The sequence below is a fragment of the Chitinophaga eiseniae genome (assembly GCF_900167135.1).
Classification (GTDB): Bacteria; Bacteroidota; Bacteroidia; order Chitinophagales; family Chitinophagaceae; genus Chitinophaga; species Chitinophaga eiseniae.
In genome coordinates this window covers 230,687-287,357 of the sequence record NZ_FUWZ01000006.1, presented here as the reverse complement: position 1 = coordinate 287,357, position 56,671 = coordinate 230,687, and the positions used below count along the sequence as shown (strand labels likewise).

Genomic DNA, 56,671 nt, shown 5'->3' with positions numbered 1-56,671 from the left:
TAGGCGTCCGTCTGTTGGTTGGACGGTGTCATGATGGGCAGGTCCTGTGCTTTGCCCGCAATCGCATTGTAGTTGGACATGCCGTAATTGTCCACGATCGTAGCGTCGATCATCGGTGAAATGAGCCACTCCCCAATGGTAGCCCAGCCTTCGTCCATCCAGGCATAGATCGTTTCGTTGGTGCCCATGTAAAAGGGAAACATCGTATGGAAAATCTCGTGATCGGTCAGTTCAATGGCGCCCGCCTTGTCGGGAACGGGATTGTCGTTCACCATCATGGGGTATTCCATCTGGTCCAACCCGTCGAATACGGAAATATGCGGATAAGGAAAAGGCCATTTCGGGAAATGATGACTCATCATATCGACTGTGGCACGGGCGTAGTTGATCACCTCGAAATAGTCCGCATGTGCTGTGTTAAAAGCCACGTCTACCCGGGTACGGCGTTTGGTGGCGCGGTCCACCTCCACGCTGGTGGCCTTCCAGCAATAGTGGTTGCTGGCAGCGAAAGCAAAATCCACGACATTGGAAGCTTCGAACCGCCAGGTATTGAAGGGGTTGCGGGGGGAAATATTCCCCTTCCGGATATCGGTACTGTCAATGATATCGATAATGCCATCATTCTTTTCCGCCCGGGCAATCCTTTCCAGGTAGGTACCGGTGTATACTTCCGGCCCGTTTTTCAGATCGCCGGTAGCCCATACCTGGTAGTTGCCGGGTACGGTAATCGCTACTTTAAAATCGCTGAAATCGTTGTAAAATTCTGTTACCCCGCTGTAGGGGATCATGTCCCATCCGTTGATATCATCATATACCGCCACTCTCGGGAAGAAGTAGGCCAGGAAGTAGGCGCCGGTGTCTACGGTGCCGGTACGGATATGGGTGTTTTCGTTCAGCGTATAGGAGAAGTCGAGCGTGATTTCCGCCTGTTTTCCCGGCGCCAGGTCGTCTATGGCGACGGGCATATTGGTACCCGTAACCGCCGATACCTTGCGGGCCGTGCCGTTGATTTTAAAATTCTTAATGGCCACGCCTTTGTGCAGGTCTTCCGCCGTCACCTTCATATTACGGACGGCGCCGTGCTGGAAGAGGTTGGCAAACAACTTGAAATTCAGATACCGCAGTGTGTCGGGGCTGTTATTGGTATATACAATCGTCTCTGAACCGGATACCAGGTTCGTGGCGGGTTCAAACTTCACCCGGATATCGTAGCCGGCTTTGTTCTGCCAGTATCGCGGGCCGGGGGCGCCGCTTTCGCTCCGTGTTTGTTTCTCATAAGCCTGACGGATATTCCGGGGCATGAACAGGGATTGGGCCGTAACCTGTTGCCAGCCCGCCAGCAACAGTAAAAAAAGAAATCGCTTTTTCATCATACATCAGTCGTAAAGTGCCTTCGCAACAGAAGGGCTTGTTTTTCAAAAATAGGGATTTTCCCAGTGACAGTGCGAGGTCAGGGTAGTTAAGAGGAACAAGTTATACAGATTGGCTGCGGTATAATGTCCATGACGCCGTTAGCGGTTGCTGTCTGCCGAAAACCGGTGCGTGCTGTCCGGTGGGGTACGCAGGCTGTCTGCCGGTTGCGGCAAAGGGGCGCCGGTACTATCTGTCGGATGTGCGCTGGAGTCTGCGGGAGCAGATTCACCGCCGGCTTTTTTAACCGGAGCGGTGGGCGCGGTATTTCGTCTTTTACTGTTGTAGTCAGATACTGCCCCCCGGCGTTCCATATCTTTCATCGTCTTTTTATCGAAGAGGTATTTGGGATGTTTTTCGGGACGCAGTCCCTTATCGAACTGTGCTTCCGCGCCGATGGCGGGGGCGGTATAAATTTTCCGGGAGGAGTTACAAGCCCATAGCAGCACTGAAAGCAGCCAGGCGTATCGCATGGATCTCATGAAAAACCAGATAAGAAGTGAGTAGGTTGGGACAAGGGGGACTATTAGGAAAACGGCAATCGGGACCTTTTAGTATGGTGGGGATTTTGAAATTCAGGGAAGCTGTATTAAATTTAACTTACATTCAGCGATTGTCATCCCCTTGTTTATTAATATTTTATATATTTAAGCCCTGTTTAGTATCATGATGAAACCCTCATCCCGGCTAAATTGAGAAAACAACCGTTATTATCAATACAACACTATGAAAGTAACTACAACCAGTTTCCCCAGCGTTTTTGAGACGGCCTTTGGGAACACCGAAAACTCGAGCAAAGATTTACTCAACGGCTTGAAGATCAAAAAAGATGAAACCTGGTATCTGGTAGGCAACCTGGCCAAACGGGGAGGCATTAATCCGGGTAGGATCACCAATGCGGCTCCTACTGAAGAAGACTATGAAATTCTGTTCAAAGCAGCGCTGCTCAATACGGCCGACAAGGTACAGCAGCCTATTGCGCTGACCATGGGTTTTCCCTTTTCCACTTACAACGTCTACAAAACCGCAGCGGAGCAGTTTCTGAGCAAGCGGCATTTCCTGATCGATTACGATACGCAGACTTACAATACGAAAGGGTCTTACAAAAAAGCGATGTTCGACATCGAAAAGTATGAGATCATCCCTGAGATCGTTGGCGGTATCATCGGTCTGAAAAAGACGATCAACGAACCCCAGCTGGACAACTTCATCGCCATCAGCTTTGGTTTCGGCACCATAGAAGGCGGCATGGCCACCGGCGACGGACTGGTACACCGTACCTGCTTCAGTTCCCACGGCATCCGTTACGCTATCAACAACCTGACCCGTGAACTGAACCAGAAACATTACCTGGAAATGAAAAACGAGCATCAGGTGGACGATGCCTTTATGAAAGGTTCTATTTTCACCAACCGCAAGCGCATTGACCTGCGGGAAATGCGTAAAGGCGTGCTGACACAGTACTACAAAGAGGTGGTGTCTCCACTGATGCGCAGCTACTTCACCGATCTGGACTTTGAAAGCTGCGAGAAAATATACCTGATGGGTGGCGGCGCTTACTACAAAGAACTGACCGATGCTTTCCAGGAAGAATTCCGTGATTTTATTCCGGTTGAGGTAGCGCCTGATCCTGAAAAACTCATGAGTATTGGTTATCTTTATAACAGTCTTCGGATTTCAGACAATAAACCACAAAGGAGCGTTGGCCTCGATCTCGGCAACTCCAGTTCTATTATCTCTACGTTCGATGACGAGCATCAACCAGTCGTAAATAATCCCATAACCCTCTAATTCGTTTGTGTGATAAGTGTGAGACATTTTTTCCGAAACATTATTGTACCGGGAGCTTTTCGTATCCCTAAAGAAGTAACCGTAAACGGCAGCATCGACGCTACCATTTCAGGACGGATTGACGGAAACGTAAAGGGCAACGTAAAAACGACCGGCAAACTGGTGGTTAGTGAAACCGCCAGCATTAAAGGGCATATTTATGCGGCCGACCTCGTTGTACACGGGAAAGTGTATGGAGACGTTTATATCAGCAACAAAGCGCATATCAGTAATAAAGCCTTCGTCAAGGGAGATGTGAATGCCATTGTCCTGGAGTTGGAAGAAGGCGCCGTTGTGGAAGGCGCCATCCGGAAAAATGTGCTGCCCACACCCAAAGCGGAAACACCGCCTGTTACAGAACAACCTCTCTCTCCGGTAACGGGAGAAACCATTCCCATAGCCGCTGCAGCAGCTCCTGCCGCGCCGGCCGCCAACGAAGAAGAACAGACCACCAGCTGGTTTTAACAAGTCCTGACTAAAACAACGTATATACTTAAACGTTATTTGGAGAGGCTGCCCGTTAACGAGGCGGCCTCTTTTATTTCCGGTGGTCCTTATTTTTTCAGGGGAGTCAGCAGGTGGCTAAGCCCATTCATTTTGATGACCAGCATGGTTTCCAGCATCATGCCCAGTTTCCCTTTGGGAAAACCGTTGCGCTGAAACCACTCCAAATAACTGACCGGCAAATCGCACAAAATAACGTCCTTGTATTTCCCGAAGGGCATTTTCATGGTTACCAGCTGTTGCAGTATCTCCGGGTTCGGTTGGGTCATCTCCATAAAAATCAACGATTAAGGGGGCAAGTTAGGCTTTTATCATACTTCTTCGTAATTTGATTTTCTCAGCACTAATTCCCTGCAATGAAAACGTACTGTGCGATTTTATCTCTTTTCCCGGTAACAGCCTGTGTACAGCCGGGAGGAAAAATACCAGTTCCCGGAGGACAGAACCTGCTACGACCGGCCTTGCCGCTAACGGCGTAACAGCCCGTTTCTCTGCAGGGCTTCCGTCACCACTTTAGCGTAAGCGGTAGCGAACGATTCGAGGCTATTGGGGTTGTAGGTTTCCGACTGACCGGACCATACCAGTTTTCCGTCTTTGGTGAGGTCGTACAGGTTGCTCTCAAGGAAATACACTTTGTCGGTGGTATAGTACCCCGGGGAGTACACCGAATTGTACATGTAGCCGTAATAGCCCCAGAAGCGGCCATACCAGCCATAGGCAGGATAAGGCGCATACATCACGGTGCCCGGCACATACCGGGTTTCAGATTCTTTGTTGACCAGCGTCACCGTCAGCACCGCCTGATAACCTGCCGCAGTAATTTTTTCGGAGGCGGTTTTTACCGATTCTTCTTTTTTCGGGTCAAAGTTGGGCGGAAACAAATCGATGCTCTTTCCGGCCACGATGCCGTGCTGTTGCAGTTGGGCAGCCAGTCTGCTTTCCACCGTTCCCCTTGCCGTCTGATTGGAACTGAGGCCCGCCACCAGGATGTTGTGATAACCGCCCATTTCGGCGCCGGGATCTTTCCAGGTACCTGTCATGTGAACGGAAGTGCCGCAGGCTGCTATAAAAAGCGCTATCGCCAGCAGGGCAACGGGTCCCCGGAAGCGGCGGCTAAAAGATACAGATGGAGTACGCATAAAATCTTTTTTTAACGAATCGCTGTAAAGCGGTTTTCGATCCTACAAGGATAACATCCACAATGTCAAAAAGTTCAGGAGAAGAATAGTACATATAGGCGTGAGCGTGAAGGAATTATAACCGGTTTTGCGCACCTTTTATTCAGATAATTAAGCGTACATTTATAATCTGGAGACCGCTATATGCAATACAAGGACTATGGGAAGCTGAAAACGCTGCTACTGGTGGACGATGATACAGACGACCAGGAGCTATTTAAACTGGCGCTGGCGGAACTGGATCATCCCGTAAAGTGCCTCACGGCCGGCAACGGCCAGGAGGCGCTGGATAATCTTTGTACCCATGCCTACCGGCCCGATCTTATTTTTCTGGACCTCAACATGCCGCTGATGAACGGGATCGTATTCCTGAAGCGGATCAAAGATATCGACCATCTGAAAAATATCCCGGTGATCATTTACAGCACCAGTGACGAACCACGGGAGATTTCCGCCGCCCGCTCTATGGGGGCGGTAGACTATATTACCAAACCTACGCGGTTTGACGAGCTTTGCAGATTATTGAAAGTGGTATTGGCCGGAGACACTTCCTTACATTAGTCTGACATGCGGCGGGCAAAAGCTACCCGGTAAAACTCGTATCCCTCTTCTTTCTCTCTTCCATTCAGGTAAAGCGACCGGTATTCATCCGCCCCCAGGTCTTTCAGGAGGGAGAACCCGTGGTGCTGCAGGAAGGCAGGCAGTGAGGATGGGACGAAGCCAAAGGTCCATTTTTCTTCCAGGCCGGCTACATCCTTCAGTAACTTCTCTCCCCCGGTGAAAGCCGCAGGATTATCCAGCACTTCCTGATGAATATAGGTAAAGATGACATGAGAACCTGGCGCAAACCGCTGCAGGAAAGCGAAGGTGTTGTCAATCGCTTCCGCTGTGAGGTAGTTGGTCACCCCTTCCCAGACGAAAGCCGTTGGAACGGAAAAATCAAAGTGATGCTGCGCCCCCAGCTGATCGAGGCTTTGTTTATTGAAGTCTATCTGGTAATAGCGGATATGCCTGGGGATATGGTGCCTGCTGAGCCGGGACAATTTGTACCTGGCTGTGTTAGGATGGTCAATTTCAATGACGGGCATGCCGTGCAGGAACGGTAGCCGTAGTCCGCGGGTGTCGAAGCCGGCGCCCAGGATCATTACCTGGCGGGCGCCTTTACGGACAGCTTCTTCCAGCAGCTCATCTATCAGGCGGGTCCGGGCGATACCGGAAGTATAAGCACCGGGAATCTTTTTATGGATAATGTTTTCAGCTACCTTACGGAAAGCGCGCAGATGGCTCAACCGTGCCGCTACCTTTAAACCGGGTGGTAAAAAGAGATGGGCGTATTTATCGGTAAACAGTCTTTTTGTTTTTGAGCGGGTGGTTTCCATTGCACGGAATAGTGCCATATACTGCGCGGTTTTACTCGAGGCAGATTCCTTCATAATGTGTCTTTTTGGAGATATACAATATACGTCATCAGGACGACATTATCAACTTTTCGCTGTCGTGTTATTGTAAGGAATATCGTTTCCCGGACTACAGCGTATATTCGTCACCGGTAGCCTTCCGCAACGATAAAGGAATGCCGGAGATACGCACTTCCGTACAGGTGCAAAACCGCTCCCCGGAAAAAACAATTCAAAGAAGCCTGGAATTCATATTTTTTTGCGATTATTGCAAAAAAATGCATATTTTTAGAAAATAATCTAAATCGCCCTGCGAAAATGAGCCACTCTTTAAATATTGACAAATTAGATTTACAGATCATTTCAGAAATGTCAACAGATGCCGGTATCTCTTACGCCGAATTGGGGAAAAAGCTGTTTGTATCAGGCGGCACCATCCACGTGCGTATTAAGAAACTGCATGAAATGGGCGTGATTAAAGGTACACGGCTACAGGTCAATCTTCGTGCGATTGGCTACGATGTGCTGGCTTTTATTGGCATCTACCTGGAAAAGAGTTCTCTGTATGAAAACGTGGCCAGACAGTTGCTGAAGATTCCGCAGATTGTGCGGCTGAATTACACGACCGGCGCCTACAGCATGTTTGCCGAGATCATCTGCCGCGATAGTGCCGAGCTGCGTAAAATTCTGCAGGATGATCTGCAGCATATCAAAGGGATTGAGCGTACGGAAACAATTATCTCGCTCGAAGAAAGTTTCTCGCGCCCTGTCAATGTCAGCGAAATCAGTTAACGGATATAACAGTGAATGAAGGCCTTGCCGCCTTCATTCTTTTTTTCGATCTCCTTCTTCTTCCCGGATAAACCTTCGTTCCGAAAGGAAATTTGGCAGATTCCATTTTTTGATTATTTTTGTACCATTCAGTACAATTTAACTATTATTCCACCATGGCAGGAAGGAACCGCATATTTGACGAGCAGGAAGTGGTCCGTAAGGCCACTGCCGTATTCTGGGAACGGGGCTACGAAGCCACGTCTACGGAGGACCTTCTGGCAGCTATGGGAATTGGTAAAGGCAGTTTTTACAACGCTTTCCCCGGCGGCAAACAGGAGCTCTTCGAAAAAGCGCTGGAGCAGTTCAGCACCCGCGCTTTTACCGAACTAAAAGCGGCGGTTGCCACGGGGGATGACCCGGTAGCTGCCGTGCTGGACTTCTTCCGTGATATCGCCAAAGAAAGCCGCGCCGTGCATATGAAAGGCTGCTTTATGGGCAACACCGTGGCGGAACTGTCCCACACCGAACCGGCACTGGAAAGGAAAGCCGTTCACCGGTTGCAGCAGATGGAACAGCTGTTCACCACTATCCTGGAAAACGGGCAACAGAGCGGCCGGTTGAAAACCAAAACGCCGGCGCCGGTACTGGCCCGGCACCTGGTGAACCTGTGGAACGGCCTGAATATTACCCGGCGGATGTATCCGAATACCGAAGGACTCTCCGCTTTAATAGAACTGAATCTCTCCCCTATTCATTGACACTTTTTTTTCATCAATTTTGTACCAAATAGTACAATTTAAAACCAGGATATATGAGCGCCACTTTTTATCGTACCGAAACTGTTAACAACCTCGACATCTTTTACCGGGAAGCTGGTCGCCCGGGCGCCCCGGTAGTGCTGCTGCTGCATGGCTTTCCCGCCTCTTCCCACATGTACCGGCATCTGATACCGGCACTGGCGGACGACTACCACGTGATAGCACCCGACTATCCCGGTTTTGGCTACAGCAGCAAACCTTCTCCGGAAGAATTCACCTACACCTTCGATCATGTAGCCGCTGTGATGGAACAGTTTATCCTGCAAATGGGGCTGACGAAGTTCCATCTCTATATGCAGGATTACGGCGGGCCTATTGGATTCCGGATCATTACCCGGCACCCCGAATGGGTGGCGTCGCTGCTGATCCAAAACGCTAACGCCTATACGGAGGGGCTGGGGCCGGATGTGCAGGAAATAGGCCGGCTGCAGCAGGCCGGTGATCCGGCGGCGCTGGCCGCGGCAGTGGATCATAAGCTGACCGCCGAAGGCATGCGTTCAGACAATCTCGTGGGCGCTGCAGATCCTTCACGCATTTCGCCTGACAGTTGGACATTCGACGCAGCAGTCATTGACAAGCCCATACAACGGGTCTTGTTTGCCAACTATGGCACCAACTTCCCGCTGTACCCACAGTGGCAGGCATGGCTGCGCCAGCACCAGCCGCGAACGCTGATCGCCTGGGGTAAAAACGATAATATTTTTCCGGGGGAAGGCGCCACCGCTTATCTACGCGATGTGCCGGATGCAGAGCTGCACTTGTTTGACGGAGGGCACTTCCTGCTGGAGGAATACGGCGACGAAGTGGCCGCGCTGATCAAAACATTTTTAAAGAAAGGGGTATCCTGAAGAAAGAACAGGCCGGCAAAGGTACTTTGCCCGGCCTGTCATGCTATTCCTGCGCCTGTTTCCGCACATCGCGGGTACCGGCATACAATTCATATTCCAGCAAACGGCAGTCGAGCGTACTGTTGTAAAACTCAATCCTGCGTTTGGCTTTGAGGCCTATTTTCTTGGCCAGGTCGAGGTTACCGGTGAAAATGTAGCCGGTGTAACCGCCACAACGTTGCTTCATGAAATCGCCGATACGGCCATAGGTTTCTTCCAAAGCGGTGATCTCCCCGAGGCGCAGCCCATATTCTGGGTTCATGTACACCACTCCCCCGCCATCGGCCGGCACCGGCGTAGCGGCGAAGTCGCAGACGGAGAAGATGATCAGGTCCGCTACACCGGCAGCCCTGGCATTTTTGCGGGCATTTTCCACCGCCTGCGGACTCAGGTCTGTTGCGATGATCTTCAGTCCCGGCACATCCACGATCTGGCTTTCCAGGCGGCCCCGTTCTTCGAGATAAACCGCTTCGTCGTACCCCAACAGATGCATAAAAGCATAGTTGCTCCGGAAAAGTCCCGGCCGGCTGTTGGTGGCTATCAGTGCCGCCTCTATGGCTACGGTGCCGGAGCCGCACATCGGATTTACAAAAGGAGAACGGCGGTCCCAACGCGTGGCCAGAATAGTGGCCGCCGCCAGTCCTTCCAGCATAGGCGCTTTTCCGGGTATCTTGCGGTATCCGTGACGGCCAAGCGAATCACCGGAAGTGTCAATGAATACTTCTGCATGTTCATTTTTCCAGAACAGATGTATTACCCCGCCACTCAGCTCAGCGCCGGTGGAAGGACGTTTGCCCGTTTTTTCCCGCATACGGTCTATCACCGCATCTTTCACCCGCAGGTTGGCGAACATGCTGTTATTGATGGTTTCGTTCTGAACGTTGCTGGTAATGGAGAAATACCCGTCAGCCGGCAAGACCGTTTCCCAGGGGAAGGATTTTAATTCGCTGTAAATATCATCGGCGTTGTGCGCCTCAAACTGACGGAGGCTGTATAATACCTGGCTGGCGCAGCGCAGGTGGAGATTCAGGCGTATACATTCATTGACGGAAGCCTGCAGGCGCACGCCCGTAACAAAAGTTTCTTCAACGGTAAAACCCAGTTCTTTTATTTCCTGTTCGAGGTAAGGCGTCAACCGCTTGTGGCAGGTAACTGTTACCGGAGCTTTCTCTGTGTATAAAGACATCATCCGGCAAATGTAGCCATTTTGGTATTCAGGTATCGGGTTATTTAGATATTTGGTTATTTAGATATTTGGTTATTGAAGGAGGTACTTTGCCGGCACCCCATCAATAACCAAATTTCTGAATGACTAAATCTCGTTATCGGCGGTGAGAATAATAGGTTCGCCGTCGGTGATCACGATCGTATGTTCGTGCTGGGCTACAAATCCGCCTTTATTGCCGATCAGTGTCCAGCCGTCGTTTGCCTGGTTGGCGTAGTTGGAGCGGGTGGAGATAAATGTTTCTACGGCCACGACGCTGTTTTTGCGAAAACGCTCTTTGTTGCGCCGTTCGTAACAATTGAGGATATCTTCCGGCGGCTCATGCAGGCCCCTGCCCACGCCATGTCCGGCGAGGTTACGGATGACGGTAAAACCAGCTTTGGCCGCTTCTTTTTCAATCAGTTTGCCGATGTCGGCTATTTTCACACCGCCGCGGATGTTGCGGAGCGCTTTGTACAGAATGTTACGCGAGGCATTCACCAGTGGCAGATGCTGATGCACGTCGTTGCCCAGTACAAAAGAACCGCCGTTGTCCGCCCAATAGCCGTCCAGCTCAGCAGACACGTCGATATTGACCAGGTCCCCTTCCCGCAGGATTTTTGTAGCGTGAGGAATGCCGTGCGCTATCTCATTGTTAATGCTGATGCAGGTCCATCCCGGGAAGCCATAGGTGAGCTTCGGAGCAGATTTGGCGCCGTACTTCCGCAATATCTCTCCACCGTATTCATCCACTTCTTTTGCAGACATGCCTGGTTTGGTATAGTTGCGCATCTCCCTGAGCGTGATGGCCACCACTTCACTGATCCTCTTCATTCCTTGTAATTCCGCTTCTGATGTAATTGACATAGCTTCTGTTTTTGATCGTAATAAAGGTAGCGAAAGCAGGGCAAACTGTCAAAAGTGGCGACGCAGGTCGCCACCGGCTAAAACGCGATGTATTTTACCGGCACGTGGTCTGTCAGCCAGACGTTGTTGGCCGACCTGAAAAAGGGAATGCCGTCACGGAACATACGGCCGCTATGAACGGTGAGAATCACCGGCAGGCCCCTGCGGGCGCCAACTGCCGTGGCGGTATCCCTTTGTTCAGAGAGATGTACATGGTGGCGGCTCATTTTAAGCAACCCTTCCTCCCGGATCGCCTGCATGAACTTCCCGACGGTACCGTGATACAGATATTCAGGTGGCGTTGCCACCTCCAGCGCCAGTTCTACGTTAACGGAATGTCCCTGGTTGGCACGGATACGGGTATGGTCCTCATTCAGCGCAAAACGTTGTTTTTCACATTCCGCCACTACTTCCAGGAGTTCTTCCATGTTGAAGCGCTGGCCCCTGCGGGCGGCTTTGCCCATGAGTTCCGGGACATCGGCCCAACCCTGTTCATCCAGTTGCAGGCCGATGGTCTCCGGACTATGCCGGAGTATAAGACTGAGGAATTTGCTGATATTTTTTCTTCTTTTCTGGTCCATGATGATTATAGTTTGTCCCTGACCGCCATGAGTGCGTAACCCAACAGGTTCTGGCCTCTCCAGCGCAAGGGGTTTTCCACATGTTCGTGATCGGATTTCATGCCGATGCCCCATATGGTATCAACCGGACTGGCTTCTACCAGTACGCGGTCTTTTGTGTTAATTAAAAATTCTTTCAACTCCGGATGCTGGGAAAATTTCAACAGATTCCCTGCTATCACGATATTGGATTTGTGTTCGTCCCAAACGGCGGGATCAAACTGCCTTACCTGGCGGCCCAGCTTTTTTGCTTCTGCGGGCGTTTTGGCTTTCAGGATGCGTTGCAGCACCACCTCGTCGTTGAACAAACGGGCTTTTCCGGCCATCATCCAATGTTCCGCCGTAGGATAAGTGATACCGTTTTCCCGGAAAGGCGCTACCCACCACTGGCTTAAACAGCTCTGGGTGACAGTCCCGCTGGTGGATTCCCCGTGTCCCCAGAAAAACAGGTACTTGATTTTATCTTTACGCTGATACCTTTCGATCAGCCACTGGTTATGATAGTTCATGGTTTGTCAGTTTGTTTTTAAATGTACGGATCGTGTCTTGTTTCTCTGTAGTGTCATACACCGCAAACACTACTTTGGAAAACCGGTGACGGAAAGTGTCGCTGTTCAACAGCGTGGCGAACCATCCGGCCACGTCTTCCCTGTCGTTACGGAATACGCCACAGCCCCAGGCGCCAAGTATTAAGGTGGTTTGCCCATGTGCGGCGGCTACGGAGAGCAGTTTCTCCATCCTCCCCAGCATGACCGGCTTGATACGACTCACATTTTCCGGTTCATTGTCCTGCACGGCGCCGGCATTGACGGCTGGCGCGGTGATCACCGATACCGTATAATAGTCTTCCAGCAATTGATCTGCATCATTGCGGAACACCGGTACCAGCGGCGAATAGATCATGTGATCTGTATAGAGGCAGCTGCCGTAGCTCCTGTTGATCTGATACATGTCGCTTTGCTGTTGCAGACAGGTATACAGCCCACTGGCCCGGGCCAATGCTTCCTCCTGTGCATGCGCTCCTTTCAGAAAACCTCCACCGGGATTTTTAGCGGAAGCAAAATTCAGGCAGCATACGTTTTGCTGTTTCTCCGTTACCACCAACCGATAGGCGGCGGCGTAGGTGCTTTCTCCTGTAACTTCAATGAGGCCTTCGTGTAGGGCAGATTGTTTGTCACGCTGCCGGAATACTGTTTCAAAATCTTCCGGCCGATATAACAAGGTGTTACTGGCGGCATATTGCAGGGCGGACTGAATACGGATTGTTTTTCCGCGGGGATTAACATAATGGCCATTGGTCAGGATATCCAATGTCTCCCAGGCTGTATTTGCCCTTGTTTGTTTTTTCATCTTATCATCTTTTATACACCAGGTAATTGAAAGCATATCCATGGGGTTTCGCCTCCTATGCTGGTGTTTTGTTTACGTCATTCTGACGCAAAGTAACAGGATTTTATTTTAACAAACAATAATTTTTTCTTTTGGATTCATGAGTAAGTATGTTTTTCCGGGTTGGCGGGAGGCATAACTTATTCATCTCTTTCAAAAAAATATTTGGATTTAAATTGTATACAATTTAATTTTACACTACTAAAATAAAATAAAATGATCATCACAGAAGCCATTTATACGGCGCAAGCCACTGCCACTGGCGGCAGAAACGGGCATGTCAGCACCAACGACGGCATACTGGACCTCGAAGTAAGGATGCCTACGGCCATGGGCGGCCATGGTGGCGCCTACACCAACCCCGAGCAGCTTTTTGCCGCCGGTTACGCCGCCTGTTTTGACAGCGCGCTGAACCTGGTCATACGGACACAGCGGATACAGACCGGTACGACCAGCGTCACAGCAGAAGTTAGCCTTGGCAAGAACAATACAGGCGGTTATGGGTTATCTGTTAAGCTACAGGCGCACATTCCGGGAACAGACCGGCAGGTGGCGCAGGAGCTGGTGGAAAAAGCGCACCAGGTATGTCCTTATTCACTGGCTACCCGTGGTAATATTACCGTTGACCTTGAAGTGATTTAAACTGTTTTTTATGAAAGTATTAATTGTACTTACCTCCCATGATACATTGGGTAATACCGGGGAGAAGACAGGTTTCTGGATAGAAGAATTTGCCGCGCCTTATTATGCGCTGGCCGATGCCGGCGCTGAGGTGACCATTGCATCGCCCAAAGGCGGACAGCCGCCTATTGATCCGAAAAGCGCGCTGCCGGATTTCCAGACGCCGGCCACGCAACGATTCAACGGCGACAAAGCGTTGCAGGACAAACTGGCGCACACCGCCAAACTCAATGAAGTGGCTGCAGATGACTATGACGCGGTCTTTTATCCCGGCGGCCACGGTCCACTATGGGACCTTGCCAGCGATCCTGTATCCATTGCGCTGATTGAGACTTTTTACAAACAGAACAAACCTGTGGCCTTCGTTTGTCATGCACCGGGCGTGTTAAACAAGGTGAAAGCACCCAACGGCGAGCCGCTGGTAAAAGGTAAAGAAGTAACAGGATTCAGCAATACGGAAGAAGAGGCCGTGCAGCTGACGAAGGTTGTACCGTTCCTTGTAGAAGATGAACTGAAAAAGAACGGAGGTATTTACAGCAAAGAGAAGGACTGGCATTCCTATGCTATCCGGGACGGACTGCTGATTACCGGTCAGAACCCGGCATCCTCCGAAGAAGTGGCCCGTATTTTACTGGAAACATTGGCGTAGTTTTGTGTTGTTAAATTGCGAACATTGAAACAGCTCAAATTCTCCCATCAACTTTGTTTTCCGATATATGCCTTATCGCGACTGATCACCTCCCACTATCAGCCATTGCTGGGCGAGCTGGACCTCACCTATCCGCAATATCTGGTGATGCTGCTGCTATGGGAGCATCAGTCTATGAATGTGAAGACCCTGGGAGAAACGCTGATGCTCGATTCCGGCACTTTAACACCGCTACTGAAGCGGTTGGAGGCCAAGAAGCTGATTAAACGGGTACGCAGTAAGGAAGATGAACGGGTGGTCAACATTCAGCTGACCCCGCAAGGCGTAGCCCTGGAACAGCAGGCAGCGCAAATACCGCTTCGCCTGGCAGACAGCCTGGGGGTTACGCCCGCTGAAGTCCAGGAATTAAAAGATGCGGTTACCCCTTTGTTATACCGGCTTAAACCGGCGCTGAAGTGCTGATGGAAAAAGCGTACAGCCAGCAGCGTTATAGCCATAATATTCTCCAACTGTCCTTGTTATAAAAATAACCTGGCCTGCAGACCTATAATTCATAATATTTTTACGTATTTTGTTGTTATTACAAAAGCGTAGAAATCCTATTTGTCCACCTAACGCTTCCAATGAACAGATGCAACAGAAACAAGTTCCGTTGTCTGCTGCCGACGCTCAACTGCTGAAAGAACTGGAGATTATCCCGGGCACGTATGAAAAGACTGTCTGTAGCGGGCATCTGGTGAGATTGGAACTCGCCGAAAACCATACCCTCCGTTATTATTTTGAAGATGGCCAATTCGTACAGGCCTTCCCGTTGTTGCCTGTCAATGGTACTGCTGCACTGCCGCAGTTGACACTGGCAACAGGACTGGTACATCAGCCGGTACGACTGGAAACCGTCCGTAGCGGCGAACGCACCTGGCTGTTGCCCGACGTGTGGTACGAGGCCCATCCCGCCATTTTGCAGGAGCAGCCGATGCTCACGGCCGCCCGTTCTTCGTTGCTGAAAGACACCGCGCTGGTTGCGCTGGTCTTTGCAATTATTCTTTCTGTACTGTTTTACGTGATCGGTATGCCGGACCATTTCAGCACGCCCGCCGTACTGCTGGGCTGGACGCCCCCTGCCATCGTGGTAGGCGCTGGTTTGTGCTTTATGGTCAGAAGATACCGGCACTACCTGAAAAGCATCACCCACCGGGCACTCATCAGGGGTATCGTCACCGAGCAGCTGCAGGGTGTTATGAATGACCGCACGTATACCTGGTACCGCATCGGGGCACATGCATTCTATAGTATGGAGGCGCTACCGGCAGGTCCGGGACAGCCGCTGCAACTGACGATCGTCACTGCCCGCGATGGTTCCCGGGCTTTCCGCTTTCACCTGCAACAAGAATCCGCGGCCATTTAAAAGCGTGTGCTTATTTTCGCTGTATGATTAATGCGATCGATCAATCTGGTATTTTGGCCATCTCCACGCGCCTGCAACGCCTGGGCGAGTTGCTGCGCAAAGACGGACAGCAGATTTACAAGGCCTACGGCATTGACTTTGAGCCTAAATGGTTTCCCGTGGTATACAGCCTGGCCGCCAATGAAACCCTGAGTGTGGTGGAAATTGCACATGAGATCGGCTATACCCACCCCTCTACCATCAGCCTGCTCAAAGAGCTGGAAGCCAAAAAACTGGTGCGCTCCCGGAAAGACAAAACAGATACCCGCAAAAGAATGATCAGTCTGACCGAAAAAGGCCAGCAACTGGTGACGGAAATGAAACCCATATGGGACCTGATCACCGCCGCCCTCACTGATCTGACCAATTCGTCCAATAATATTATGAACGCTATCAATGAAGTGGAAGCCCGGTTCCGGGAGAAGAGCTTTTTTGAAAGAGCGGAAGAGATCCATCAGCAAAAGTCCCGGGACTGAAACCTTGGCGGCTTTTTCTTTACATCACCTCTGCCTCCCCTGAAAGATCCCATGTCTTTACGTTTACTTTCCGCAGCCTCTCCATGACCCTGCACCATCCGGGACAACAACTTTCCCGACCCTTCCGACACGCATATACCATAATAAGTCACTTTCCAAGCCATTTTTCAAATTTTTTTCTATTTATGTAGTCAACTACATATCTTTGTGGGAAATAAATAATAATCACATGGCAATTACCTATAAACCGATTGGCAATGATTATTCGGAGGAAGTAATCAATCTGATACTGCCGATACAACAGCAGGAGTTTAACGTGCAGGTAAACCTGTCGCAGCAGCAGGACCTGCTGGACATCGAGCAATACTACCACCAGACCGGTGGTGGCTTCTGGGGCGCTTTTGACGGCGACCGGCTGGTGGGTACCATTGCGCTCATCGCCTATGCGCCCGACGGAGGCGCGCTCCGGAAGATGTTTGTCCGGCAGGAATACAGAGGCAAGGAGCATGGCATCGCCACCGCATTGCTGGACACCCTGCTGAATTACGCCGCCACGCGGGGCATTCACGACATCTACCTGGGCACGGTGAACTTTCTCCATGCCGCCCGCCGCTTTTATGAGAAAAAAGGGTTTGATGAAGTTACCCCTGACCAGCTGCCGCCCACTTTCCCCAGAATGAAAGTAGATGATGTCTTTTACCATTACCACCATTAGTATCGGCACGGCGGTCAATCGAGCCATTGTGGTTGACCGCTGCTGCTTCTTTCCGGCAAATAGCGGAAAAAAATCCCCAAACGTATAACGCTGCCCGTTACCCCTTCTGCCCTTCCCCACTGCCGTTTCCGTCCGCTTAACACGCTATGGGCCTGAAAATATGTGTATTAAGTTGTGTTTCGAATAACAAAAAAGACCGTTTTTTGTAATATTATTGGGCTCTGATTTAGTTTTATTTAGTTAAAAATCGGCAAATGGATTCCAGCAACGGACAACCAGAAAAACCAGTCATATCACCCGGAGTTGATCGTTTTTTCGTCAGCGTACATACCACCTTCCTTTTCGTAGCCCGGTTCTTCCGGGAACTTTTCAGGTTCCCTTTTGAAACCCGGGAATTCATACGGCAATGTTATATGGTCGGTTACAAATCGCTGGCTCTCATCAGTTTAACGGGATTCATTACCGGATTGGTATTCACTAAACAGTCAAGGCCATCCTTGTCAGAGTTTGGCGCCACCTCCTGGCTTCCGTCGCTGATAGCGATCGCTGTTGTCAGGGCGCTGGCCCCGCTGGTAACCGCATTGATCTGCGCCGGTAAAGTTGGCTCCAGTATTGGTGCGGAACTTGGATCTATGCGGGTAACCGAACAGATAGATGCCATGGAAGTATCTGCCATTAATCCGTTCAAATACCTGGTGGTAACCCGTGTACTGGCCACCACCGTCTGCCTGCCGATACTAATGGCATATACGGCCCTCGTAGGCCTGATGGGTTCTTATCTTGATGTACACATGAACGAACAGACCAGCATGACCTTCTTTTTCCTGAAGGCGTTCAGCGATATTACTTTCCTGGACCTGTTCGCTTCTACCTTTAAAGCGATGGCCTATGGTTTTACGATCGGCATCGTGAGCTGTTACCAGGGATACAACGCCTCTCAGGGTACGCAGGGCGTGGGTAAAGCCGCCAATACCTCCGTGGTGATCTCCATGTTCCTGATTTTTATAGAAGAAGTAATCATTGTTCAGGTAGTAAATTCAATCAGGTAGATGAAACAACGTAACCCGGAAATAGACATGAACGACGTCGTGATTTCGATCAGGGACCTCTACAAGTCCTTCGGTTCAAATCATGTATTGCGAGGTATTAACTTAGACGTTCACAAAGGCGAAAACGTAGTGGTACTGGGGCGCTCCGGCACCGGCAAATCTGTATTGATCAAGATCATCGTCGGGCTGCTGTATCCCGATTCCGGCACCGTGAACGTACTGGGGAAAGATATCAGTTCCCTGACCGAAGCAGATCTCCGTGAACTGCGGATGCAGGTGGGCTTCTCCTTTCAGAGCGCCGCGCTGTACGACAGTATGACCGTTGGCGAGAACCTTGCCTTTCCCCTTCGCCGCAACAATAAACATATCAGCAACGATCAGGTGCGCCGCATGGTAGACATCGTACTGGACGCCGTGGGGCTTTCACAGGCCATTAACCAGTTGCCCGCGGAACTCTCAGGCGGCCAGCGTAAACGTATCGGTATCGCCCGTACGCTGATCCTGAAACCGCAGATCATGCTGTATGACGAACCAACGGCCGGACTGGACCCCATCACCTGCATTGAGATCAATAACCTCATCAATGAAGTGCAACGACGGTTCAATACCAGTTCCATCATCATTACCCATGACCTGACCTGCGCCAAGGAAACAGGCGACAGCATTGCGGTAATGCAGGAAGGACAATTTGTGGCACAGGGCTCCTTCGACGAGGTGTTCCAGAAAGAAAATGAACTCATCCAAAGTTTTTATCAATACAATTTCATACAGTAAGCTATGATTAAAGAAAGCAACAAACGAACAGTAATAGTTGGTATCTTCATTTTTGTTGGACTGATCATTTTTACTGTAGGTATTCTGTTCCTCGGCGGACAGCGCAAAGCTTTTGTTTCCTCCATTCGTGTTAAAGCCATGTTTCACGACATCAACGGCCTGGCAGCCGGAAACAACGTCTGGTATTCCGGCGTGAAAGTAGGCACCGTTAAAAAGATCACGTTTGTGCAACACAACGTGATTGAAGTGATCATGAACATAGAAAAAAGCTCCCGGCAGTTTATCCACAAAGATGTAAAAGCCAAAGTAGGCTCCGACGGGCTGGTGGGCAACAAGATCGTGGTGCTGTTCGGCGGTACCGAAACCACGCCGGCCGTAGAAAATGGCGATGTGATCGTAGCCGAAGCGGCGCTAAGCCCTGACAACATTATGGCAACACTGCAGGTCAACAACGAGAACCTGGTAGAAATCACCGGTAACCTGAAAACCATTACCAAAAATATTGCGGAAGGCCAGGGCACCATCGGTAAACTGCTGAAAGATGATTCCGCCTATACCAATATACAGGCTACGCTGAACAACCTGAAGGCTACCGCCGCCAATACACAGCGACTGACAGACCGCCTGGCGGATTATGCCTCCAAGCTACAGTCCAAAGGCTCCCTGACCAATAACCTGATTACCGACACCGTTGTGTTCAGCCGGCTGCGTTCCACCGTTACCGAGATGGAGGAAGCCGCGCAGAAAGCCAACGGCATGGTAGCTGACCTGAAAAAAGCCAGCGCGTCTGTGAGTGAGAACCTCACCAGCGACCAGTCCCCTGCCGGCGTTTTATTACACGACCAGGAGTCTGCCGCAGCCCTGAAGAAAATTATCACGAACCTGGAATCCAGTTCCTCTAAACTCGATCAGAATATGGAAGCGTTGAAGCACAACTTCCTGCTGAGAGGATATTTCAGAAAGCAGGCCAAGCGCGAGAAGAAAGAGCAGGCCGCAAAAGAGAAAGCTTTAAACCAGGTGCAGGGCCAATAAGCCCCGCACCTTTTTATTTTTCTTCCACTGTGGTGAGCAGCGGAGAATTAAACATACTTACCGGGGAGATGATCTGTTCCGACAGTGGGATATTGTTACCGTAGATCTGTTTCATCTGCTCTTTAACAGCCGGACTTTTCAGGTCAAAGTCCTTCAACTGTTCCAGCTTCCCCAGCTCCAGCCCTGTGGTCTCTTTATATATTTTCCAGACCAGTTCAGAACAGTAGATACGTTCATCGGACCAGCCAAAGTAAAAGTCGTAATTCTTGCCGTTGTATTTTTTCCCGGCGTCTACCATTTTTTGTACAGTCGTTTGAGTAATTACGCTGTCTGCATTTTTCAGCCGCTTGATCACATAGTGCCCTTTCCGGCCACGGTTGATCCATTGCTGCAAAGGAGTGTAACGGACCGGTTGCAGGGCCTCGTAGACGAACAATTGCCCGTCTTTCGGAAGGATAATGCCGCAATGGCTGTATTTGGAATGCGTGGCCTCTTTAATGGCTGTGCTGAGGTCTGACATGGATTCCTGAAAGATGACGTCGCCGGCACGCGCAGCAGCCGGGGGGTGTTGCAGCGCTTTTTTCACTGGCATGCCGGTGAGATAGAAGGCGCCGCCAATGAGTGCCGTTAACAGCAGAGCGATAAACAATGTTATTTTTTTCCAGCTGGCCATACATTTGGGATTAGTAATAAGCGTATTATTTTGTAATGATAAAACTTTTATGCAATATTTGTCCCTGTATTTTTAGCCCATGAAAGCAAGGAAACGCTGGCTGTATTTTGTACTGATCATGTTGAACATACCCCTTGGATTAGCCACCAGATGGGCCCCACAGTACTTTCCTTCCCTTATCCGCACCTATGGCGGTGATGTTTTTTCCGCTACCTGTATTTTTTTCGGTTTTCGCTTTTTGTATCCGGTGAAGTCTCTCCTTCAGGTTTCCCTGATCAGTTACCTGGTGTGCATCGCCATTGAACTGCAACAGTTGTACCAGGCGGAATGGGCGGTGAAGTTGCGGAATACGCCGCTGGGTATTTTACTGGGGCATGGATTTCTGTGGAGTGATTGCGTGTGTTACCTGGTGGGGACCATGATCGCCGCAGCGCTGGGGTTTGTACTGGAGCGCCTGCTTCATTTAGAACGTTAGGGATTTACGATTTTTTGATTTGGGCTGGCGAGGCTGCCATTTTTATTCCCCAAATCAAAAAATCGTACATTAAAAAATCGCGAAATAATTAAACGGCCAGCTTGATGACCACTTTCTTTACCGCGGCGGGCTGGTCAATCCGGAGATTGGGCATGTGCAGGTCCGTCGGGAAAAAGATGGCGAAATGCTGCTGATCGAGACGGGTGAAGAAAGCAGGCTTTTCGGCGAACAGCATGTAATCTTCGGTTTCGCTGTATGCCCTGGAAGGTGTTTGTTGCTGCAGAAAATCATGACCGATCAGTTCTGCGCCTTTCACGATATACTGTATATCGATGTATTTTTTATGTGATTCCATTTGCTCACCGGATGGATCTACGGTATCGTATTCATTGACGATGGCAAAGAGATGGTCGCCGTCTATTTCATACTTTCCTTTTTCGAGCGCATGAAAATCCGTCGTGGCAAGGTATTCAAAAGCCCTTACAAAACGGGGGCCCAGGCCGTAGTAGAGATGGGCGTTGTTGATTGTATCGAGAACCATATGTCAGATTAGCATAAAAAAGATGAAGCTGTAAAGATATTTAAAAACGGGAAAGTGTTTATACAATCGTCACTTTAATACCCATATCTTCCATCGCTTTCACCAGGTGTGGGGAAATGCCGGTGTCGGTGATCACTTCATCCACGTCTTCCAGGCCACAGATGCGGCCGAAGCCTCTTTTACCAAATTTAGTGGAGTCCGCCAGTACGATGATTTTCTGTACAGTAGCGATCATTTTCTGGTTCAGATGCGCTTCCATGATATTGGAAGTGGTCAGCCCGAACTCGAGGTCTATACCGTCCACGCCGAGGAATAACTTACTACAGGAGAAATCCTCCAGTATTTTTTCCGCGTAGGGTCCGGTGACCGACGATGAGCTGGTGCGGAGCTGACCGCCCAGTTGTATCACTTCCACGTCGGGGATGCGGATAAGCTCCAGCGCTACGTTGAGCGCGCCGGTGATCACCGTCAGGTGCCCTTTGGCATGAATATTTTTGGCCAGTGCCAGTACAGATGTGCCGGACGCGATGATGATGGCGTCGTTGGGCGCAATGAGCGCCGCAGCTGCCAGGCCGATGTTATTCTTCTCCTCGCTGCGCAGCTTCTCCTTCTCGTTCACCGGTTTATCGTTGGTATAAGGATTATTAATGGAAGCGCCGCCATGCGAGCGGAACAGCAGGGCTTTGTCTTCCAGCAGTTTCAGGTCCTTTCGTATAGTCACACCCGATACGTCCAGCTCTTTACAGAGCTCTACAACGTTCACATATCCTTTTTCGGCGAGCTTATCCAGTATATACTTATGGCGTTCAGCAATATTGATCATAGACATATCACATAAAAATAAAGTATTAAAACCTATCCGCAAGTTTTTTCACACGCAAAGAAAGCAAAGAGAGCGAAGCGCGCAGAGAAACACTCTTTCGCTCGCAAAGCAGGTTCTCCTCGCTCTTTGCGCGCTTCGCTCTCTTTGCTTGCTTTGCGTGCCTATTTCGATTTATTTTTAATTATTTCCTTTTTATCCAGCAAGCCTTTCATTTGGAAGAGTCCGAAATATCCCGCCATTACTCACTGTCAATTTCCTTTCATCCAAAAAATATTTCACTTTCTCGTTTATTTTTCTATTTTAGTTTCGAATTGTTTTATTTTCTTTTATTTTACACTCAAATATAACAATTTGAAAGTAATTAAAAGAAGCACTATAATAATATGAATCGACCGGAATCAATCAAAAGTCTGCGATCCATGCCAGCCCGTACCTGGGACATGATCATCATAGGAGGAGGCGCCACTGGCCTGGGGATAGCGATGGACGCCGCCACCAGGGGGTATAAGACACTGCTGCTGGAACAAGCCGACTTCGCCAAAGGCACTTCCAGCCGTGCCACCAAACTGGTACACGGCGGTGTGAGGTATCTCGCACAGGGCGATGTAGCGCTGGTGAAGGAAGCCCTGTATGAAAGAGGGTTATTACTGAACAACGCCCCTCACCTGGCACACAACCAGCAATTTATCATCCCGCACTACTCCTGGTGGCAGGGCCCTTTTTATACGATCGGTCTGAAGATATACGACCTGCTCTCCGGCCGCTTAAGCCTGGGCAAGTCCAAACATATCAGCAAAAATGAAGTCACCCACCGTCTGCCCAACATACAGGCGGCAGGCCTTAAAGGCGGTATTGTTTATCATGACGGCCAGTTTGATGACGCCCGCCTGGCAGTCAACATTGCACAGACAGCCGCCGAAAACGGCGCCGTGCTGCTCAACTACTGCAAAGTGGACGGACTGCTGAAAGAAAATGGTAAAGTCAGCGGCGTCACCGCCACTGACCTGGAAAGCGGCGAATCTTTCCGCCTGGCTGCCCGCACGGTAATCAACGCCACCGGCGTATTCGTGGACGAGATCCTGCAGCTGGACAATCCCGGCGCGCGGCCGATGGTACGCCCCAGTCAGGGTGTGCATCTCGTGCTCGACGCCTCATTCCTGCAGAGCAGCAGCGCCATCATGATCCCGAAAACATCCGACGGCCGCGTACTGTTTGCCGTGCCCTGGCACAACAAAGTGTTGCTGGGCACCACCGACACGCCGCTGGAAGCACATAGCATGGAGCCGGTAGCGCTGGAACAGGAAATTGATTTTATCCTCGCCACCGCTGCACAATATCTCACGCGCACGCCTACACGTGCCGACGTACTCAGCGTATTTGCCGGGCTGCGGCCGCTGGCAGCGCCACAGAAAGAAACCGGCAGCACCAAGGAAATATCCCGCAGCCATAAAATTATGGTCGCTCCTTCCGGTCTGATCACCATCACAGGCGGTAAATGGACCACCTTCCGTAAAATGGCGGAAGACACCGTGGACGAAGCGATCCGCCAGGGTACCATCACCCCGGCCAAATGCAACACCAAAGGCCTACGTATCCACGGTTACCAGAAGCAACCGATGGCGCAGACACCGCTGGACGTTTACGGCAGCGACGCCGCGCCCGTACAGGCCCTCGCCTCCATGCAGCCGGAGCTGGCCAAAACACTGCACCCACGGCTGCCTTATATTAAAGCACAGGTGATCTGGGCGGTAAGACAAGAGATGGCACGCACGGTAGAAGACACCCTTGCCAGAAGAACGAGAGCGCTCTTCCTCGATGCACAGGCCGCCATTGACATGGCGCCGGAAGTAGCCGCACTGATGGCTGCTGAACTGGGCAAAGACGAAGCATGGCAGCAACAACAGGTGAAGGCGTTCAACGCAGTAGCAGCGAACTACCTGCTGAAAAACGTCCGCACACGGGAACAGTTGCCTGTAGGCGCTTAATAACATCGTTATTCCACTATCAACTATAGCGAATTAGATTATCCACGCAGAAAAAGAAAGACATGACCAAATACGTAATGGCGCTGGATCAGGGTACCACCAGCTCAAGAGCCATCATCTTTGACAAAACAGGGGCCATTATTTCCGTGGCACAAAAGGAATTCACACAGTTGTTTCCCGCGCCGGGATGGGTAGAACATGACCCTGCGGAAATATGGAGCAGCCAGATCGGCGTAGCCACCGAAGCCATGGCCAAAGTAGGTCTTGAAGGCGGTAATATTGCCGCCATCGGTATCACCAACCAGCGGGAAACGACGATCGTATGGGACCGGGAGACCGGCAAACCGGTGCACAATGCCATCGTATGGCAGGACCGCCGCACCGCCGCTTTCTGCGACAGCCTGAAAGCCGGCGGTAAAGAAGAACTGATCCGTTCCAAAACAGGTCTCGTGATAGACGCTTATTTTTCCGGCACCAAAGTAAAGTGGATACTGGACAATGTCAGCGGCGCCCGGGAAAGAGCCGCCGCAGGTAAACTCGCCTTCGGCACGGTAGACGCATGGCTGGTATGGAACCTTACCCACGGCGCAGTGCATGCCACCGATATTACCAATGCCTCCCGCACCATGCTGTTCAACATCCACACGCAGCAGTGGGACGAAGCGCTGCTGGCCCTGCTGGACATTCCTGCTTCTATGCTGCCGGAAGTAAAAGAGTCCAGCGAAGTATGCGGTCATACTGCTCCCGGCGTTTTCGCAGAACAGATACCTATTTCCGGCATTGCCGGTGACCAGCACGCCGCCTTGTTCGGGCAGATGTGCACAGCACCGGGCATGGTGAAAAACACCTATGGCACCGGCTGTTTTATGCTGATGAACATCGGGCCCAAACCCATCCTCAGCAAAAACAACCTGCTGACCACCGTAGCCTGGAAAGTCAATGGCCAGACCCACTACGCCCTTGAAGGCAGCATTTTTATTGCCGGCGCGATCGTACAGTGGCTGCGTGACGGCCTGGGCATCATCCGTTCCTCTTCCGAAGTAGAAGCGCTGGCAGCCAAAGCAGCACAGAACGACGGCGTATATCTTGTACCCGCCTTCGCCGGACTGGGCGCTCCTTACTGGGACCAGCACGCCCGTGGCACGCTTGTAGGCATGACCCGCGGCACCAACGCCTCCCACATTGCCCGCGCAGCACTGGAGAGCATCGCTTACCAGACGATGGACGTGCTTAAGGCCATGGAAGCCGACGCCGGCATCAGCATCCAGGAGTTACGCGTAGATGGCGGCGCCACCGGCAACAACCTGCTCATGCAGTTCCAGGCAGATATCCTGCAGGCCAAAGTGGTACGTCCGGGCATTACCGAAACTACCGCGCTCGGCGCAGCCTACCTCGCGGGACTGGCCACCGGTTACTGGCATGACCTTGAAGAGATCCGCAGCCAGTGGCAGATGGAGAAAACATTCACACCCGACCTGGAACAACAACATCGCGAAACATGGATCAGTGGCTGGCATAAGGCCGTCGACGCCGCCAGGCACTGGGCCCGGCAATAATTATCAACCAAACAGCCATCAACAAAATCATCAATCTCTATGTCTCCGATTTTAGCTGAATTTATAGGCACCGCATTACTGCTCCTGCTGGGCAACGGCGTAGTCGCCAATGTAGTGCTGAACAAAACAAAGGGCAACAGTGGCGGATGGATCGTTATAACCACCGGGTGGGCGCTCGGCGTATATGTAGGCGTGGTAGTAGCCGGCCCTTACAGCGGCGCGCATCTCAATCCCGCTGTATCCGTAGCGCTGGCTGCTGCCGGCAAGTTCAACTGGGCAGACGTGCCCATGTTTGCACTCGCACAGCTGGCAGGCGCCATGCTGGGCACCTCCCTTGTATGGTACAACTACAAAGACCATCTGGACGCCACGCCCGACAACGGCCTGCAACGCGCCTGCTTCTGCACGGAGCCGGCTATCCGTAAACCGCTGCGCAACTTTATCTGTGAAGTGACCGGAACGTTCGTCCTGTTGTTTACCATCTTCTACTTTACCGGCGCTGAAATCGGCACCGACAAAACACCCGTGGGACTGGGCTCCCTCGGCGCTGTGCCGGTAGCGTTCCTGGTATGGGCCATCGGTCTGTCCCTTGGCGGCACCACCGGCTACGCCATCAACCCGGCCAGAGACCTGGGCCCGCGTATTATGCACGCCATCCTGCCGATGAACGGTAAAGGGCACAGCGACTGGAGCTACGCCTGGATACCCGTCGCCGGCCCGCTGGCAGGCAGCGTACTCGCTGCAGCGTTATACCTGATGCTGAAATAAAAAGACTTTAGTAACCATAAGGGATATACGTATATAGCCCACGTTTGAACAGAATGCTTACACCTGTAACAATTTACCAAACAATGAAAAAACAAATGAATGTCCGGCTGATGGCCTGCGCCATGGCAGCTGCCGCCACTGTTTTTACAGCCTGTAAAACATCCAGGACCACTACCGCTGCACAGCACAAGGACCTGCCTTCTTTCTTTAAAGTGGGGCACCGCGGCACACGGGGACTGATGCCGGAAAACACCATTCCGGCCATGTACAAAGGCCTGGAGACCGGCTCCAATACTATCGAGTTTGATGTGCATATCACCAAAGACGGACAGGTGGTCGTGTATCACGACGCCTCTTTCACACCGTCCTACACCACCATGCCGGACGGCAAAGACATTCCTGCCGCAGAACGCAGCAAGTACACCTTTTACCAGATGAACTACGCCGATATCCGTCGTTTTATCATCGGGGAAAAACCGTACGCTGCTTTCCCCGAACAGGAAAGGCTCCGCTCCTATGCACCGCTGCTGGGGGAAATGATCGACTCCGTAGAGCACTATACGAAAAAACACAACCTCCCGCCGGCATATTACCTGCTGGAAGTGAAATCTTCCGAAAAAACAGATGGCACCGAACAACCATCCCCGGAAGAATACATGAAGATCATGATGGCCGTAAAACAACTGAAGCCGCTGGGCCACCGCCTGCTGATACAGTCGTTTGACATGCGCCCGCTGCAGGTGCTGCACAAAACACACCCGCACATCAGGCTCGGCTTCCTGACCGGCGACAAGAACGTCACCTTCGAACAGAACATGCAACAGATAGGCTTTACACCTACCTTCTACAATCCGCACTATCAGCTGGTAACACCGGAGCTGATCAAAAAATGTCACGATAAAAATATGCTGATTGTACCCTGGACAGTACAGGAACCAAAGGAAATGAAACAATTAAAAGCCATGGGCGTAGACGGTATCATTACAGATTATCCCAACAGGCTGGAACAAGCGATCAAATAATATCAACCAAAAAAAACAACACAAGCTATGAATTTGCGAACACGATTCCGGGCATTACATCCGGCTGGAATGCTTATGCTATGCCTCGGAATCATCCTTACCTCTTTCACATCGCTGTATGCGCAGGATGTAAACATCACCGGTAAAATTACCGGGACCGGCGGCACGCCATTACCCGGGGTCAGCATCCAGGTGGCTGGCACCAGCAAAGGCGCCAGCACCGGCGCGGATGGACAATTCAAACTGAGTGCCCCTACAGGTTCTACGTTAAAAATTTCTTTCATTGGCTATCTCACCAAAGAGATCAAGGTAACCAATGCCAACCCGCTGAGCATCACCCTCGAAGAAGACGTGCAAAAACTCAACGACGTAGTGGTGGTAGGGTATGGTACTCAGAAAAAAGCCACGCTGACCGGCGCCATTACTACCGTGTCGATGGCACAGCAGGAAGGCCGTCCACTGACCAACGCCAGTAACGCGTTGCAGGGCGTCCCCGGTGTGTTCACCAACCTCGGCAGCAGCCAGCCCGGCGTAGACCGCAGCACCATCCGCATCCGCGGCGTCGGTACGCTGAGCAACAACGATCCGCTGGTACTGGTAGACGGCATCGAGTATTCCATGGACGAACTGAACCCAAACGACATCGAGTCCATCACCGTACTGAAAGACGCTGCCGCAGCCATCTATGGCTCCCGTGCAGCCAGCGGCGTTATTCTCGTGACCACCAAAAAAGGGAAAGGCGCGTCTAAAATCAACTACAGCTATTATCGCGGTATGCAGAAAGCGACTTACCTGCCGGACATCATCGACGATCCGATTGCGTATATGAAGCTGAAGAACCAGGCCAACCGGAATGAAGGCACCACTAAAGTGGATTATTCCGATGCACAGATCGCAGAATACGAAAAGGGCATGCTGACCGATCCGATCACCTACCCTTCCAATAACTGGTATAAGATCGCCCTGAAAAACGGGACTATCCAGAAACATGACCTGAGCGTGGCAGGTAGCACCGATAAATACCAATATCGTCTGTCATTGGGTTACCTGGACAGGGAGGGTATCCTCTTCGGCCCCGGCAACCATGAAAAGAAATACTCCGTTGGCCTTAACGCCTCCATGCAGGTGACTCAAAAACTGAAAGCCGGTATGACCCTCGACGGATACTATCGTAACTATACACAGCCTTTCTACGCCTCTACCTGGGAGTACCTGGCCCGTGCCCTGCCGATCCTGACCGATACCCTGGCAGACGGCCGCTATGGCAACTCCTGGATGAGAACTTCCGGCCGCAACAACTGGGAAAACCCGCGCATGCTGGCTTACAACGGCCTGAAAACCAAAGTGGTGCAACGTTTTCTCGCGACCGTTTTCGCAGAGTACAAACTTCCTTTTGATATCAACTACAATATCAAATTTGGTGTAGACAAATATGATGGTCTGCTGACCCAGTTCACTCCCCGGATGCAGACATTTGATCCTAAAACCAACGCCCCTATCAACTGGAACAATCCAAATACAGCTCCGCGTTCGTACAAGACGGATTACAATGACATGAACATCCACTTCTATAATACACTGGACTGGAAAAAAACCTTTGCAGCCAAACATAACCTCAGCGTAATGCTGGGCGCCAGCTACGACAACTTTGACAAAGACTTTTTTGAGGCCAGCATGTACGGTTACCTGGACGGCACCCTGGACGCACTGAACGCCGGTGTATACTGGAACGCCACCTCCGGCACTCCCACCCGCGACGTACTGGAGTCTTACTTTGGCCGTGCTAATTATGATTATGACGGCAAATACCTGTTTGAAGCAGCTTTCCGTTATGACGGTTCTTCCCGCTTTGCTCCCGGAAAACGCTGGGGCTTTTATCCTTCCGCTTCTGCCGGATGGCGCATTGATAAAGAATCCTTCTTTGAGTCCAGCCTGATCGACGTACTGAAACTCCGCGCCTCCGCAGGCCAGCTGGGCACACAGGCGGTTGCATTGTACAGCTACACTCCTTCTGTAAGCATGGGTGAAGATTACAGCTTCGGCGGTACCAGCCCCGCACTTGGCTCCGGCGCTGCTATAACAGCCGCTGTCGATCCCGATATCAAATGGGAAGTTACCACCACTTATAACGCCGGTGTGGACATGAACCTGTTCAAAAGTCGTTTGGCCGTTACCGTTGACGTCTACAAAAAAATCACCGACGGTATCCTCCGGCAGGTAGCCATTCCTTCCCAGGTAGGTAACCTCGCCGGCCCTAAAAGGAACATAGGCCGGGTAGACAATACCGGTATAGAGCTGGTACTCCAATACAAAAACAACATCGGCAACTTCGACTATAATGTGTACGGCAATGCTTCCTACAATAAAAACGAAGTAGTAGACCTGAGAGGAGAAAGAATCATCAGCGGTAATACCATTACACAGGCAGGTCATCCGATAGACGCTTACTACGTATTATTGTCAGACGGTATTTTCCAGTCTGACGAAGAAGTGAGCAAAAGCGCTTACCAGAGCGGCAAGACCAAAGCCGGTTACATCAAGTACAAAGATATCAACGGCGACGGTATCATTAACGGCGACGACCGCGTGATACTGGATGCTTCCTCTTCCGTACCGAAATGGACATTTGGTTTCGGGTTTAATCTCGGTTACAAAGGCATCACCCTGAATGCAGCTTTCCAGGGTATCGCCGGCGTAAAAGCTTATCCACAGGGTAACCTGGCCCTGCCTTTCGTAAATGGCGCCAACGCCACCAAGGAATGGCTGACCGATGCCTGGACACCTACCAACACCAATGCGCGCCTTCCGATTGTCACCACCGGCACCGCCGGCGTGGACAACTTCCGCGGTTCCGACTACTGGCTGCGTAACAACTCCTATGTAAGAATGCGCAACCTGCAGCTGGGTTATTCCCTGCCCGACAGATGGTTGTCGAAAGTTAAAATCAGCAAAGTGAATGTGTTTTTGAATGGCGAAAACCTGCTGACGTTCTCCCGTTACAAAGACTTCGATCCGGAAGCTGTCCTGGACCAAAGCAACCTGTATCGTTATCCGATGCTGAAGACTTTTAACGGCGGCCTGAACGTCACTTTTTAATCTTATTCAATCATGATCCAAATGAACAAAATACATATCGCGATCGTAGCCATGGGGCTAATGGCATCCGCCTGCAACAAAAGCCTGCTGGACACAGAACCGCACGATAAATACACAGAGGAAACTTTCTGGAGAACGCCGGAAGCGGCCAATGCTGCATTGACCGGTTGTTATTCCATATTGCGTAATGACGGCATTTACGGTGGTAAGGGTTCCAACAACGCCACCGCCCTCTGGGAGGAAACCATGTCTCCCAATGCCTATTACAAAACCAACGGGATGGCGTACAACTCCATCGCTTCCGGTCAGCAGATGCCCAGCAGCGGCGGTATTATCAGCTCCCGCTATGCCGACTGCTACGGAGGTATTGGCCGTTGCAATACGTTCCTGAAAAAAGTGGACGAAGTGCCGGGCATGGATGAAAAACAGAAGAAAATCATGAAAGGACAGGCGCTCTTCTTACGCGGTCTTTACTATTTCATGATACAAAATTACTACGGCGGCGTGCCCCTGATCCTCGACCCGCCGGATATGAACACCCAGAGCAAACTGCCGCGCAACAAACGTGAGGAAGTAGTGGCCCAGGTGATCAAAGACCTGGACGATGCAGCAGCAGCGTTGCCGCTGACCTACGGTGCTTCCGACAGAGGCAGGGCTACCAAAGGTGCAGCCATGGCGCTGAAAGCGAGAGTGCTGCTGTATGAAGCCAGCCCGCTGCTGAACCCCGGCAACAATGCTGCGAAATGGGCCGCCGCTGCTGCCGCTGCCAAAGCAGTAATGGACCAGGGCGGCACCGGCTACGGATTGTTTTCCAACTACCGTAACCTGTTCCTCAAAACAAATGAAAATAACAAGGAAGTTATATTTGACGTGCAGTACATGTTCCCCAACCAGGGTAACTCTTTCGACCTGATCTGCGCGCAGTACAACTCCAACGCACCTTTGCTGGGCCTTGCGCAGGCCTACTATATGAAAAACGGATTGCCTGTCACCGATCCGGCTTCAGGCTATGATGCCACGAAGCCTTATCTGAACCGTGATCCCCGCTTACAAGGCACCATTACATTTCCTACCGATACCTTCCAGGGAAAATTTGTGGATTCCAGCCGCTTTGCCATCACCGGTTACGGTGTGAAAAAATTCAGTGTGTACGATACGCTGGCGCCTGCACAGGCAGAAAAAGACCTGAAAGGCGGTCAGTCTGAAATCAACTTCATCGTGCTGCGTTATGCAGACGTCCTGATGATGTACGCAGAAGCCCAGAATGAAGCCGCTGGCCCGGATGCGACTGTATACGCAGCGCTCAACCAGATCCGCGACCGTATAGGGATGCCGCATTTTGCGCCCGGCCTCTCCAAGGAAGACATGCGCAAAGAAATACGCCACGAAAGACGCGTGGAGTTCGCAGGCGAAGGTTTGTATTACAGCGATATCCGTCGCTGGAAGACTGCCGAGACAGAGCTGAACACAGAGATCTACGACTTCGCCGGCAATGTGCTGGAAAAACGGACATTCAATCCTAAACGCGACTACTGGTGGCCTATCCCGCAGACAGAGAAGGACCTCAATCCTAATCTGGAACAGAATCCGGGTTATTAGTATTCATCCAGCTATTTGTCCGTTCATACAAAAAAAAGCAGCATTATTGCTGAAACGGAATAAACTTAGCGGTTCTGGCCGGAGGGACCAGGACCGCTAAGTATTTACAGCTATATAGAAATCTAAAAAAATGACCAGACTAAAACTCTCCGCCCTGCTGATGGTGGGCGCCTTCGCCTTAGGGCAGGCACCGTCGGCAATGGCTCAAGCTCCGGAAAGACCCAAACTAGTAGTGGGCATTGTGGTTGACCAGATGCGCTGGGATTACCTGTACCGTTATGCCGACCGTTACGAATCCGGCGGCCTCCGAAGAATGCTGAATGAAGGTTTCTCCTGTGAGAACACGACCATCAGTCATCTACCGTCCTTTACCGCTGTAGGACACAGCACCGTATATACCGGGTCGGTGCCCGCCATCCACGGCATCACCGGCAATGACTGGACCGATCAGCTGACAGGCAGAAAATGGTATTGCACCGAAGATACCGTGGCCCAGGCAGTCGGCAGCACTTCCAAAGCCGGACGGATGTCGCCGCGCAACCTGCTGGCATCCACGATCACGGATGAGCTGCGTTTCGCCACCAACTTCCGCTCTAAAGTAGTAGGCGTGTCCCTGAAAGACCGCGCCTCCATCCTGCCCGCCGGCCATACGCCCAACGGCGCCTTCTGGCTCGATGACGCCAATGGCAGCTTTATCACCAGCACCTACTACATGAAAGACCTTCCGGAATGGGTAAAACGTTTCAACGCCAGGAAACTGCCGGAGCAGCTGATGTCCAAACCATGGGAACCGCTGTATCCGATCAGCAGCTACGCGCAAAGCACCGCTGACAACGTATCCTGGGAAGGCACCTTCGGCGGCGAAAAAACGCCTGTGTTCCCGCATAACATGAAAGAGATCTACAAAAAAGATCCGGGCAGCCTGCGCTCCACGCCTTCCGGCAATACCCTCACCCTGGAATTTGCCACAGCAGCCGTAGAAGGCTACAACCTGGGCAACGGGGAAGCAACCGACTTCCTCACTATCAACTGCGCCTCTACGGACTATGTAGGTCACAAATATGGTCCTAACTCCATCGAAGTGGAAGATACTTATCTCCGCCTCGATAAGGACCTCGCAGGCTTCTTCAGCTACCTCGATAAAAAAGTAGGCAAAGGCAACTACCTCGTATTCCTTACCGCAGACCATGGCGCCGCCCACTCTGTAGGCTTTATGAACGAATACAACGTACCTGCCGGCTTCGTAAAAGACAAGCCCATGATGGCCAGCCTCGACAGCCTGCTGGCTGCACGGTTCGGCGTAAAAGGCCTCGTACGCTCCGGCATGAACTACCATGTGAACTACGACGTGGCCAAAATAGAAGCCAATAAACTGGACTATGACGCCATCAAAAAAGAAACCGTTAAGTTCCTTCAACGCCAGCCCGGCATCCAGTTCGCCGCCGATATCGATAATCTCGGTAACAGCCCGATACCGCAACCCATCAAAAGCATGATCGCCAACGGCTACAATCCTAAACGTACCGGCTCCGTGATGATCATCCCCGAACCAGGATGGTACCAGGGCTTCGAAAAAGGTACTACCCACGGCAACTGGAACCTGTACGACATCCACATCCCGCTCGTATTCATGGGATGGCATGTGCAACACGGCGCCACCAATGAAATCACCCACATGACAGACATCGCCGCTACCCTCGCTGCCATGCTGCATGTGCAAATGCCGAATGGCTGCGTAGGCCGCCCGATCGAAAGCGTTATAAAAGGAAAATAATCCGCTGAAGATATTTGTATCCCGTGTTGTTGTCGGTGGAAAAACGTATCATCGTTTTCCACCGGCCCAACACGGGATATTTGTTTTTACACATGGGTATCATTCATCGATTAGCAACCTCCCCCGGACAAAGGGATGAAGTCCCCAACCTTGATTAATTTTGTTCCGGCACCACCTTTTCTCCCAGCCGCAGGTTTTTGCGGATCACCCGGTAAATATCCATTTCCTTGAAAGGCTTCATCAGCCAGTCATTAAAGCCTGCCCGCCTGAAATCGCGTACGTCCTGCTCCGTGATATCTGCTGTGAGCGCCAGCACCACTACGCCTGCTTTCTGCGGGTCCGCATCTTTCCTGATACGTTCCACCACCTCCAGCCCGCTGAATTTAGGCATATGCAGGTCCAGCAGCACCAGGTCGTAACGATGCTGCTCCAGCAGCCGCAGCGCCGTTTCTCCGTCACGCGCCATATCAAAACGGCATTTCCAGCGGGTAAGCATCATCTTCATCAGTAAGAGGTTCATCTCCTGGTCTTCTGCCACCAGGATATAACGGCCTTCCATAAACGCGCCCACCGGTTGTTCTGTTTCCGCCACGGTTATCGTTGTATGCGCTTCTCCGCTGGCCAGTTCATAGGGTATCTGACAGATGAATTCAGTACCCTGTCCGGGCTCGCTTGTAAAGGAGATATTGCCACCATGCATCTCTACCAGTTTTTTGGTGATGGCCAGCCCCAGACCAGTGCCTTTGACGGTCACCCGGGCGGGGACCGCCTGGTAAAAACGTTCAAACAGGTTGGCCTGTGCTTCCTTGCTGATGCCTTCTCCCGTATCTTTTACCCGGAAGGTAAACAACCCCTGCTTATCCGATTGTATTTCCAGTATGCCCGTTACCGTTACACTGCCGCTGGGCGTGTATTTGACGGCGTTACTGATCAGGTTGAGCAGGATCTGTTTAAGGCGGAAAGCATCTCCGTTCACTTCACGATGTTCCCCGTCAAAATCGGCCTTAAACTCCAGGTTCTTCTGAACAGCCAGGATACGGGTAGTATTGATTACATCTTCAAAAGTATCGTACAGGGAGAAGGGTTCGTGCAGGATAGAAATATATTCTTTTTCCAGTTTGGAGAAGTCCAGTACGTCGTTGACCACCTGCATCAGCATATCCGCCGATGTTTCAACAGAACGCAGCAGGTCCCGCTGACCGGAAGAGAGATTGGAATATGCCAGTTGTTCACTGAAGCCTACCACCGCATTGAGCGGTGTCCGTATCTCGTGGCTCATATTGGCCAGGAATTCCGTGCGTACCCTGGCCTGTTCCCGTGCAGCCGTTTCACTGGCCTTCAGCTGCACTTCCTTTTTGTGTAGCAGCCAATACGTACCTAACGCCATGACGATGGCCAGCACCAGTGAAATGAATCCCCATACCGCAATGTTGCGCATGGTACTGGTATCTGCATATACGGTAGTTTTGGCCTGTTGTTTCTGCTGCGCCAATGCGATGGCAGCATTCTCCCTCAGTGCCACGATCAGCGTATCCAGTTCCCCCAGCATGGAAATGTTGGTGCCGGCCAGCGACTGTTCGTCCGCATCTATCTTCATGCGGTTGGATAACTGCGTACGCAGTACCTTTTTATAGTATCCGTTGACGTCCGTAATGATATCCTTCATCCGCTGGGCGTCGTAGGTTTCCTTGTCGATCACTTTCCCGCTTTTGGTTTTCACCAGCACGGCCATCTGGGCTTTTACGGTGTCGCCTTTGTTTTTGTTGGAAAAAGCGTTACCCAGGCGCTTAAAAAAGCCTTTCTTTTTCTCCGGCGCTGCCTGCACGTTGCTAACGGTATCCATGGTCACCTCGTCTTTCTTGATCTGGGTGACTTTGTAGGTGGGAATACTACTCAGTAGTTTATCGATGCGATCATCGGTAAGGGAGGTAGACAACATGGAGTCGGTCGCTTTTTTCATCTGGGCGATCCGTTCGGAGACCTCCGTCTTTTTGTTGACCAGCCCTTCGAACTGTTGATTATCAGGGCTTTTAGCGAGCATGCCAGCCACAACGTCCACCGAAGACAACACTTCCCCTAACTGCACAGAGAACTGCTGTAAGTAGTTGCGTTTATAGGTAATGGTAAACATGCGGAAATTATTCTCCGCGCGACTGAGCGTCAGCAGCGCGTTGTCCATGATGCGTATACCGGGATGGTCGCGGGACAGGGTATCTGCGGAAGCCAGCAGTTTTCCTGCACTGCGCTGGTGGACATCATATCCAAAAATGAACAGCACGCCAATAGAAAAGGCAGCCAGGGCTAAAACAAAGAAGAAAACGGTAAGTGATCGACGCATGTTAACGTATAGTTGGTTGTGTGAATAAACAAACAGGGGTACGGTAAAAAGAGGTCTTTACGTACAAATGGTTACTGATACGATTAAAACGATACGATTAAAAATATGGTTATTTAAAAACGATGAAGGACATAGTCAGCGCTTTCAGCTGCTTTGGGATGGGAAGTTAAAGAAAAAAAGGGAATTAACAGCCGGGGCCGCCAGATTTAACAGCCGAAGGCTCCCGGGTTCGTTTTATGAGGATCAAAAATACCAGACTTCATCGGGATGGGTGGAGAGAAACACGGTATCGCCTTTTTTCACCTGTGATTTGGCTGTTCTCACCACCACAGTATCTTTTGCGAGGCTGACCGCCGTCTCGTAAAAACTGCCGTAGAAATGGACGTGTTTCACTTTTCCTTTCACGGGCGTTTCGTTTTCAGACAACAGCAGGCTCTCCGGGCGCAGGAAAAGGTTTTTACTGCTGGCCTCTACTCCCGGCAGACCGGCCAGTTTCTTCGCTTTGGCAGGGCTGAAAAGATTATAGGCGCCCATTAAACCCGCCACATATTCGTTGACCGGCTGACCGTACACCTGCTGCGGCGTGCCTTTCTGGACAACTTCGCCGTCTTTCATGATCAGCACCTCATCGGCCCAGGAAAGGATGTCCAACGGGTCGTGGGAAATCAGCATACAAGTGATATCAAGGTTCTCCGAAATATCATGGATGACTTCCTTCAGTTTATTTTTATGGATAAGGTCCAGGTTGGAATAAGGCTCGTCCAGCAGCAGCAGGCGGGGTGCGGTGACCAGTAGCCGCGCCAGCGCGATCCGTTGTTTTTCCCCACCGGACAACTGGTCCGTTTTTCTTTTCAGCAGATGGGAGATCTGGCACAATTCATACAGCTCGGTGGCCGATTCTTCGGTGAGTTTATTGTTGTAGGAAAGGATCTCCTCCACACGATAATTGTTGCGCAGTTCAAAGTGCTGTGACAGGTAGGCGATGCCGGGCTGTCCCGGGATCAGCACTTCCAGCGGCCCTTCTACCCTTACCTCCTCAAAAGACACCTTACCGGCGTCGGGTTGCGCAAAACCGCCGACGATTTTCAGCAGCGTGCTTTTACCCGAACCGGTTTCCCCGGCAATGGCCACTTTTTGAAATTTTTCCACCGTGAAGCTGATGTCCTTCACAACTGGTACGCCCAGTTGGTTTTTGCTGATATTGGAGACCGTTAAAAAACTCATAATTCCTGTTTATAGTGTTAGCCGGAGGCGGGCAAAGATAGCAGAAAATGGCCAAAAGGCAACCCCGGCAGGGCTATATTCCCAACCTGTCCCCCGCTGGCAGTGAATTACACCCACGTAAAGAAAATAGTTAATACATCATCTGCAGGGGGTGTATTTACGCCAAACGGAGGGGTTGATCCCGACAAATACCCCGTTTACCTTTACTTTATGAAGCACATATCTATCCTGGTTCCCAGAGGAGCCGTACTAGGCAGTATTGAAGGACCTCGTCAGGTGTTTACGGAAGTAAACAAGATGTTGAAAAACAATGGCGACGCCCCAATGTTTAAGGTGCAGCTGGTAGGGCTGACCCAAGAAGTGCCCGCTTGCGGGGGGATGTATACCGTCTACGCGGACGCTACCATTAAGGAGGTCCCCAAAACCGACCTTATCATCATTCCGGCGGTAGACGGCGATATGCCTAAAATCGTTGAACAGAACCGGGAGTTTCTCCCCTGGATCGTGCAACAGTACAAAGCCGGCGCGGAAGTGGGCAGTCTCTGTGTAGGCGCTTTCCTGCTGGCCGCCACCGGTCTTGTGAACGGGCGCAAATGCGCCACCCACTGGATGGCAGCCAACGAGTTCCGGAAAATGTATCCGCAGGTGGACCTGGTAGAAGATAAAATACTCACCGACGAACATGGGATCTATTCCAGCGGCGGCGCTTTTTCCTACCTCAATCTCATTCTTTACCTGATTGAAAAATATTGCGACCGTCAAATCGCTGTCTTCTGCTCCAAAGCATTCCAGATAGATATACAGCGGGACAGCCAGTCGCCCTTTATGGTGTTCCGCGGCCAGAAAGACCACGAAGACGAACCAATCCGCAGGGCACAGGAATTCATCGAAAAGAATTTCACCGAAAAAATCACCGTCGACCAATTGGCCGGCATGTTCACCCTCGGCCGCAGGAACCTGGAGCGGCGGTTCAAGAAAGCTACTTCCAATACGGTGGTCGAGTATATCCAACGGGTAAAAATAGAGGCTGCCAAAAAGAGCCTCGAGTCTTCCCGCGAGAATGTGAATGAGGTAATGTACAATGTAGGCTATACCGACCCCAAAGCATTCCGGATCACGTTCAAGAAAATCACCGGCATGTCGCCGGTGCAATACAGGAACCGGTACAATAAAGAAATAGAAGTCGAGTCATAACATGACCGACCTTCATAAAAACAGCAACGCCTTCCTGTATAAGGGAGGCGTTGCTGTTTTATAACATCGGAAGAACAGCGTCGTTGTCACAGGCTGTGAACTGCGATAACGACGTTCTTCTTCCTGCCTGCTTAATTCTGCGAGTCAGGCTCCATGAACATGTACTCCCAGTGGTGCCCGTCGAGGTCCAGGAAGCTATGGCCATACATAATACCGTGGTCCTGCGGTGGCTTGGGCGTGGTAGCGCCGGCAGCTACCGCTTTGGCCACAATACTGTCTACCTCTTCCCTGCTGCTGGCAGAAAGGCAATTGATACATTCGGTATGTTTGCTGGTATCTGCGATACCGTTGTTGGTAAAGGTTTTGAAGAAAGGTTCAGTGAGCAGCATCACATAGATGGTATCGGAGATCACCATGCATCCCGCTTTATCGTCGGTGAACCGGGCATTAAAAGTATATCCCAGTTGCGTAAAAAACTGAATGCTTTTCTGAAGGTCCTTCACCGGCAGGTTGACAAAAATAGCTGTAGCCATAGTTTGATTTTTTTGTTTGATGTTGATGCAAACTTATACCGAATTTCCTATTCATACAGCGTGTAAAAACGACAATATAGGTGGTAAAATACGACCGTGTGACACATTTCGGTACAGATCGTATATTTATGAAAAATAAACAGTACAGATTTGGGCATCAAAACATACCGCCACGAAATATTTACCCGTGACATTGAAAAAAATATCCGGGAGGGCCTCTGGCAGCCAGGCTACAAACTGCCTTCCGTGCGGGCCCTGAAAGAAAAATACGGCGCCAGCATAAGCACTATTCAGCGTGGTTATGAAGACCTGCTGATGCGCGGACTGGTAGAGAGCCTGCCGCGCTCAGGCTATTTCGTGAGCCGGCAGCCGGCGGTGGCGAAAGCGGAAAAAATAAGCCGGCAGCCGGTGGTGAGAGATGCCGTTTTTCAGCAGGGACTGACACATACCACCGCCCAGCCCGGCAACCGCCATACGTTATCTGCTTTTAATGTGGCAGCGCCCGGCGATCTGATGATACCCCAGAAACTACTGCTGCGTACCCTGCAACAGGTGGTGCGTGCAGAGGGGGCCGGTTTGTTGCGCTACTACCCGGCCAGTGGTTCACCAGTGTTGAAACAACAAATCATACAACGGGCCGCGGGTTATGGCGCCCGGTTCCGGGAAGAGGAGTTGTTGATTACCGATGGTGCGTTACAGTCGTTATACATTGCGTTATCGACGGTATGTGTGCCGGGTGATATAGTGGCGGTGGAAAGCCCGTGCGTGTTCTCCGTGCTGGAAGTGCTGGCCGTGCTGCGGCTACGGGTGGTGGAGATTCCCGTCACCCGCGACGGGTTTGATGTGGACGTACTTCGCAAAGTAGCGGTCCGTACAAAAGTACGCGCCATTGTGTTAACACCGCATTTCCACAATCCCACAGGCAGCAGTATGCCGCTCCCGCAACAGCAGGCTTTAGTGGCGCTGGCACAGCAATACGATATCCCTGTTATTGAAAATGACATCTACGGTGACCTGCATTTCAGCGGCGCACGCCCTTCTCCGCTGAAATCGCTGGACGACAGCGGCCTGGTGATGACCTACTCCTCTTATGCCAAGACGCTGGCGCCGGGTATCCGGCTGGGATGGTTGTCGGCCGGCCGTTATCTCTCCCGGGCGGAACAGATCCGGTTTGCCCTCGGCAGTTCGGTGTCTCCTGTTTTCCAGGAGACGGTGACACAGCTGCTACGCACCAACAGCTACGACCGCCACCTGCGTTCATTCCGTACCCAACTGGCTAAAAACGCCTGGCTTACCCTTCATCTTGTCAGCAGCTCCTTTCCGGAAGGTACTTCCATGATACGGCCGGCCGGCGGTTACAATTGCTGGATACAACTGCCTCTCCGTACAGACATGGGCGCGTTTTACCAGGCCTGTGAGCGGATCGGGGTGCGGTTCACCCCCGGCAATGTTTTTTCCTTCTCCGGTTCGTTCAGTCATTGTTTCCGCCTCGTTTTTGCCGATACCTATACCACTGCCAGAAAACGGGCCCTCAAAAAAGCCGGGGCTGCATTGCTGTAACCACCGACAACTGTACCGTTTCTTTTTTCAGGATGTGTACTGCAGCATTCATCAGCAGCGGGGCTACCTTTACAGCTTAACAATGACAAAAGCAATGGAAACCACACAGACTATCACCACCCGCTTTGTGGTGGTGAACGAAGCCAATATACAGGCCCTGTTCTCGCTGATCACCACGCTGGGCAAAGAGCAATACGGGCACTTGTTGACCGGCAAACAGCTGGATGCTTATCTTGTAACCTTTACGCCACAACAACTGGCATCCGACATCAACAATTTCTCCAACCAGTGGCTAATGGTGTATGCCGGTAGTGAGCCGGCAGGTTATGCGCTGATTACTTCTGCCGGTAGCCGGCCCGACGATCTCACCGATAAAAAAGTAAAACGGCTGGCAGGCTTCGGTGTATTGCAACAGTATGCCGACAGCGGTTGTAAAGAAGCGCTGATAAAAAAGTGTCTGCAAATCAGTCAATCCTACGACGCTTTGTGGATGCACGAATACACCGGTAATCCGCTGCTCCCCTTCTTTGAAGAAAACAAATTCCTACCGACCGGCCAGCAGGCCGCACTGGATAATCTTCCGCTACAGGGCATATACCTGATCAGGCGAAAATGATTATATTACCGGGAGGTTGGTCCAACCAATAGTACTTTCCAACGGGCAGACCGACTTCCCTGTATCATCAATTTTCGTACTAACAGCTATGCTTATACGTAAATCCTTCAGGCCATTACTACTGGCCTTTGCCCTCTACAGCCAGGCAGCCACCGCGCAGGCGCCCAATATTCCCAACGCCGCAGAAATCCGCTCCATCGATCCGTCGGATGACCGCTATGCCGACCTGGAGCCGTTGCGTACCGCCATCGGCCGCTCCCGCATTGTGATGCTCGGCGAACAGACACACGGAGAAGCAACCACGTTTCTCGCCAAAACACGGCTCATCAAATTCCTTCATGAAAAGATGGGGTTTGAAGTACTGGCTTTCGAAAGCGGCCTGTATGACTGCGCCCGAATCTGGGACAATACCATCAAAGGGGGTGACTATTCCAAAGAAATCATCGGCAGCCTGTTTTTTATGTGGGCTACAGGTAAACAGATGCAGCCGTTGCATGACTATGTAAAGGCCAATGTAAAAAGCGCCACCCCGTTGGTTGTTACCGGTTTTGAGAGCCAGCATTCAGGAGAGTTTGCCAAAAAACAATTGTTCACCGACTTCGGGCAGTTCCTCCGGCAAAAACATCTTTCCCTGCCCGACAGCAGCTGGGAGCTGTTCCATCGCGTATCAGTAGCTACCTTTGCGTCTAACGCTTACCGGCCTACCGCCGCCGAGCAGGCCACTTTCTTCAGGGTGCTGCATCAGCTGAAAAGCGTGTTGGCCAAACAGCCTGACAAGCCGGCCCACTTTACCGCCTCTCCCGGTTTCTGGCTGAAGGTCACGGAAAGTATAGCATCACAGGCACTGCGTTATTGGGGGCTGGTCAATGGCAATGAGCTGAGTGTGAGAGACAGGCAAATGGCAGACAACCTGATCTGGCTGGCGGAGAAGGTGTTTCCTGGTAAAAAAATTATTGTGTGGGCGCATAACATTCACATAGCTAAAAATACCAGTCAGCTGAACGACGCTAATGACAAGCCCGTGCCTTTCCTGCAGACATACGTGCCCATGGGCGTTACGGTAAGTAAACGTTTTGGCAAAGCGGCTTACGCAGTTGGGTTTTCCGGTTCTGCAGGCACTTATACCGACTTCACGAACAACCAGACGGCCAATGTGCCGCAGGCAGTGCCTGGCAGCGTGGAAGGGCAGCTCGATGCCGCCGGCTATGCCCAGGCATTTACCGACTACCGCACCGCCAAAGGCTGGCTGCTGCAAAAGCAACAAGGCACCCTGTTTGACTTCATTCCACAGAGGGGTATCTGGCCGACTGTTTTTGATGGCCTGTTTTATATACATACCTCCACGCCGGTGGACCGGTAATCATTCGATGAATTTAGAAATTTTTTGATTTAGGGATTTTTTGATTTAGGGATTTTTTGATTTTGAGGAAGTTTAGGTCGCTTTAAAATCAAAAAATCCCTAAATCAAAAAATCCCTAAATTATTGTTATCTTAGTATAATTCCGCGTCGCAGCAACCAATAATCAATTTAACCATATGACCACGTCCATACAGTTCGAGAACGTATCCGCCATTCTTGCAGAAAATCCAGGGGTATTCAGTAAACCCGCCGCAGAAGAGCTGTCCCGTCTGACTTACGGAGACACGGTTTGTCTGTTTTTTGTTTATGGTTTTAGCAGCACGTCGGGCCGCAAAGCCGAGCGGCTGATGGCCAGAGTCACGGCCGTGGAAGCCCACCAGTTCAAAGGTGTTTTGCTCTCTCCCACCCGGCATATACAAGACATACAGCCGGGAGATGAAATCACTTTCTCCGGAGAGCATATCGCCGCAGTACTCGCAGCGAGCCACTGTTAAACGTTTCCCCTTTTATTTTTTTGTCTTGTGAGCAACAGCCTGTCTGCTGCTGTATACTTTTTTTTATACTTCGCCGCAAACACCCCCTTAGAATGTCGGATTTACACAACATTCGTTATTACAATTGACACTACTTTTGTATCAGTCCATCAGCGCAAGGTTTTCCGGAAGCGTTGCGATGACACAGACAAAAACTATCTGTTAAAAACCTAAACTTAAAAAATTTACACACATGGCAACAATAACTGCTCCAACCAAATCTGTCCGCATCACCGGTAAAGTCATCAGCATCCTGGTGATCCTTTTCGCACTGTTCGATGCCGTTATGAAAGTGATAAAGAACAAGTATTCCATGGAAGGCTCCGTGGCATTGGGCTGGCCTGCTTCACAAGTACAATTCATCGGCTTTGTGTTGCTGATCGCCACCATACTTTACGCTATTCCCCGTACCGCCGTGCTGGGCGCAATATTGATCACCGCTTACCTGGGCGGCGCCGTGGCTATCATGCTACGCGTGGGAGAACCTTTCTGGTTCCCTGTGCTCTTCGGTATTCTTACCTGGGCAGGACTGTATCTTCAGGACAACAGTGTCCGTTACCTGATACCACTGCGTAAAGACTAATTACACACTTCTAATGTAATATCCGGGGAAGCTGGCCAATAGCCTGTTTCCCCGTTTTTTTTCAGGACGCTGTATACTCTTCCCCGGTAAAAAACTGTGTGGATTTAAGATGTACGTCCGGCCGGTATACCTCCATGAGCAACGCCGCATTGTTCGGGGCTCTAAAGCCATAACTTCTGTACAACTCGTGTGCGTCCAGCGTATTCAGCATCAGGCGGCGCAACCTGCCTACCCATTGCTGATCCATCAGGAAACGCATCATACTTTTGGAAATGCCTTTGCCACGGTAAGCCGGTAACACAAAAACATCCGCCAGCCAGCCAAAAGTATTATAGTCTGTAATAACACGGGCAAACCCTATTTGTTTGTCATCCAGAAATGCTCCCATACAATAAGAATTTTCCAGAGACGCTTTCACTAATTCAAAAGAGATCCCTTTGGCCCAGTAGGAATCGTTCTGCAGGAACTGGTGGATGGCGGTAAGGTCCATGTTCTCCAAACCTGTCTTAATCTCCAATTGATTGATCATCCGAAAAAATTTTCAACAAAAATCGAGGAAATCGGCACACGGACACAGTTACAATTTTTGTATTTTTGATGGACACAGTTAAAACCCGGGACCATGAAAAAGGATTTTATATATAGCCAGATAGCGCAGAACATCGCACAGTTGATCCGCAGCGGGGTATTAAAACCGGGAGACAAGCTGCCATCCATCCGTACTATCTGCCTGGAGCAGGGTATCAGTATGAATACGGCCAAACGTGTTTACCTTGAACTGGAAAGCAAAGCGCTGATCACTTCCAGGCCGCAATCCGGTTATTTCGTCACCGAAGGGGCTTACCGGCAGCTCCCTCTGCCTGCGGCCAGCCAACCATCCGAAAAAGACAGCCGTTCCATACCGGACCAGCTCATCAGCAAAATATACGGAGGACCGGCACGCAAAGGCATCACATTGCTTTCCATCGGCGTACCCGCGGCCGACCTGCTGCCGGTAGCAAAACTCAACAAATGCCTCTTAAAAGCATCGCGGGAATTTAAGGACAGCAGCATCGGCTATGAACCGCTGGCAGGCAGTGAGCGGCTGCGTCAGACTTTGGCCAAACGGAGCTTTATGTGGGGCGGCCAGTTGTCGGCCGACGACATCGTCACCACCAATGGCGGCCTGAATGCGATCAGCCTCTGTATACAGGCGCTCACCAAAAGCGGCGATACCATCGCCACGGAAAGTCCGCTGTTCTCCGGTATCCTGCAACTGGCGCAAAGCCTGGGTTTACGGGTGGTAGAACTGCCTACGCATCCGCAAACGGGCGTTGATCTGAAAGCATTGAAAGCAGTCGTGAAAAATATCAACCTGTGCCTGCTGGTACCCAATTTCAGCACACCGCTGGGTTGCTGCATGCCGGATGACCATAAAAAGGAAGTGGTACAACTGCTGGAGCGACACAACCTTCCGCTGATAGAAGATGACCTGTACAGTGATTTATATTTTGGTCCTTCCCGGCCGGTTTCCTGTAAGACTTTCGATAAAACAGGGAACGTATTATGGTGCGGTTCAGTTTCCAAAACGCTGGCGCCGGGATACCGTGTGGGATGGGTGGCGCCGGGCCGTTACAAGGAACAGGTGCTGCGGCTGAAATATGTACATATGTTGGCCAATCCCACGTTGACACAGGAAGCTATCGCCCTGTTCCTGGAAAGTGGTGGTTATGATCTGCATCTGCGTAAATTAAGAGACACGCTCTATACTAACTATCTCCACTATACGAATACGATTGCGGCCCATTTCCCCGAAGGCACGCGGATATCACGGCCACAGGGAGGGCTTTCGCTCTGGGTGGAACTGCGTAAAGGCATTGATACGGTGGAGCTGTACGAACAGGCCATCCGGCAAAAAATCAGTATTGCGCCGGGGCGGATGTTCACCCTGCAACCGCAGTTTGACAACTGTCTGCGGCTATCGTTTGGCCTGCCCTGGTCGGAACAGCTGCAACGGAAGCTGCAGCAGCTGGGCAGGATTGCGGGTAACTTATAGTTCCTTGAACTGGTAACGGTCTTCCATCTCCTCAAAGGCTTCTTCTGTGCGGCTGCTGGCAAACAATGTTTCACTGACACGCCCTTCCTTATCGGGGAAGTACCATACCAGCGTATCCCGGTGCCAGTAAATGATCAGGTTCCCTGGTTGGTTAACGACCATCTCCCACTGTTCTGCGTCTTTCAGGACAACAGCGATGTCTTCATCATCCATGCCTGGATAAAGGCCGCCTACCCACTCGTAGCCGCCTTGTGCAAACTGGTAGTACAGTGTCATTTCGAGAAAAGCAGTCAGCCGGTCATCTTCCGCGTACCATTGGTCATCCGGGTAAGGGCATTGATATACCACCGCCTGATCGTTGTCCGTCTCATTTAACGCCAGGCCCCATACACATACGCCCTGGTTTTCTTCCAGGAAAACCAGTTTATCATTCTCAACCGACAGGTCTTCCGGTGGTGCAAAATGCTGGAACACATCCATCACGGTTTTTTCCATTCCGGCGCACAGGTAAAATGATTTTAATACCGGCGCCAGCTGAACACCCAGTTTTTCTTCCGCTGCTGCTATTTCCGCTGCCGGAACCCCATCTTCCTGTTGGAGACTTCTGCCCAGCAGTCTTTCTATAATAAACCTGATTTTGTTTTCCATGGCTGCAAAGAAGAGATAAAAACGGACAGAAAAAAATGTTTTTCGCCGGACAACCTGATTGGGTGCGGGTTAGGTGCTGATTTGGGCAACTGGTCAAAAGCAGTTAACTTACCATGTATAAACCATCGCCATGAACGAACTCCGGCAACTGAAAGTGATTGTTACCGGTGCCAGCGGTATGGTGGGTGAAGGAGTGCTTCATGAATGCCTGCATCACCCGCAGGTAGCGCGCGTGCTGATCATCAGCCGTAAACCCTGCGGTATCAGCCATCCCAAACTGACAGAACTGATCCATCACGATTTCCTGGAGATGTCTCCCATTGCCGCGCAGCTACGGGGTTACGACGCCTGTTATTTCTGCCTCGGCGTGTCTTCGCTGGGCGTCAGCCAGGATGCCTATTATCACCTTACCTATACCCTTACCCTGCGGGTGGCCGGCGTGCTGAGCGAGCAGAACAACGATATGGTCTTCTGTTATGTGTCCGGTGCGGGGACAGACAACACAGAAAAAGGTCCGCGTGCGTGGGCCCGCGTAAAAGGTAAAACCGAAAACGATCTGATGAAACTGCCATTCGGGAAAGTGTATGTTTTCCGGCCGGGGTTTATCAGGCCCACCAAAGGATTAAAAAACACCCATACTTTTTACCGGTTTATCAACTGGCTGTATCCTGTGGGCCGCATGATCCGCCCTAATTACTTCTGTACGTTGCGTGAACTGGGGCGGGCCATGGTACGTATTACTCTGGAGGGTTATCCACGGCAGATCATCCACGGAAAAGACATCATCCGGCTGGCCAGGGGCGATGGTGAATAATTCCAGCAATTTTCCTTTAATTTTGCGATCATGACAACTCATGAGCTTCCTCCTATATATCAGCGGCTGATGAAAAAGTATCCGGTGGTAACCCCGGAAGAATGGCTGCTGCTGGACAGCATTGCCGCGGTAAAACATATCCGCAAAGGAGAATCTTTCCTGCGCTATGGTAAAGTTGCCCGCTATTCCGCTTTTGTGCTCTCCGGCATGTTCAAATTCTCTATCCTCGATGATGAAGGCAACGAGAAAATAGTCCGTTTCGGTTTTGCGGATGACTTCCTCGCCAACTGCGAGAGTTACAATAAAAAAGCGCCGTCGGCCGTGAGCATTACCGCTATGGAAGATGCGGTGATCTTACGGATCAATATTAAAAAGTTACAACCGCTGTACGATCTCCATATGAACCTGCTGCATGTGAACCTGCAGTTGTTCCAGGAGATGACGGAACAACAGTCAGAACATCAATACATCCTGTCCCTCAAAACACCGCTGCAACGGTATCGGTTCCTGCTGGAAAGGCGCCCCGCCATTATCCAGAAAATTTCCCTGACCAATATTGCCCGTTACCTCTACACCAGCCGCGAAGCCTTAAGCAGAGCGCGTTTGTTCCTGCTGGACCAGTCCCGCAATTTTTGTGATTGAGATCACGGACGTAAAAAGAACGAACCGCTAGTTTTGCTTCAAAAAAATATATGAAGCAAAGCATGATTTTATTACATGGTCTTTTCGGCGGGCTTAGCAATTGGGAAGGTGTTATACAGCATTTTGAATCACGCTATGACATTCACATTCCGTTACTTCCTATTTTCGATTACCATCTTCAGGATAATCTCGAATACCTCGTTCGTTTCCTGGAACAGTACGTGCAGCAGCATGGGCTGGAAAATGCTGTTATCATCGGCAATTCCCTCGGGGGACATGTAGCGATCCTCTTTACCCACCGCCATCCGGATAAAGTATCCCGGCTTATACTGACCGGCAGCTCCGGTTTGCATGAAAACAATAACCTGGGCAGCTATCCGAAACGGGGCAATTATGAATACATCCGGGAGCGGGTGGCGTATACCTTCTATGACCCCGCCATCGCCACTGACGCTTTGGTCAGTGAAGTATTCCAGACCACTCAGAACAGGATAAAATGCCTCCGTATTGTGCAAACCGCCAAATCTGCGCAGCGCAATTATGTGGCGCCTGTTTTACCGGAGATACAGACGCCCTCCCTATTGATCTGGGGAGAAGAAGACCGTATTGCTCCGCCCGAAGTAGCCCGTGAATTTCATCAGCTGCTCCCCCATGCAACGCTGGTGATGCTGCCTGCTTGCGGCCATGCCCCGATGATGGAGCGCCCGGAGGAATTTAACCGAGCATTGGAAGAGTTTCTGGGAAAGTAATTCAAACGTTTGCATAATGAACTGGTTTTTCTTACATTAGAGCATTCATCAACCAATCTTGCTTCTATAGGGGGGATGTTCAACGCGTATGAAAGAGCTGGGGGATTCCGTATTACTCGACAAACTAAAACAGAACGATGAAGCTGCCTTTACCGAGTTATATAACCGGTACTGGGGCAAAATGTACGTCATTGCGCTCAACCGGCTGAACAATCCGGCGGAAGCGGAAGAAGCCGTACAGGAAGTCTTTTATAATATCTGGAAGCGAAGGGCCGAGATCTCCGTTACCCTTTCGCTTCCCGCATACCTGGCCACTGCGGTGAAGTACGAAGTGCTGAACACGCTGGCGCGCCAGAAACGTTTTCTCCGGTATGAAAAATACACGGTCTACACCGGAGCGGCCGCCGACGAATCGGCCGGAGAGCAATTGCAGGTAGCGGATATGCAACGACAGCTGCAACGGACCATCAGGGCGCTGCCGGAGCAATGTCGCCTGGTATACCGGCTGAGCCGCGAAGGCGGCTACTCCCGTAAAGAGATCGCCACCACCCTCGATATTTCAGAAAAAACCGTCGCCAACCATCTCACCCGGGCGTTAAAAAGCCTGCGGGGCACCTTCACAGAGATTTTCAGAATACTGATAATTTTTTGCTGACCCACTAGGACATCTTTCTTTCTTATTTGTCATTATAGATAAATCCACCAATGCAACATCCACCACCAAGGATCCGTGAGTTGGCGCAGAAATGGCTGCAAGGCAATATTTCTGCAGCGGAACTCGCCGAATTCAACGACTGGTACAACCAGTTCGATGATGAAAAACTGATACTACCGGCAGACAGTGATACGCCGGCCGTTATACGCGAACGCATTCTGCAGCGGCTTACAGCGCGGATACAGGATGAGCAGTCCCTGTCAGCGCCCGCGCCTAAACGCAGCCGATGGTATGCTATGGCCGCGGCAGCCTGCCTCGGCGGCCTGGTGATAGTGGCAGGACAACACTACGGCTGGTGGTCATCCGCTCCTGCTATTCACCAGGTGAACAGCGGCATGGCGATGCAGAAAGTCATCCTGCCCGACAGCAGTATTGTGTGGCTGAAACCAGACAGTCACCTGCAATACCCGGATCATTTCGGGCCGAATGTGCGCCAGGTGAAGCTGACCGGCGAAGCGCTGTTTGAAGTCACCCAAAGGCCCCACCAGCCTTTTGTCGTGGAAGCCGGCGGCTATACCGCCAAAGTACTGGGCACGAGCTTTAACCTGCGGGTAGTTCCCGCTACTAAAGGGGTGGAACTGAGTGTGCTCACAGGCAAAGTAGCCGTAGCCGGCAGCAAGGAAGGACAACCAAAACAAACCGCCGTGCTGGCGGCAAGACAAAAACTGGTGGCAGACAGCAACCAGTTTACCGTGAAAGCCGTCGTGCCCCGGGAGCAGTCACTCCTCGAAGCAGGCACCCAGTACAACATGAACTTTCGCCGTACGACTTTTGCGGAAGTTATTCAGCGGCTGGAAGAGAAATTTAACATCAGCTGTCAGATAGAAAGCGAAGGACTGCCACACTGCAGCCTTACTGTAGACCTGACAGACCAGTCCCTCCGGCAGTCCCTGGACCTCATTGCAGCCACCAGCAACGGCAGGTACCAGATGCAGGACGGAAACATCACCTGGAGCGGAGAAGGCTGCCGGTAAAAAAAATAATTATCCACCTAATATATAATCAGCGTCAGCATGTAACAAACAAAAACAGGGATGCGCCAACATCCCTGCAAATGGCTTAGTCACTACATTTTATTAACCAAACCACTACGAAGTTATGCAATTAAATGATTGTATAAGTAAGCTATTGCTTATAATTATGCGTACTACCATTCTACCTTTACTTATCGTGATGCTGGGGGCGGGCCTGTTGTATGGCAGGGATGCCCGCGCGCAGAAATCGCTGAACGCACGTATCACCATTTCGCTTCATCATGAGCCGGTAGAACAGGCGCTGGAGCATATCACCGACCTTACCGGCCTTCGTTTTTCCTATACGACCAATCTCTTTCTGTCTTATCCGGAGCTGAACGGAACTTTCGTCAACGAGAAACTCAGTAATATCCTGGAGAAAGTCCTCGCCCCTGCCGGCGTGGTCTTTGAACCCCTCGGCAAACAATACATCATTCTGAAAGCCAGACCGAAAGTCAGCGGGCTCGAACAACTGACCGACGGCGAACTGGAAGCGCTTTCCAAAGACATCCCGCTGGCGATAGATACCGGCATCACCGTTACCGGCAAAGTCACCGATGCCGCCGGCAACCCGCTTCCGGGCGTGGCGGTACACATACAGGGCACCTCCAAAGGCGTGTCCTCCGCTGTCAACGGCCAGTTTAAAATAGTAGCCCCCAAAGGGGAAGTGCTGGTATTTTCGTTGATGGGTTACCGTAAGATGCATCTTACGGTAACCGACAACACCCCTGTGAAGATGACGCTGCAGGAAGATGTGAAAGGGCTGGATGAAGTGGTGGTGGTAGGCTATGGTACCGTCAAACGCCGCGACCTCACCGGCTCCATCGCCTCCGTCAAAGGCAGCGACCTCGCCAAAGTGCCCGTACAAAACGTAGCACAGGCTCTCGCCGGCCGCGCCGCAGGTGTACAGGTATCCGCTGCGGAAGGATCTCCGGGCGCAGGCATCTCCATTAAAATAAGAGGTGGCGGCTCCATCACCCAAAGTAACGAGCCGCTTTACGTGATCGACGGATTCCCGCAAACAGACGGCCTCAGCTTCCTCGACCCTACCGATATAGAAAACATAGAGGTCCTGAAAGACGCCTCCGCTACTGCTATCTATGGCGCCCGCGGCGCCAACGGCGTGGTACTGGTGACGACCAAAAAAGGTGTCAGCGGCCGCACACAGGTATCCTACGATATGTACTACGGCGGCAAACAGGTGACCAGCAAGATCGATATGATGACGCCCTACGATTATGTGCTGATGGACTACGAAAGAAGCATGGGCGACGCCGACCTGCTACAGAAATTCATTACCCGTTACGGCGCTTTCAGCGACCTGAAGACGCGCTACGAAGGCAGACCGGGCATCGACTGGCAACAACAGCTGTACGGCGGCAACGCTACCACGCAGTATCACAAAATCGGCGCCAGCGGCGGAAATAAAAACACCCGCTTCAACCTGTTCTACTCCTTCAACAATGAACAGGGCATCATGGTCAACAGCGGCGCCAAAAAGAACGTGGCTAAACTCAGCATCGACCATAGCGACAATAACAGGCTGAAAGTATCCGCCAGCGTGACCTATACCACACAGAACATCTACGGCAGCGGCACCTCCGAAGGTGAAAACCGTTTCAACAAACTGATGAACATCCTGCAATACCGTCCTACCATTGGTAAAAGCGGCAATGACATAGATCTTGTAAATGCTGATGAAGATCCGGCCCTCCAGGACGATAACGGTAACGTGATGCAGAACCCGCGCACCAACGCCTTCGCAGAATACCGCAGCACCAATCTGAAAGCGCTGTACCTCAACGGTGCACTGGAATACAAGCTGCTGAAAAACCTGACTTACAAAGGCGTGGTGGGATTAAAAGCCAATAACCGCGATGCCAATTTATTCAATGGCGACCGCTCCGTCAACGCCCGCCGTACCGGCGGCCCTAACGGCTCCATCGGCCTCACACAGGGCAGCAGCTGGAACTACTCCAACACCCTGACTTTCGACAAGTCCTTCCACAAAAAACATAAATTGAATGTGCTGATCGGACAGGAGCAACTTTATGCCACCTCCCGCTTTGTGGAAGCCAGCGCCGCTAAATTCCCCAATGGCGACATCGGTCTCGACGATCTTTCACAGGGCGCACTGGCAGGCATTCCCCGCTCCTTCCGCGACGATGAAAAACTGATCTCCTTCTTCGGCAGGGCCAACTACAGCTATAAAGACCGCTACCTCGTTACCGCCAGTATGCGGGCCGACGGCTCTTCCAAATTCGGTTCCGGCAACAAATTTGGTTACTTCCCGTCTGTAGCGCTGGCATGGCGCGCCATTGAGGAGAATTTCATGAAACAGCAACACCTGCTGTCCGACCTGAAATTCCGCCTTACCTATGGCCAGTCCGGCAACAACCGTATCAACAACTATTTATCCCTCTCACTCCTGGGCACCAACTACTACCCGCTGAATGATCGGCCGGTCATTGGCGTGGGTTCCACCACACTGCCCAATCCCAACCTGAAATGGGAAACAACCATCTCCCAGAACATCGGCGCAGACATCGGTTTCCTCGACCAGCGGATACAGCTGACAGCAGACTATTACCGCAATAATACCCGAGACCTCCTGCTGAATGCACAGGTGCCTTACCTTTCCGGATATACCTCCGTGTTAAAAAACATCGGCGAAACCATCAACCAGGGGCTAGAGTTGACGTTGAACACCGTCAACATCAGCAGAAAACAGTTTGAATGGCGTACCATCTTCAACATCTCCTTTAACAAAAACAAAGTGAAAGCACTGGCCGGCCCCAGCTTCTTCTACGGCGAATCCGGCTATGGCGCGCTGAAAGAAGGCGATTACCTGGTACAGGTAGGTTCCCCGGTGGGACTGATGTACGGTTATAAATCCGACGGTGTATACCAGGTCAGCGATTTCGACTACGATCCGGCTACCCGGAAATACACCCTGAAGCCAGGTATCCCTTATAACCCCAACGACTATCCCAAACCAGGCTACCTGAAACTGCAGGACGTTTCCGGCCCGGGCGGCAAAACAGACGGCCTGATCACTTCAGACGACCGCACCGTGATTGGCGATGCCACCCCGAAACACTACGGCGGCATCACCAATACTTTCTCCTATAAAGGATTCGACCTCAGCATCTTCATCAACTGGATGTATGGCAATAAAATTTACAATGCCAACAAGCTGGTGAACAGCCAGACCTACCTGGCCTATCGTAACGCCTACGCCTATATCAAAGACCGCTGGAGCACTATCGACGGCAACGGCAATAAGATCACCGATCCGGCGCAGCTGGCGGAGGCCAACAAAGGAAAGACGATACCGTCGCTCGAAGGCAGCGGCCGCGACCTCAAGTTCTACGACCAGATGGTGGAAGACGGTTCCTTCCTGCGCATCAACAATGTCAGCCTGGGATACAATCTGCCCAAAAGCCTGCTGGGCCGGGTGAAGGTCAACAGTTGCCGGCTTTACTTCACCGCGTACAACATTCATACGTTCACCTCCTACAGCGGTTATGATCCGGAAGTAAGTACCCGCAACCAGAGCGGTATCACACCCGGCGTTGATTTTGGGGCTTACCCCAGAAGCCGTTCCTACACTGTGGGCGCCAATGTTGCATTTTAAAACCATTAAACACTCCTCCGATGACTTACCATAAACTGACTGCCCTGGGTAGTGCCATATGCCGGAAACTGACGCCGTTTGCTGCTGCCGGGCTGATGATGATGTCCGTTGCTTCCTGTGAGAAGCAACTGGAAGAAGATCCATACTCCTATTATGCTGCCAATACTTTCTTTAAGAATGTGAATCAGGCCACCATGGCGACCATGGGCGTGTACGATATTTTAGGGGAACAAAGTACCTACGGTTTTTACCTGTCACTGGCCTATGCCATTGATACTGACATCGCGCAGGTGCAGGGCAATGTGCTGAATGACGAAAAACGCATTCTGGCCCACTATGGCGTGTCTCCCACCCATCCATGGCTGCGCGAAACATGGCGCGTGCTGTACATCGGTATTGACCGCGCCAACCTGGTGATCCGGAAAATACCGGAGATGGAACTGTATAAAAACGGGACCGAAGATCAGAAAAAAACACTGGACCGGCTGCTGGGTGAAGCACAATTCCTGCGGGCATTGTATTACTTCGACCTGGTCAGGTTATGGGGAGACGTACCCCTGAAGACCACCCCCACCCAGTCGCCCACCGAGCAGCTACAGCTGCCCCGGACAAACAGGGAACAAGTATATGACCAGATCATCGCCGACCTGAAAGCCGCTGCCGCCACTGTGCCCTGGAATTCCGCCAAGGGGCAGGACGAACGGGTGAGCAAAGGTGCTGTGAAAGGTATCCTGGCACGTGTATACCTCTATCGCGGCGGTTACTCGCTGCGTCAGGACGGTACCATGAAACGGCCCGACAACTACCGCCAGTATTACGACAGCGCACTGACGCAGACCAAGGCGATTATCGCCTCCGGCGAACATACCCTGAACAACAGCTATGAGCAGGTGTTCCGTAACTATTGTTCGCTGAAACTGGAGCCGAAGGAAAGCATGTTCGAAGTGGCGCTGTTTAACCCGCTGGGGCAGGCCTCCAACAGCGGCGTAATAGGAACCTGGAACAGCCCGTTGTGCGATGCCGCCAGTCCCTATGGCCGCGCCAATTCTTTCTACGTCACTCATCCGTTGTTCCAGAAGACGTTTGAAAAAAATGATCTTCGCAGGGACGTCGCCGTAGCCAACTTCCAGATCGACAAAAACGGGAATACCGTACCGTTGACCGGTACTGCCGATGCCAAATGGGCGCCCGGGAAATGGCGGCGTAACTGGCAGGGCACCTCTCCCAAAGATCCCAACAACACTGATATCAACTGGGTACTGCTGCGTTATGCCGATGTGCTGCTGATGCAGGCCGAAGCTGAAAATGAAGTGAACGGCCCAACGCAGGTAGCTTACAATGCGGTCAATGAGGTGCGTCACCGGGCCGGCTTACCGGATTTAACACCTGGTCTTGCAAAAGAGGCTTTCTTTAACGCACTCGTGGATGAAAGAGCGCATGAGTTGTGCTTTGAAGGTTTCCGCAAGTGGGACCTGATCCGCTGGAACATGCTGGGCGCTAAAATCCGCGCCACACAAACCGCGTTGAAAGCATACCGCGCCAATTTCCCATACGTGGCAGGCGATAACTTCCAGGATGGTAAACACGAGCTGTTCCCCATCCCACAGCGCGAGCGTGATGAAAACCCAACCCTCACCCAAAATCCAAAATACTGATCCATGGCACGTTTCATAAAAACTCTCCTTCCGCTGCTGTCTGTCCTGCTCCTGGCAGGGCAGCTGCACCTGACGGCCCAGTCAGACACCAGTGTATTTTCCAGGCTTGACCTCGACCGGAAAGGAATGGAAAAAGTTAAAGCCAGCTGGCTTAAAAAAGATTACCACGAAGCAGCAGTTCAACTATTAGCGTACTACCGTCAGCGTAAGGACGTACACCATCCGGAAGTGGAAGCCACGGGCGCTGTACCTATGCCTGACGCAGAAGAACGGAAGAAAGCTGAAGACGGCCTGAAACATGTGTTCTTCGCCCATAAAGGCTATAAACCGTATTTCTATGGCGACGACATCAACTGGCAACTGTGGCCGGTAAAAGATAATGAGCTGCGCTGGCAGCTGCACCGGATGTACTGGTGGGAACCCATGGGACAGATGTACCGCGCCACCGGCGATGAACAATACGCTAAAGCATGGGCCAGCCAGTACCTTGACTGGATCGTTAAAAACCCGAAGGGCCTCTCTCCCGAAAATGACCGTTTTGCATGGCGCCCCCTGGAGATCAGTCACCGGGTAGAAAGCCAGACGGCCCAGTTCCAGTACTTCCTGCATTCACCTGCGTTCACACCGGAATTCCTCCTCGCATTCCTGCGTAACTACTACGCCCATGCCGACTACATCGTGCATCACTATTCCGGGAAAGGCAACCACCTGCTGTTTGAAGCGCAGCGTATCGTTACTGCCGGCACCTTCTTTCCGGAATACCGCGACGCCGC

56 protein-coding genes (2 of these 56 cut by a window edge) are annotated in these 56,671 nt (G+C 51.4%); 38 read left to right on the top strand and 18 right to left on the bottom strand.

The window, feature by feature from the left end; all coding sequences use genetic code 11:
- Together B5D63_RS30240 and B5D63_RS30235 are read right to left on the bottom strand one after the other, a co-directional pair.
- On the bottom strand, positions 1-1,373 hold the 5' portion of the coding sequence (locus B5D63_RS30240; RefSeq protein ID WP_078672613.1) for a M1 family metallopeptidase. Its footprint begins 481 nt before the window's first position; only the first 1,373 of its 1,854 coding nucleotides appear in the window; the start codon lies at positions 1,371-1,373; the stop codon falls past the left edge of the window.
- Between the two features lie 138 nt (positions 1,374-1,511).
- A complete protein-coding gene (locus B5D63_RS30235) occupies positions 1,512-1,892 on the bottom strand; it encodes a hypothetical protein (RefSeq protein WP_143313201.1) in 381 nt (126 codons plus the stop codon).
- Between the two features lie 244 nt (positions 1,893-2,136).
- Between B5D63_RS30235 and B5D63_RS30230 the strand changes: the two genes are divergently transcribed.
- Both B5D63_RS30230 and B5D63_RS30225 read left to right on the top strand, forming a co-directional pair.
- A complete protein-coding gene (locus tag B5D63_RS30230) occupies positions 2,137-3,201 on the top strand; it encodes a ParM/StbA family protein (RefSeq protein ID WP_078672611.1) in 1,065 nt (354 codons plus the stop codon).
- 18 nt (positions 3,202-3,219) lie between these two features.
- The gene (locus tag B5D63_RS30225) at positions 3,220-3,705 is read left to right on the top strand and encodes a bactofilin family protein (RefSeq protein ID WP_235021666.1); all 486 of its coding nucleotides are present in this window, start codon (positions 3,220-3,222) and stop codon (positions 3,703-3,705) included.
- An 89-nt stretch (positions 3,706-3,794) separates the two neighbouring features.
- Here the strand turns inward: B5D63_RS30225 and B5D63_RS30220 are convergent, their stop codons facing one another.
- Positions 3,795-4,019 (bottom strand): DUF3820 family protein, encoded by a 225-nt coding sequence (locus B5D63_RS30220; protein ID WP_078672609.1) that lies wholly within the window; start codon positions 4,017-4,019, stop codon positions 3,795-3,797.
- 192 nt (positions 4,020-4,211) lie between these two features.
- Entirely contained in the window at positions 4,212-4,883 is a 672-nt protein-coding gene (locus B5D63_RS30215) for a DUF4136 domain-containing protein (protein WP_078672608.1), read from the bottom strand.
- A 183-nt stretch (positions 4,884-5,066) separates the two neighbouring features.
- Here B5D63_RS30215 and B5D63_RS30210 point away from each other — a divergent pair, with 183 nt between their 5' ends.
- Positions 5,067-5,483, top strand: a complete 417-nt coding sequence (locus B5D63_RS30210; protein ID WP_078672607.1) for a response regulator — start codon at positions 5,067-5,069, stop codon at positions 5,481-5,483.
- Here B5D63_RS30210 and B5D63_RS30205 read toward each other — a convergent pair.
- Positions 5,480-6,355: a class I SAM-dependent methyltransferase gene (locus B5D63_RS30205; RefSeq protein ID WP_078672606.1), complete on the bottom strand. Its 876-nt coding sequence runs from the start codon at positions 6,353-6,355 to the stop codon at positions 5,480-5,482. The two genes, B5D63_RS30210 and B5D63_RS30205, sit on opposite strands and share 4 nt — an antisense overlap.
- Positions 6,356-6,637: 282 nt before the next feature.
- On the opposite strand from B5D63_RS30205, the gene B5D63_RS30195 reads away from it, so the two are divergent.
- The 3 genes from B5D63_RS30195 (at position 6,638) to B5D63_RS30185 (ending at position 8,759) form a co-directional block, all read left to right on the top strand.
- The gene (locus B5D63_RS30195) at positions 6,638-7,111 is read left to right on the top strand and encodes an Lrp/AsnC ligand binding domain-containing protein (RefSeq protein WP_078672604.1); all 474 of its coding nucleotides are present in this window, start codon (positions 6,638-6,640) and stop codon (positions 7,109-7,111) included.
- A gap of 155 nt (positions 7,112-7,266) precedes the next feature.
- Positions 7,267-7,851 (top strand): TetR/AcrR family transcriptional regulator, encoded by a 585-nt coding sequence (locus tag B5D63_RS30190; protein WP_078672603.1) that lies wholly within the window; start codon positions 7,267-7,269, stop codon positions 7,849-7,851.
- 53 nt (positions 7,852-7,904) lie between these two features.
- On the top strand, positions 7,905-8,759 hold the full coding sequence (locus tag B5D63_RS30185) for an alpha/beta fold hydrolase (RefSeq protein ID WP_078672602.1): 855 nt from the start codon (positions 7,905-7,907) through the stop codon (positions 8,757-8,759).
- A 43-nt stretch (positions 8,760-8,802) separates the two neighbouring features.
- Here the strand turns inward: B5D63_RS30185 and B5D63_RS30180 are convergent, their stop codons facing one another.
- The 5 genes from B5D63_RS30180 to B5D63_RS30160 form a co-directional block, all read right to left on the bottom strand.
- On the bottom strand, positions 8,803-9,987 hold the full coding sequence (locus B5D63_RS30180) for a THUMP domain-containing class I SAM-dependent RNA methyltransferase (protein ID WP_235021664.1): 1,185 nt from the start codon (positions 9,985-9,987) through the stop codon (positions 8,803-8,805).
- Positions 9,988-10,110: 123 nt separating this feature from the next.
- Positions 10,111-10,869: a type I methionyl aminopeptidase gene (gene map / locus B5D63_RS30175; protein WP_078672601.1), complete on the bottom strand. Its 759-nt coding sequence runs from the start codon at positions 10,867-10,869 to the stop codon at positions 10,111-10,113.
- 77 nt (positions 10,870-10,946) lie between these two features.
- Positions 10,947-11,489 (bottom strand): RNA 2'-phosphotransferase, encoded by a 543-nt coding sequence (locus B5D63_RS30170; RefSeq protein WP_078672600.1) that lies wholly within the window; start codon positions 11,487-11,489, stop codon positions 10,947-10,949.
- 5 nt (positions 11,490-11,494) lie between these two features.
- Complete coding sequence (locus B5D63_RS30165; RefSeq protein ID WP_078672599.1) at positions 11,495-12,037, bottom strand: NADAR family protein; 543 nt, start codon at positions 12,035-12,037, stop codon at positions 11,495-11,497.
- Positions 12,024-12,878 carry a TIGR02452 family protein gene (locus B5D63_RS30160; protein ID WP_078672832.1) on the bottom strand — a complete coding sequence of 285 codons (855 nt, stop codon included), beginning with the start codon at positions 12,876-12,878 and terminating at the stop codon, positions 12,024-12,026. Before B5D63_RS30160 ends, B5D63_RS30165 begins: the two co-directional genes overlap by 14 nt.
- Before the next feature lie 255 nt (positions 12,879-13,133).
- Between B5D63_RS30160 and B5D63_RS30155 the strand changes: the two genes are divergently transcribed.
- The 9 genes from B5D63_RS30155 to B5D63_RS30110 all read left to right on the top strand — a co-directional run bounded on the left by B5D63_RS30155 (position 13,134) and on the right by B5D63_RS30110 (position 19,737).
- On the top strand, positions 13,134-13,559 hold the full coding sequence (locus tag B5D63_RS30155) for an organic hydroperoxide resistance protein (protein WP_078672598.1): 426 nt from the start codon (positions 13,134-13,136) through the stop codon (positions 13,557-13,559).
- A 10-nt stretch (positions 13,560-13,569) separates the two neighbouring features.
- Positions 13,570-14,247 (top strand): type 1 glutamine amidotransferase domain-containing protein, encoded by a 678-nt coding sequence (locus B5D63_RS30150; protein ID WP_078672597.1) that lies wholly within the window; start codon positions 13,570-13,572, stop codon positions 14,245-14,247.
- Between the two features lie 24 nt (positions 14,248-14,271).
- Complete coding sequence (locus B5D63_RS30145) at positions 14,272-14,709, top strand: MarR family winged helix-turn-helix transcriptional regulator (protein ID WP_200817128.1); 438 nt, start codon at positions 14,272-14,274, stop codon at positions 14,707-14,709.
- A gap of 169 nt (positions 14,710-14,878) precedes the next feature.
- Positions 14,879-15,652 (top strand): hypothetical protein, encoded by a 774-nt coding sequence (locus tag B5D63_RS30140; protein ID WP_078672595.1) that lies wholly within the window; start codon positions 14,879-14,881, stop codon positions 15,650-15,652.
- A 23-nt stretch (positions 15,653-15,675) separates the two neighbouring features.
- Entirely contained in the window at positions 15,676-16,167 is a 492-nt protein-coding gene (locus tag B5D63_RS30135; RefSeq protein WP_235021663.1) for a MarR family winged helix-turn-helix transcriptional regulator, read from the top strand.
- 229 nt (positions 16,168-16,396) lie between these two features.
- On the top strand, positions 16,397-16,882 hold the full coding sequence (locus tag B5D63_RS30125) for a GNAT family N-acetyltransferase (protein ID WP_078672593.1): 486 nt from the start codon (positions 16,397-16,399) through the stop codon (positions 16,880-16,882).
- Positions 16,883-17,136: 254 nt separating this feature from the next.
- Entirely contained in the window at positions 17,137-17,931 is a 795-nt protein-coding gene (locus B5D63_RS30120; RefSeq protein WP_078672592.1) for an MlaE family ABC transporter permease, read from the top strand.
- Positions 17,932-18,705, top strand: coding sequence for an ABC transporter ATP-binding protein (locus B5D63_RS30115; RefSeq protein ID WP_078672591.1), 774 nt, complete (start codon positions 17,932-17,934; stop codon positions 18,703-18,705).
- 3 nt (positions 18,706-18,708) lie between these two features.
- Positions 18,709-19,737: an MlaD family protein gene (locus tag B5D63_RS30110; protein WP_078672590.1), complete on the top strand. Its 1,029-nt coding sequence runs from the start codon at positions 18,709-18,711 to the stop codon at positions 19,735-19,737.
- A 13-nt stretch (positions 19,738-19,750) separates the two neighbouring features.
- Here the strand turns inward: B5D63_RS30110 and B5D63_RS30105 are convergent, their stop codons facing one another.
- Positions 19,751-20,410, bottom strand: coding sequence for a YiiX family permuted papain-like enzyme (locus B5D63_RS30105; protein WP_078672589.1), 660 nt, complete (start codon positions 20,408-20,410; stop codon positions 19,751-19,753).
- A 79-nt stretch (positions 20,411-20,489) separates the two neighbouring features.
- Here B5D63_RS30105 and B5D63_RS30100 point away from each other — a divergent pair, with 79 nt between their 5' ends.
- Positions 20,490-20,885 carry a ribosomal maturation YjgA family protein gene (locus tag B5D63_RS30100; protein WP_078672588.1) on the top strand — a complete coding sequence of 132 codons (396 nt, stop codon included), beginning with the start codon at positions 20,490-20,492 and terminating at the stop codon, positions 20,883-20,885.
- An 88-nt stretch (positions 20,886-20,973) separates the two neighbouring features.
- Here B5D63_RS30100 and B5D63_RS30095 read toward each other — a convergent pair whose 3' ends face one another.
- Complete coding sequence (locus B5D63_RS30095) at positions 20,974-21,426, bottom strand: NanQ anomerase/TabA/YiaL family protein (protein WP_078672587.1); 453 nt, start codon at positions 21,424-21,426, stop codon at positions 20,974-20,976.
- A gap of 58 nt (positions 21,427-21,484) precedes the next feature.
- Positions 21,485-22,255, bottom strand: coding sequence for a DeoR/GlpR family DNA-binding transcription regulator (locus tag B5D63_RS30090; protein WP_317044825.1), 771 nt, complete (start codon positions 22,253-22,255; stop codon positions 21,485-21,487).
- Between the two features lie 413 nt (positions 22,256-22,668).
- On the opposite strand from B5D63_RS30090, the gene B5D63_RS30085 reads away from it, so the two are divergent.
- From B5D63_RS30085 to pafA, 7 genes are all read left to right on the top strand, one after another.
- Entirely contained in the window at positions 22,669-24,234 is a 1,566-nt protein-coding gene (locus B5D63_RS30085; RefSeq protein ID WP_235021662.1) for a glycerol-3-phosphate dehydrogenase/oxidase, read from the top strand.
- A gap of 62 nt (positions 24,235-24,296) precedes the next feature.
- The gene (glpK, locus tag B5D63_RS30080) at positions 24,297-25,790 is read left to right on the top strand and encodes a glycerol kinase GlpK (RefSeq protein ID WP_078672585.1); all 1,494 of its coding nucleotides are present in this window, start codon (positions 24,297-24,299) and stop codon (positions 25,788-25,790) included.
- A gap of 39 nt (positions 25,791-25,829) precedes the next feature.
- Positions 25,830-26,558, top strand: coding sequence for an MIP/aquaporin family protein (locus tag B5D63_RS30075; protein ID WP_078672584.1), 729 nt, complete (start codon positions 25,830-25,832; stop codon positions 26,556-26,558).
- 83 nt (positions 26,559-26,641) lie between these two features.
- Positions 26,642-27,580 carry a glycerophosphodiester phosphodiesterase family protein gene (locus tag B5D63_RS30070; RefSeq protein ID WP_200817127.1) on the top strand — a complete coding sequence of 313 codons (939 nt, stop codon included), beginning with the start codon at positions 26,642-26,644 and terminating at the stop codon, positions 27,578-27,580.
- Between the two features lie 69 nt (positions 27,581-27,649).
- Positions 27,650-30,676: a SusC/RagA family TonB-linked outer membrane protein gene (locus B5D63_RS30065; protein WP_200817126.1), complete on the top strand. Its 3,027-nt coding sequence runs from the start codon at positions 27,650-27,652 to the stop codon at positions 30,674-30,676.
- A 21-nt stretch (positions 30,677-30,697) separates the two neighbouring features.
- Entirely contained in the window at positions 30,698-32,275 is a 1,578-nt protein-coding gene (locus B5D63_RS30060) for a RagB/SusD family nutrient uptake outer membrane protein (RefSeq protein WP_200817125.1), read from the top strand.
- Positions 32,276-32,405: 130 nt separating this feature from the next.
- Positions 32,406-34,049 (top strand): alkaline phosphatase PafA, encoded by a 1,644-nt coding sequence (gene pafA / locus B5D63_RS30055; protein WP_078672582.1) that lies wholly within the window; start codon positions 32,406-32,408, stop codon positions 34,047-34,049.
- 154 nt (positions 34,050-34,203) lie between these two features.
- Here the strand turns inward: pafA and B5D63_RS30050 are convergent, their stop codons facing one another.
- Complete coding sequence (locus tag B5D63_RS30050; protein WP_078672581.1) at positions 34,204-36,387, bottom strand: ATP-binding protein; 2,184 nt, start codon at positions 36,385-36,387, stop codon at positions 34,204-34,206.
- A 243-nt stretch (positions 36,388-36,630) separates the two neighbouring features.
- Entirely contained in the window at positions 36,631-37,611 is a 981-nt protein-coding gene (locus B5D63_RS30045; RefSeq protein ID WP_078672580.1) for an ABC transporter ATP-binding protein, read from the bottom strand.
- 210 nt (positions 37,612-37,821) lie between these two features.
- Between B5D63_RS30045 and B5D63_RS30040 the strand changes: the two genes are divergently transcribed.
- The gene (locus tag B5D63_RS30040; RefSeq protein ID WP_078672579.1) at positions 37,822-38,805 is read left to right on the top strand and encodes a GlxA family transcriptional regulator; all 984 of its coding nucleotides are present in this window, start codon (positions 37,822-37,824) and stop codon (positions 38,803-38,805) included.
- A gap of 131 nt (positions 38,806-38,936) precedes the next feature.
- Here B5D63_RS30040 and B5D63_RS30035 read toward each other — a convergent pair whose 3' ends face one another.
- A complete protein-coding gene (locus B5D63_RS30035; RefSeq protein WP_078672578.1) occupies positions 38,937-39,338 on the bottom strand; it encodes a VOC family protein in 402 nt (133 codons plus the stop codon).
- Between the two features lie 150 nt (positions 39,339-39,488).
- Here B5D63_RS30035 and B5D63_RS30030 point away from each other — a divergent pair, with 150 nt between their 5' ends.
- The 5 genes from B5D63_RS30030 to B5D63_RS30010 all read left to right on the top strand — a co-directional run bounded on the left by B5D63_RS30030 (position 39,489) and on the right by B5D63_RS30010 (position 43,990).
- A complete protein-coding gene (locus B5D63_RS30030; RefSeq protein ID WP_143313199.1) occupies positions 39,489-40,898 on the top strand; it encodes an aminotransferase-like domain-containing protein in 1,410 nt (469 codons plus the stop codon).
- A gap of 82 nt (positions 40,899-40,980) precedes the next feature.
- Positions 40,981-41,514 carry an N-acetyltransferase gene (locus B5D63_RS30025; protein ID WP_143313197.1) on the top strand — a complete coding sequence of 178 codons (534 nt, stop codon included), beginning with the start codon at positions 40,981-40,983 and terminating at the stop codon, positions 41,512-41,514.
- A gap of 88 nt (positions 41,515-41,602) precedes the next feature.
- Positions 41,603-42,874, top strand: coding sequence for an erythromycin esterase family protein (locus B5D63_RS30020; RefSeq protein WP_078672576.1), 1,272 nt, complete (start codon positions 41,603-41,605; stop codon positions 42,872-42,874).
- 176 nt (positions 42,875-43,050) lie between these two features.
- Positions 43,051-43,368: a hypothetical protein gene (locus B5D63_RS30015; RefSeq protein WP_078672575.1), complete on the top strand. Its 318-nt coding sequence runs from the start codon at positions 43,051-43,053 to the stop codon at positions 43,366-43,368.
- A gap of 232 nt (positions 43,369-43,600) precedes the next feature.
- Positions 43,601-43,990: a DoxX family protein gene (locus tag B5D63_RS30010; protein WP_078672574.1), complete on the top strand. Its 390-nt coding sequence runs from the start codon at positions 43,601-43,603 to the stop codon at positions 43,988-43,990.
- A 61-nt stretch (positions 43,991-44,051) separates the two neighbouring features.
- On the opposite strand, the gene B5D63_RS30005 is transcribed toward B5D63_RS30010, so the two are convergent.
- Positions 44,052-44,519, bottom strand: a complete 468-nt coding sequence (locus tag B5D63_RS30005; RefSeq protein ID WP_078672573.1) for a GNAT family N-acetyltransferase — start codon at positions 44,517-44,519, stop codon at positions 44,052-44,054.
- 93 nt (positions 44,520-44,612) lie between these two features.
- Here B5D63_RS30005 and B5D63_RS30000 point away from each other — a divergent pair, with 93 nt between their 5' ends.
- Complete coding sequence (locus tag B5D63_RS30000) at positions 44,613-46,025, top strand: aminotransferase-like domain-containing protein (protein WP_078672572.1); 1,413 nt, start codon at positions 44,613-44,615, stop codon at positions 46,023-46,025.
- Here the strand turns inward: B5D63_RS30000 and B5D63_RS29995 are convergent.
- A complete protein-coding gene (locus tag B5D63_RS29995) occupies positions 46,020-46,673 on the bottom strand; it encodes a hypothetical protein (RefSeq protein WP_078672571.1) in 654 nt (217 codons plus the stop codon). The two genes, B5D63_RS30000 and B5D63_RS29995, sit on opposite strands and share 6 nt — an antisense overlap.
- A gap of 130 nt (positions 46,674-46,803) precedes the next feature.
- On the opposite strand from B5D63_RS29995, the gene B5D63_RS29990 reads away from it, so the two are divergent.
- The 8 genes from B5D63_RS29990 to hepC all read left to right on the top strand — a co-directional run.
- A complete protein-coding gene (locus B5D63_RS29990) occupies positions 46,804-47,487 on the top strand; it encodes an NAD-dependent epimerase/dehydratase family protein (RefSeq protein ID WP_078672570.1) in 684 nt (227 codons plus the stop codon).
- Positions 47,488-47,556: 69 nt separating this feature from the next.
- Complete coding sequence (locus tag B5D63_RS29985) at positions 47,557-48,129, top strand: Crp/Fnr family transcriptional regulator (protein ID WP_235021661.1); 573 nt, start codon at positions 47,557-47,559, stop codon at positions 48,127-48,129.
- Positions 48,130-48,191: 62 nt separating this feature from the next.
- The gene (locus B5D63_RS29980) at positions 48,192-48,878 is read left to right on the top strand and encodes an alpha/beta fold hydrolase (RefSeq protein WP_235021660.1); all 687 of its coding nucleotides are present in this window, start codon (positions 48,192-48,194) and stop codon (positions 48,876-48,878) included.
- An 88-nt stretch (positions 48,879-48,966) separates the two neighbouring features.
- Complete coding sequence (locus B5D63_RS29975) at positions 48,967-49,533, top strand: RNA polymerase sigma factor (RefSeq protein ID WP_078672567.1); 567 nt, start codon at positions 48,967-48,969, stop codon at positions 49,531-49,533.
- 50 nt (positions 49,534-49,583) lie between these two features.
- A complete protein-coding gene (locus tag B5D63_RS29970; RefSeq protein WP_078672566.1) occupies positions 49,584-50,567 on the top strand; it encodes a FecR family protein in 984 nt (327 codons plus the stop codon).
- Positions 50,568-50,733: 166 nt separating this feature from the next.
- Complete coding sequence (locus B5D63_RS29965; RefSeq protein ID WP_235021659.1) at positions 50,734-54,243, top strand: SusC/RagA family TonB-linked outer membrane protein; 3,510 nt, start codon at positions 50,734-50,736, stop codon at positions 54,241-54,243.
- Between the two features lie 20 nt (positions 54,244-54,263).
- Positions 54,264-55,898, top strand: a complete 1,635-nt coding sequence (locus tag B5D63_RS29960) for a RagB/SusD family nutrient uptake outer membrane protein (RefSeq protein ID WP_078672565.1) — start codon at positions 54,264-54,266, stop codon at positions 55,896-55,898.
- Positions 55,899-55,901: 3 nt separating this feature from the next.
- Positions 55,902-56,671, top strand: partial view of a heparin-sulfate lyase HepC gene (gene hepC, locus B5D63_RS29955; protein ID WP_078672564.1) — the start only. 1,183 nt of this gene lie beyond the right edge of the window; only the first 770 of its 1,953 coding nucleotides appear in the window; it begins with the start codon at positions 55,902-55,904; its stop codon lies off the right edge, out of view.

Excerpts from the sequence above, each read along its gene's own strand:
- B5D63_RS30160 (WP_078672832.1), bottom strand. The coding sequence starts at position 12,878 with ATGAAAAAACAAACAAGGGCAAATACAGCCTGGGAGACATTGGATATC.
- B5D63_RS30105 (WP_078672589.1), bottom strand. The coding sequence starts at position 20,410 with ATGGCCAGCTGGAAAAAAATAACATTGTTTATCGCTCTGCTGTTAACG.
- map (WP_078672601.1), bottom strand. The coding sequence starts at position 10,869 with ATGTCAATTACATCAGAAGCGGAATTACAAGGAATGAAGAGGATCAGT.
- B5D63_RS30040 (WP_078672579.1), top strand. The coding sequence starts at position 37,822 with ATGAAGCACATATCTATCCTGGTTCCCAGAGGAGCCGTACTAGGCAGT.
- B5D63_RS30090 (WP_317044825.1), bottom strand. The coding sequence starts at position 22,255 with ATGTCTATGATCAATATTGCTGAACGCCATAAGTATATACTGGATAAG.
- B5D63_RS30025 (WP_143313197.1), top strand. The coding sequence starts at position 40,981 with ATGACAAAAGCAATGGAAACCACACAGACTATCACCACCCGCTTTGTG.
- B5D63_RS30045 (WP_078672580.1), bottom strand. The coding sequence starts at position 37,611 with ATGAGTTTTTTAACGGTCTCCAATATCAGCAAAAACCAACTGGGCGTA.
- glpK (WP_078672585.1), top strand. The coding sequence starts at position 24,297 with ATGACCAAATACGTAATGGCGCTGGATCAGGGTACCACCAGCTCAAGA.
- B5D63_RS29985 (WP_235021661.1), top strand. The coding sequence starts at position 47,557 with ATGAAAAAGTATCCGGTGGTAACCCCGGAAGAATGGCTGCTGCTGGAC.
- B5D63_RS30065 (WP_200817126.1), top strand. The coding sequence starts at position 27,650 with ATGCTTATGCTATGCCTCGGAATCATCCTTACCTCTTTCACATCGCTG.
- B5D63_RS30185 (WP_078672602.1), top strand. The coding sequence starts at position 7,905 with ATGAGCGCCACTTTTTATCGTACCGAAACTGTTAACAACCTCGACATC.
- B5D63_RS30180 (WP_235021664.1), bottom strand. The coding sequence starts at position 9,987 with ATGATGTCTTTATACACAGAGAAAGCTCCGGTAACAGTTACCTGCCAC.
- B5D63_RS30085 (WP_235021662.1), top strand. The coding sequence starts at position 22,669 with ATGCCAGCCCGTACCTGGGACATGATCATCATAGGAGGAGGCGCCACT.
- B5D63_RS30155 (WP_078672598.1), top strand. The coding sequence starts at position 13,134 with ATGATCATCACAGAAGCCATTTATACGGCGCAAGCCACTGCCACTGGC.
- B5D63_RS30125 (WP_078672593.1), top strand. The coding sequence starts at position 16,397 with ATGGCAATTACCTATAAACCGATTGGCAATGATTATTCGGAGGAAGTA.
- B5D63_RS29995 (WP_078672571.1), bottom strand. The coding sequence starts at position 46,673 with ATGGAAAACAAAATCAGGTTTATTATAGAAAGACTGCTGGGCAGAAGT.
- B5D63_RS29980 (WP_235021660.1), top strand. The coding sequence starts at position 48,192 with ATGATTTTATTACATGGTCTTTTCGGCGGGCTTAGCAATTGGGAAGGT.
- B5D63_RS30015 (WP_078672575.1), top strand. The coding sequence starts at position 43,051 with ATGACCACGTCCATACAGTTCGAGAACGTATCCGCCATTCTTGCAGAA.
- pafA (WP_078672582.1), top strand. The coding sequence starts at position 32,406 with ATGACCAGACTAAAACTCTCCGCCCTGCTGATGGTGGGCGCCTTCGCC.
- B5D63_RS30230 (WP_078672611.1), top strand. The coding sequence starts at position 2,137 with ATGAAAGTAACTACAACCAGTTTCCCCAGCGTTTTTGAGACGGCCTTT.
- B5D63_RS29975 (WP_078672567.1), top strand. The coding sequence starts at position 48,967 with ATGAAAGAGCTGGGGGATTCCGTATTACTCGACAAACTAAAACAGAAC.
- B5D63_RS30205 (WP_078672606.1), bottom strand. The coding sequence starts at position 6,355 with ATGAAGGAATCTGCCTCGAGTAAAACCGCGCAGTATATGGCACTATTC.
- B5D63_RS30010 (WP_078672574.1), top strand. The coding sequence starts at position 43,601 with ATGGCAACAATAACTGCTCCAACCAAATCTGTCCGCATCACCGGTAAA.
- B5D63_RS30170 (WP_078672600.1), bottom strand. The coding sequence starts at position 11,489 with ATGGACCAGAAAAGAAGAAAAAATATCAGCAAATTCCTCAGTCTTATA.
- B5D63_RS29970 (WP_078672566.1), top strand. The coding sequence starts at position 49,584 with ATGCAACATCCACCACCAAGGATCCGTGAGTTGGCGCAGAAATGGCTG.
- B5D63_RS30235 (WP_143313201.1), bottom strand. The coding sequence starts at position 1,892 with ATGAGATCCATGCGATACGCCTGGCTGCTTTCAGTGCTGCTATGGGCT.
- B5D63_RS30060 (WP_200817125.1), top strand. The coding sequence starts at position 30,698 with ATGAACAAAATACATATCGCGATCGTAGCCATGGGGCTAATGGCATCC.
- B5D63_RS30135 (WP_235021663.1), top strand. The coding sequence starts at position 15,676 with ATGATTAATGCGATCGATCAATCTGGTATTTTGGCCATCTCCACGCGC.
- B5D63_RS30120 (WP_078672592.1), top strand. The coding sequence starts at position 17,137 with ATGGATTCCAGCAACGGACAACCAGAAAAACCAGTCATATCACCCGGA.
- B5D63_RS30215 (WP_078672608.1), bottom strand. The coding sequence starts at position 4,883 with ATGCGTACTCCATCTGTATCTTTTAGCCGCCGCTTCCGGGGACCCGTT.
- B5D63_RS30220 (WP_078672609.1), bottom strand. The coding sequence starts at position 4,019 with ATGGAGATGACCCAACCGAACCCGGAGATACTGCAACAGCTGGTAACC.
- B5D63_RS30005 (WP_078672573.1), bottom strand. The coding sequence starts at position 44,519 with ATGATCAATCAATTGGAGATTAAGACAGGTTTGGAGAACATGGACCTT.
- B5D63_RS30165 (WP_078672599.1), bottom strand. The coding sequence starts at position 12,037 with ATGAACTATCATAACCAGTGGCTGATCGAAAGGTATCAGCGTAAAGAT.
- B5D63_RS30020 (WP_078672576.1), top strand. The coding sequence starts at position 41,603 with ATGCTTATACGTAAATCCTTCAGGCCATTACTACTGGCCTTTGCCCTC.
- B5D63_RS30110 (WP_078672590.1), top strand. The coding sequence starts at position 18,709 with ATGATTAAAGAAAGCAACAAACGAACAGTAATAGTTGGTATCTTCATT.
- B5D63_RS30140 (WP_078672595.1), top strand. The coding sequence starts at position 14,879 with ATGCAACAGAAACAAGTTCCGTTGTCTGCTGCCGACGCTCAACTGCTG.
- B5D63_RS29960 (WP_078672565.1), top strand. The coding sequence starts at position 54,264 with ATGACTTACCATAAACTGACTGCCCTGGGTAGTGCCATATGCCGGAAA.
- B5D63_RS30190 (WP_078672603.1), top strand. The coding sequence starts at position 7,267 with ATGGCAGGAAGGAACCGCATATTTGACGAGCAGGAAGTGGTCCGTAAG.
- B5D63_RS30195 (WP_078672604.1), top strand. The coding sequence starts at position 6,638 with ATGAGCCACTCTTTAAATATTGACAAATTAGATTTACAGATCATTTCA.
- B5D63_RS30035 (WP_078672578.1), bottom strand. The coding sequence starts at position 39,338 with ATGGCTACAGCTATTTTTGTCAACCTGCCGGTGAAGGACCTTCAGAAA.
- B5D63_RS30000 (WP_078672572.1), top strand. The coding sequence starts at position 44,613 with ATGAAAAAGGATTTTATATATAGCCAGATAGCGCAGAACATCGCACAG.
- B5D63_RS30100 (WP_078672588.1), top strand. The coding sequence starts at position 20,490 with ATGAAAGCAAGGAAACGCTGGCTGTATTTTGTACTGATCATGTTGAAC.
- B5D63_RS29965 (WP_235021659.1), top strand. The coding sequence starts at position 50,734 with ATGCGTACTACCATTCTACCTTTACTTATCGTGATGCTGGGGGCGGGC.
- B5D63_RS30095 (WP_078672587.1), bottom strand. The coding sequence starts at position 21,426 with ATGGTTCTCGATACAATCAACAACGCCCATCTCTACTACGGCCTGGGC.
- B5D63_RS30075 (WP_078672584.1), top strand. The coding sequence starts at position 25,830 with ATGTCTCCGATTTTAGCTGAATTTATAGGCACCGCATTACTGCTCCTG.
- B5D63_RS29990 (WP_078672570.1), top strand. The coding sequence starts at position 46,804 with ATGAACGAACTCCGGCAACTGAAAGTGATTGTTACCGGTGCCAGCGGT.
- B5D63_RS30115 (WP_078672591.1), top strand. The coding sequence starts at position 17,932 with ATGAAACAACGTAACCCGGAAATAGACATGAACGACGTCGTGATTTCG.
- B5D63_RS30070 (WP_200817127.1), top strand. The coding sequence starts at position 26,642 with ATGAAAAAACAAATGAATGTCCGGCTGATGGCCTGCGCCATGGCAGCT.
- B5D63_RS30050 (WP_078672581.1), bottom strand. The coding sequence starts at position 36,387 with ATGCGTCGATCACTTACCGTTTTCTTCTTTGTTTTAGCCCTGGCTGCC.
- B5D63_RS30150 (WP_078672597.1), top strand. The coding sequence starts at position 13,570 with ATGAAAGTATTAATTGTACTTACCTCCCATGATACATTGGGTAATACC.
- B5D63_RS30210 (WP_078672607.1), top strand. The coding sequence starts at position 5,067 with ATGCAATACAAGGACTATGGGAAGCTGAAAACGCTGCTACTGGTGGAC.